The organism is Paenibacillus sp. JT31N11 (genome assembly GCF_056269285.1).
The window spans coordinates 403428-461098 of sequence record NZ_JBWDNQ010000002.1 but is presented as its reverse complement, the minus strand read 5'-3'; the positions used below and the strand labels follow the sequence as shown (position 1 = coordinate 461098).

The 57671-nt window shown below is 51.1% G+C and carries 62 protein-coding genes and 1 riboswitch (1 of these 63 only partly in view); of the genes, 58 read left to right on the top strand and 4 right to left on the bottom strand.

The genetic code is table 11. From position 1 onward, the window contains the following. Positions 1-63 precede the first annotated feature (63 nt). Together AC0YNV_RS10210 and AC0YNV_RS10205 are read left to right on the top strand one after the other, a co-directional pair. Positions 64-243: a Spo0E family sporulation regulatory protein-aspartic acid phosphatase gene (locus AC0YNV_RS10210; RefSeq protein ID WP_210041732.1), complete on the top strand. Its 180-nt coding sequence runs from the start codon at positions 64-66 to the stop codon at positions 241-243. Positions 244-295: 52 nt separating this feature from the next. Next, positions 296-1633 carry a pyrimidine-nucleoside phosphorylase gene (locus AC0YNV_RS10205; RefSeq protein WP_475767982.1) on the top strand — a complete coding sequence of 446 codons (1338 nt, stop codon included), beginning with the start codon at positions 296-298 and terminating at the stop codon, positions 1631-1633. Between the two features lie 36 nt (positions 1634-1669). Here AC0YNV_RS10205 and AC0YNV_RS10200 read toward each other — a convergent pair whose 3' ends face one another. Continuing rightward, a complete protein-coding gene (locus tag AC0YNV_RS10200; RefSeq protein ID WP_475767980.1) occupies positions 1670-2455 on the bottom strand; it encodes a helix-turn-helix domain-containing protein in 786 nt (261 codons plus the stop codon). A gap of 126 nt (positions 2456-2581) precedes the next feature. Between AC0YNV_RS10200 and AC0YNV_RS10195 the strand changes: the two genes are divergently transcribed. From AC0YNV_RS10195 to AC0YNV_RS10060, 28 genes are all read left to right on the top strand, one after another. Continuing rightward, complete coding sequence (locus tag AC0YNV_RS10195) at positions 2582-4834, top strand: FAD-dependent oxidoreductase (RefSeq protein ID WP_475767978.1); 2253 nt, start codon at positions 2582-2584, stop codon at positions 4832-4834. Positions 4835-5122: 288 nt separating this feature from the next. Further along, the gene (locus AC0YNV_RS10190) at positions 5123-6313 is read left to right on the top strand and encodes a D-alanyl-D-alanine carboxypeptidase family protein (protein WP_475767976.1); all 1191 of its coding nucleotides are present in this window, start codon (positions 5123-5125) and stop codon (positions 6311-6313) included. Between the two features lie 388 nt (positions 6314-6701). Further along, a complete protein-coding gene (spoIIAA, locus tag AC0YNV_RS10185; protein WP_210041686.1) occupies positions 6702-7055 on the top strand; it encodes an anti-sigma F factor antagonist in 354 nt (117 codons plus the stop codon). Beyond that, entirely contained in the window at positions 7052-7498 is a 447-nt protein-coding gene (gene spoIIAB, locus AC0YNV_RS10180) for an anti-sigma F factor (protein ID WP_210041684.1), read from the top strand. The genes spoIIAA and spoIIAB overlap by 4 nt, the downstream gene beginning before the upstream one ends. A gap of 20 nt (positions 7499-7518) precedes the next feature. Continuing rightward, positions 7519-8274: an RNA polymerase sporulation sigma factor SigF gene (gene sigF / locus AC0YNV_RS10175; protein ID WP_210041676.1), complete on the top strand. Its 756-nt coding sequence runs from the start codon at positions 7519-7521 to the stop codon at positions 8272-8274. 383 nt (positions 8275-8657) lie between these two features. Next, positions 8658-9311: a stage V sporulation protein AA gene (locus AC0YNV_RS10170; protein ID WP_475767973.1), complete on the top strand. Its 654-nt coding sequence runs from the start codon at positions 8658-8660 to the stop codon at positions 9309-9311. Continuing rightward, positions 9304-9738 (top strand): stage V sporulation protein AB, encoded by a 435-nt coding sequence (locus AC0YNV_RS10165; protein WP_210041672.1) that lies wholly within the window; start codon positions 9304-9306, stop codon positions 9736-9738. The genes AC0YNV_RS10170 and AC0YNV_RS10165 overlap by 8 nt, the downstream gene beginning before the upstream one ends. Positions 9739-10183: 445 nt before the next feature. Further along, a complete protein-coding gene (locus AC0YNV_RS10160; RefSeq protein ID WP_475768411.1) occupies positions 10184-11896 on the top strand; it encodes a spore germination protein in 1713 nt (570 codons plus the stop codon). 130 nt (positions 11897-12026) lie between these two features. Beyond that, positions 12027-13358: a diaminopimelate decarboxylase gene (gene lysA, locus AC0YNV_RS10155; RefSeq protein WP_475767971.1), complete on the top strand. Its 1332-nt coding sequence runs from the start codon at positions 12027-12029 to the stop codon at positions 13356-13358. A 612-nt stretch (positions 13359-13970) separates the two neighbouring features. Then, positions 13971-14402 (top strand): peptidylprolyl isomerase, encoded by a 432-nt coding sequence (locus AC0YNV_RS10150; protein ID WP_210041668.1) that lies wholly within the window; start codon positions 13971-13973, stop codon positions 14400-14402. Positions 14403-14569: 167 nt separating this feature from the next. Beyond that, the gene (locus tag AC0YNV_RS10145) at positions 14570-14917 is read left to right on the top strand and encodes a hypothetical protein (protein WP_210041658.1); all 348 of its coding nucleotides are present in this window, start codon (positions 14570-14572) and stop codon (positions 14915-14917) included. A 254-nt stretch (positions 14918-15171) separates the two neighbouring features. Continuing rightward, positions 15172-15369, top strand: a riboswitch (FMN riboswitch). Positions 15370-15544: 175 nt separating this feature from the next. Then, the gene (gene ribD, locus AC0YNV_RS10140) at positions 15545-16642 is read left to right on the top strand and encodes a bifunctional diaminohydroxyphosphoribosylaminopyrimidine deaminase/5-amino-6-(5-phosphoribosylamino)uracil reductase RibD (RefSeq protein ID WP_475767968.1); all 1098 of its coding nucleotides are present in this window, start codon (positions 15545-15547) and stop codon (positions 16640-16642) included. 33 nt (positions 16643-16675) lie between these two features. Beyond that, a complete protein-coding gene (ribE, locus tag AC0YNV_RS10135) occupies positions 16676-17371 on the top strand; it encodes a riboflavin synthase (RefSeq protein ID WP_475767966.1) in 696 nt (231 codons plus the stop codon). Positions 17372-17407: 36 nt separating this feature from the next. Continuing rightward, positions 17408-18649 (top strand): bifunctional 3,4-dihydroxy-2-butanone-4-phosphate synthase/GTP cyclohydrolase II, encoded by a 1242-nt coding sequence (locus AC0YNV_RS10130; protein ID WP_210041654.1) that lies wholly within the window; start codon positions 17408-17410, stop codon positions 18647-18649. 54 nt (positions 18650-18703) lie between these two features. Then, complete coding sequence (gene ribH, locus AC0YNV_RS10125) at positions 18704-19177, top strand: 6,7-dimethyl-8-ribityllumazine synthase (protein ID WP_210041652.1); 474 nt, start codon at positions 18704-18706, stop codon at positions 19175-19177. Positions 19178-19194: 17 nt separating this feature from the next. Next, entirely contained in the window at positions 19195-19974 is a 780-nt protein-coding gene (locus AC0YNV_RS10120; RefSeq protein ID WP_475767963.1) for a segregation and condensation protein A, read from the top strand. After that, on the top strand, positions 19943-20563 hold the full coding sequence (gene scpB / locus AC0YNV_RS10115) for an SMC-Scp complex subunit ScpB (RefSeq protein ID WP_475767961.1): 621 nt from the start codon (positions 19943-19945) through the stop codon (positions 20561-20563). The genes AC0YNV_RS10120 and scpB overlap by 32 nt, the downstream gene beginning before the upstream one ends. 65 nt (positions 20564-20628) lie before the next feature. Beyond that, entirely contained in the window at positions 20629-21324 is a 696-nt protein-coding gene (locus tag AC0YNV_RS10110; RefSeq protein ID WP_475767960.1) for a DUF2953 domain-containing protein, read from the top strand. A gap of 92 nt (positions 21325-21416) precedes the next feature. Further along, positions 21417-21908: a GerW family sporulation protein gene (gene ytfJ, locus AC0YNV_RS10105; protein ID WP_475767958.1), complete on the top strand. Its 492-nt coding sequence runs from the start codon at positions 21417-21419 to the stop codon at positions 21906-21908. Positions 21909-22179: 271 nt separating this feature from the next. After that, positions 22180-23397: a D-alanyl-D-alanine carboxypeptidase family protein gene (locus AC0YNV_RS10100; protein WP_475767956.1), complete on the top strand. Its 1218-nt coding sequence runs from the start codon at positions 22180-22182 to the stop codon at positions 23395-23397. Then, positions 23391-24098: a nucleoside recognition domain-containing protein gene (locus AC0YNV_RS10095; RefSeq protein ID WP_475767954.1), complete on the top strand. Its 708-nt coding sequence runs from the start codon at positions 23391-23393 to the stop codon at positions 24096-24098. Before AC0YNV_RS10100 ends, AC0YNV_RS10095 begins: the two co-directional genes overlap by 7 nt. Then, positions 24091-24624 carry a spore maturation protein gene (locus AC0YNV_RS10090; protein ID WP_379114571.1) on the top strand — a complete coding sequence of 178 codons (534 nt, stop codon included), beginning with the start codon at positions 24091-24093 and terminating at the stop codon, positions 24622-24624. Before AC0YNV_RS10095 ends, AC0YNV_RS10090 begins: the two co-directional genes overlap by 8 nt. A 135-nt stretch (positions 24625-24759) precedes the next feature. After that, on the top strand, positions 24760-25500 hold the full coding sequence (locus AC0YNV_RS10085) for a pseudouridine synthase (RefSeq protein WP_210041613.1): 741 nt from the start codon (positions 24760-24762) through the stop codon (positions 25498-25500). A 118-nt stretch (positions 25501-25618) separates the two neighbouring features. Further along, on the top strand, positions 25619-26146 hold the full coding sequence (locus tag AC0YNV_RS10080; RefSeq protein ID WP_210041611.1) for a redoxin domain-containing protein: 528 nt from the start codon (positions 25619-25621) through the stop codon (positions 26144-26146). 19 nt (positions 26147-26165) lie between these two features. Beyond that, positions 26166-27833: a cytochrome c biogenesis protein ResB gene (gene resB / locus AC0YNV_RS10075; protein WP_475767951.1), complete on the top strand. Its 1668-nt coding sequence runs from the start codon at positions 26166-26168 to the stop codon at positions 27831-27833. Then, the gene (gene ccsB, locus AC0YNV_RS10070; protein ID WP_210041607.1) at positions 27830-29095 is read left to right on the top strand and encodes a c-type cytochrome biogenesis protein CcsB; all 1266 of its coding nucleotides are present in this window, start codon (positions 27830-27832) and stop codon (positions 29093-29095) included. The genes resB and ccsB overlap by 4 nt, the downstream gene beginning before the upstream one ends. Before the next feature lie 27 nt (positions 29096-29122). Continuing rightward, entirely contained in the window at positions 29123-29839 is a 717-nt protein-coding gene (locus tag AC0YNV_RS10065) for a response regulator transcription factor (protein ID WP_210041599.1), read from the top strand. Positions 29840-29842: 3 nt separating this feature from the next. After that, a complete protein-coding gene (locus AC0YNV_RS10060) occupies positions 29843-31300 on the top strand; it encodes an ATP-binding protein (protein ID WP_475767948.1) in 1458 nt (485 codons plus the stop codon). Between the two features lie 154 nt (positions 31301-31454). Here the strand turns inward: AC0YNV_RS10060 and serA are convergent, their stop codons facing one another. Further along, a complete protein-coding gene (serA, locus tag AC0YNV_RS10055; protein WP_475767946.1) occupies positions 31455-33047 on the bottom strand; it encodes a phosphoglycerate dehydrogenase in 1593 nt (530 codons plus the stop codon). A gap of 336 nt (positions 33048-33383) precedes the next feature. Here serA and AC0YNV_RS10050 point away from each other — a divergent pair, with 336 nt between their 5' ends. Beyond that, on the top strand, positions 33384-33710 hold the full coding sequence (locus tag AC0YNV_RS10050; RefSeq protein WP_475767944.1) for a rhodanese-like domain-containing protein: 327 nt from the start codon (positions 33384-33386) through the stop codon (positions 33708-33710). Between the two features lie 13 nt (positions 33711-33723). Here the strand turns inward: AC0YNV_RS10050 and AC0YNV_RS10045 are convergent, their stop codons facing one another. After that, entirely contained in the window at positions 33724-34644 is a 921-nt protein-coding gene (locus tag AC0YNV_RS10045; RefSeq protein ID WP_475767942.1) for a hypothetical protein, read from the bottom strand. A 101-nt stretch (positions 34645-34745) separates the two neighbouring features. Here AC0YNV_RS10045 and AC0YNV_RS10040 point away from each other — a divergent pair, with 101 nt between their 5' ends. Further along, on the top strand, positions 34746-35339 hold the full coding sequence (locus tag AC0YNV_RS10040; RefSeq protein WP_210041589.1) for a CPBP family intramembrane glutamic endopeptidase: 594 nt from the start codon (positions 34746-34748) through the stop codon (positions 35337-35339). 268 nt (positions 35340-35607) lie between these two features. Continuing rightward, positions 35608-36465, top strand: coding sequence for a metallophosphoesterase (locus AC0YNV_RS10035; RefSeq protein ID WP_475767940.1), 858 nt, complete (start codon positions 35608-35610; stop codon positions 36463-36465). Here AC0YNV_RS10035 and AC0YNV_RS10030 read toward each other — a convergent pair. Further along, positions 36416-37366 carry a polysaccharide deacetylase family protein gene (locus tag AC0YNV_RS10030; protein WP_475767938.1) on the bottom strand — a complete coding sequence of 317 codons (951 nt, stop codon included), beginning with the start codon at positions 37364-37366 and terminating at the stop codon, positions 36416-36418. The genes AC0YNV_RS10035 and AC0YNV_RS10030 overlap by 50 nt on opposite strands. 270 nt (positions 37367-37636) lie before the next feature. Here AC0YNV_RS10030 and AC0YNV_RS10025 point away from each other — a divergent pair, with 270 nt between their 5' ends. From AC0YNV_RS10025 to AC0YNV_RS09905, 25 genes are all read left to right on the top strand, one after another. Continuing rightward, positions 37637-37942 (top strand): hypothetical protein, encoded by a 306-nt coding sequence (locus AC0YNV_RS10025; protein ID WP_210041572.1) that lies wholly within the window; start codon positions 37637-37639, stop codon positions 37940-37942. Between the two features lie 247 nt (positions 37943-38189). Next, complete coding sequence (locus AC0YNV_RS10020) at positions 38190-38798, top strand: genetic competence negative regulator (protein ID WP_210041571.1); 609 nt, start codon at positions 38190-38192, stop codon at positions 38796-38798. Between the two features lie 135 nt (positions 38799-38933). After that, positions 38934-40190 carry a Glu/Leu/Phe/Val family dehydrogenase gene (locus tag AC0YNV_RS10015; RefSeq protein ID WP_210041568.1) on the top strand — a complete coding sequence of 419 codons (1257 nt, stop codon included), beginning with the start codon at positions 38934-38936 and terminating at the stop codon, positions 40188-40190. 37 nt (positions 40191-40227) lie between these two features. After that, positions 40228-40923 carry a glutamic-type intramembrane protease PrsW gene (gene prsW, locus AC0YNV_RS10010; RefSeq protein WP_210041566.1) on the top strand — a complete coding sequence of 232 codons (696 nt, stop codon included), beginning with the start codon at positions 40228-40230 and terminating at the stop codon, positions 40921-40923. Positions 40924-40999: 76 nt separating this feature from the next. After that, the gene (locus tag AC0YNV_RS10005) at positions 41000-41155 is read left to right on the top strand and encodes a hypothetical protein (protein ID WP_210041559.1); all 156 of its coding nucleotides are present in this window, start codon (positions 41000-41002) and stop codon (positions 41153-41155) included. A gap of 116 nt (positions 41156-41271) precedes the next feature. Beyond that, the gene (gene ypeB / locus AC0YNV_RS10000; protein WP_475767934.1) at positions 41272-42606 is read left to right on the top strand and encodes a germination protein YpeB; all 1335 of its coding nucleotides are present in this window, start codon (positions 41272-41274) and stop codon (positions 42604-42606) included. Between the two features lie 104 nt (positions 42607-42710). Beyond that, positions 42711-43364, top strand: a complete 654-nt coding sequence (locus AC0YNV_RS09995) for a flagellar brake protein (RefSeq protein WP_475767932.1) — start codon at positions 42711-42713, stop codon at positions 43362-43364. Between the two features lie 109 nt (positions 43365-43473). Further along, positions 43474-43677 (top strand): hypothetical protein, encoded by a 204-nt coding sequence (locus AC0YNV_RS09990; RefSeq protein WP_475767930.1) that lies wholly within the window; start codon positions 43474-43476, stop codon positions 43675-43677. A gap of 133 nt (positions 43678-43810) precedes the next feature. Further along, positions 43811-44512 carry a (d)CMP kinase gene (gene cmk, locus AC0YNV_RS09985; RefSeq protein ID WP_475767928.1) on the top strand — a complete coding sequence of 234 codons (702 nt, stop codon included), beginning with the start codon at positions 43811-43813 and terminating at the stop codon, positions 44510-44512. 3 nt (positions 44513-44515) lie between these two features. Beyond that, positions 44516-45094 (top strand): lysophospholipid acyltransferase family protein, encoded by a 579-nt coding sequence (locus AC0YNV_RS09980; protein ID WP_475767926.1) that lies wholly within the window; start codon positions 44516-44518, stop codon positions 45092-45094. 108 nt (positions 45095-45202) lie between these two features. After that, complete coding sequence (rpsA, locus tag AC0YNV_RS09975) at positions 45203-46543, top strand: 30S ribosomal protein S1 (RefSeq protein ID WP_475767924.1); 1341 nt, start codon at positions 45203-45205, stop codon at positions 46541-46543. A gap of 156 nt (positions 46544-46699) precedes the next feature. Continuing rightward, positions 46700-47323 (top strand): YphA family membrane protein, encoded by a 624-nt coding sequence (locus tag AC0YNV_RS09970; protein WP_475767922.1) that lies wholly within the window; start codon positions 46700-46702, stop codon positions 47321-47323. A gap of 3 nt (positions 47324-47326) precedes the next feature. Further along, positions 47327-48250: a YIEGIA family protein gene (locus tag AC0YNV_RS09965; protein WP_210041525.1), complete on the top strand. Its 924-nt coding sequence runs from the start codon at positions 47327-47329 to the stop codon at positions 48248-48250. After that, on the top strand, positions 48243-48428 hold the full coding sequence (locus AC0YNV_RS09960) for a capping complex subunit for YIEGIA (RefSeq protein WP_210041523.1): 186 nt from the start codon (positions 48243-48245) through the stop codon (positions 48426-48428). The genes AC0YNV_RS09965 and AC0YNV_RS09960 overlap by 8 nt, the downstream gene beginning before the upstream one ends. A 184-nt stretch (positions 48429-48612) precedes the next feature. Then, a complete protein-coding gene (der, locus tag AC0YNV_RS09955; protein WP_475767919.1) occupies positions 48613-49935 on the top strand; it encodes a ribosome biogenesis GTPase Der in 1323 nt (440 codons plus the stop codon). 265 nt (positions 49936-50200) lie between these two features. Continuing rightward, complete coding sequence (gene plsY, locus AC0YNV_RS09950) at positions 50201-50794, top strand: glycerol-3-phosphate 1-O-acyltransferase PlsY (protein ID WP_210041504.1); 594 nt, start codon at positions 50201-50203, stop codon at positions 50792-50794. 8 nt (positions 50795-50802) lie between these two features. Beyond that, positions 50803-51840, top strand: coding sequence for an NAD(P)H-dependent glycerol-3-phosphate dehydrogenase (locus AC0YNV_RS09945; RefSeq protein WP_475767917.1), 1038 nt, complete (start codon positions 50803-50805; stop codon positions 51838-51840). A 161-nt stretch (positions 51841-52001) separates the two neighbouring features. Continuing rightward, positions 52002-52283, top strand: a complete 282-nt coding sequence (locus AC0YNV_RS09940) for a stage VI sporulation protein F (protein ID WP_210041494.1) — start codon at positions 52002-52004, stop codon at positions 52281-52283. A 182-nt stretch (positions 52284-52465) separates the two neighbouring features. Then, positions 52466-52645, top strand: a complete 180-nt coding sequence (locus AC0YNV_RS09935) for a DUF2768 family protein (RefSeq protein ID WP_210041485.1) — start codon at positions 52466-52468, stop codon at positions 52643-52645. A gap of 49 nt (positions 52646-52694) precedes the next feature. Next, the gene (locus AC0YNV_RS09930) at positions 52695-52991 is read left to right on the top strand and encodes a 2Fe-2S iron-sulfur cluster-binding protein (RefSeq protein ID WP_475767914.1); all 297 of its coding nucleotides are present in this window, start codon (positions 52695-52697) and stop codon (positions 52989-52991) included. A gap of 20 nt (positions 52992-53011) precedes the next feature. Then, positions 53012-53611: a nucleotidyltransferase family protein gene (locus tag AC0YNV_RS09925; RefSeq protein WP_475767912.1), complete on the top strand. Its 600-nt coding sequence runs from the start codon at positions 53012-53014 to the stop codon at positions 53609-53611. Then, entirely contained in the window at positions 53608-53952 is a 345-nt protein-coding gene (locus AC0YNV_RS09920; protein ID WP_475767910.1) for a 2Fe-2S iron-sulfur cluster-binding protein, read from the top strand. Before AC0YNV_RS09925 ends, AC0YNV_RS09920 begins: the two co-directional genes overlap by 4 nt. Before the next feature lie 59 nt (positions 53953-54011). Beyond that, complete coding sequence (locus tag AC0YNV_RS09915; RefSeq protein WP_475767909.1) at positions 54012-54740, top strand: hypothetical protein; 729 nt, start codon at positions 54012-54014, stop codon at positions 54738-54740. A gap of 352 nt (positions 54741-55092) precedes the next feature. Next, positions 55093-56571: a stage IV sporulation protein A gene (gene spoIVA, locus AC0YNV_RS09910; RefSeq protein WP_475767907.1), complete on the top strand. Its 1479-nt coding sequence runs from the start codon at positions 55093-55095 to the stop codon at positions 56569-56571. Positions 56572-56739: 168 nt separating this feature from the next. Beyond that, positions 56740-57671, top strand: partial view of a sugar ABC transporter substrate-binding protein gene (locus AC0YNV_RS09905; RefSeq protein WP_475767905.1) — the 5' portion only. It continues 235 nt past the right edge of the window; the window shows 932 of its 1167 coding nt (coding positions 1-932); its start codon is at positions 56740-56742; the stop codon falls past the right edge of the window.

Genomic DNA, 57671 nt, shown 5'->3' with positions numbered 1-57671 from the left:
GACATTCTTTGTTCAGCAACCGTCGTATAATGTCCATGATAAAGCGAAAAAGTGAGGATTTTCATGGACAACCATACGAATCACCGATTGGAACGTTTACGGGGACAACTGGTGGCGACAGCTATGCGGCAGCAGACCTTTCTGCATGGCGACGTGCTGCTCCTCAGCCAGACGCTTGATTTGCTTATTTTGAAAGCACAAGCGGAAAAAAGCAAACCGCTTGAAGAATCCAAGCCGGTTTAATTTCTCTTGATCCCGAATCACACAGGCACCCCTCATAAAGGAGGATGAAGAGATGCGGACCGTTGATCTCATTCGTAAAAAAAGAGGGGGCGGCTCCCTGACTGCCGGGGAGCTGTCATTTCTTATTGAAGGTTATTGCCAAGGCGACATTCCGGACTACCAGATGTCGGCCTGGGCAATGGCCGTTTTTTTTCGCGGCATGACTGCAGAAGAGACCGCTGAACTGACGCTTGCTATGGCAAGATCGGGCGATCAGGTCGATCTCTCTTCCATTCGCGGCATCAAGGCGGACAAGCACAGCACTGGAGGCGTCGGCGATAAGACGACACTGATTGTCGCCCCTCTGGTAGCCGCATGCGGGGTACCAGTCGCAAAGATGTCCGGCAGAGGTTTGGGCCATACGGGCGGTACGATCGACAAGCTGGAATCGATGGCCGGTTTTCGCACGGAGCTCTCCAGAGAGCAGTTCTTCGCTCAGGTGAACGATATCGGTATAGCCGTTATCGGCCAGAGCGGTAATATTACGCCGGCAGACAAGAAGCTGTACGCCCTGCGGGATGTGACGGCTACTGTTGAATCGATTCCGCTTATCGCAAGCTCGGTTATGAGCAAGAAGATTGCCGCCGGGGCGGATGCCATTGTTCTGGATGTGAAAACAGGCAGCGGCGCCTTCATGAAATCACTGGACGAGTCGGAAGCGCTGGCGGCTGCAATGGTGGAGATCGGCTCGCAGGTCGGCCGACAGACGGCAGCCCTGATCAGCGATATGGATCAGCCGCTCGGCTATGCCATCGGCAACGCGCTTGAAGTGGAGGAGGCCATTGCGGTCCTGCAGGGACAGGGTCCCCGGGACCTGCTTGAACTATGCCTTGCGCTGAGCGCCCATATGGTTGTTCTGGGCGGGCAGGCGGATAATCTGGAAGCGGCGGAAAAGCTTCTGCGCGAAAAGCTGGAATCCGGGGCGGCGCTTGAGAAGTTCCGGGCTTTTGTCGCTGCGCAGGGCGGTGATCCTGCTGTGGCGGATAATCCAGGCCTGCTGCCGAAGGCGCCCGAGATTATCAATGTGACAGCGCAGCAGGATGGCTTCGTGCAGCAGATTGATGCCGAGCAGCTTGGACTTGCTGCAATGCTCCTTGGCGCCGGCCGTGCAGCCAAAGAAGATGAAATCGACCATGCGGTTGGTTTGATGCTGAAGCTTAAGGTTGGCGACAGCGTGAAGACCGGCGACATCATTGCACAGCTCCATGCGCGGGATCGCAGCCCGTCTGTCAGCGAGGTGGGACAGCGCGTGCTTGCTGCATACACAATTGGCGGACAAGATCAGCCTGCCCGCAAGCCCTTGCTGCTGTCGGTCGTCACTTCGGACGGCATCAAACGGTTCGAGGCTTAAGCGATTTCCAATATGAGAGCCAAGGTGAACAGGCTGTCAGACCTGATTCAGCTTGCGGTACACAGATGGACGCACCTGCTGGTGCTTCTCGAATACGCGGCTAAAATAATAGCCGTTGTCATACCCGCAGCGCTGTGCGATCTCATCCATCGTCAGCGCTGTTTCTTTGAGCAGAAGAACGGCATGGGTGAGCCTGATATCGGTTATAAATTGAGATGGCGTCACGCCGAAGGAAGCGCGGAAACGCCGCGTCAGCTGAACCGGCGACATACCGAAGGCTGAGGCCAGTTCACCCAGCTGCAGCGCTTCGAGCGCCTGCTCCTGAAGTGCCTTCCGCACTGCAAGCATAAGAGTGTCTCCTGTGGGCTTCGGCAGCCTTGCCGTCCTTTCACGCTCCATTACCGCCATGTTCAGCATATCTTCCACCATGTATGCCTTCCAGCACTGTGACCCCTCGTCCATGAATTCAGAGAGCTGCCGCAAGTGGGCAAAGCTGGTCGACAGCCGCAGCTTATCCGCGATTCTGACACGAACCTCCTCGAGCGGATAATCCACATTTTCTTCGCCCGCAAGCCATTCAAATTGAACGTAATGAAAAGTTACCGGTTTCAGGGCGCGGCGGTGAAACCAGACCTGCGGCGGGCAGAGGATCAGATCATTTTCTGCGGCAATGCCTTTTTGTTCCCCGATGCTGTATTCAAACTCACCCTTCTCCATGGCAAACAGAGTCCAATAGGGATAGCGGTCTTTGCTCAGTGCAAAGGCTTGTTTGTTGTTCCAGTAAAGATGGGCGAACAGCTTGATTCCACAGGAGCGAATCATGGAAATCACCTCTTTAAAATATGAAATAAAGTATATCCCATATTGTAACATGGTGCATTCATAGTGATAAGTGGTTCATATACAATGAAATAAAGTTAAAATCACTTACTCATAAGGCGGTGCAAAATGAGAAACGAAACGATCAACGCGGATATAACGGTAATAGGAGGCGGCTTGGCGGGTATATGTGCTGCCATTGCTGCTGCCAGACTGGGACAGAAGGTATCGCTGGTCCACAACCGCTCTGTTCTCGGGGGCAACTCCAGCAGTGAGGTCAGAGTGTGGGTATGCGGCGCAACGGCCCATGGAACCAACCGGTACGCCCGGGAGACGGGCATTATGGGTGAGCTGTTCGTCGAGAACCAGTACCGCAACAAAGAGGGAAATCCATATATCTGGGATCTCGTATTGTTGGAGGCGGTTCGTGCCGAGGCCAATATCAGCCTGTTCATGAACACCGATGTGCATGAAGCGGAAGCCGATGGAGACGGGGAAACCCGCAGCATCAAATCTGTCACAGGCTGGATGATGGGCTCCGAGCGCCGCATCCGGTTCGAAAGCCCGATGTTTCTTGACTGCACTGGAGATGGTCTCGTCGGCTTTCTGGCCGGAGCCAGGCACCGCATCGGCAGGGAAGCCAGATCGGAATACAATGAGGCTTGGGCACCTGAAGTTGCCGATGATATTACTCTGGGAAGCACCTTGCTGTTCTACACGAAGGATACCGGACAGCCGGTGAAATATATCGCGCCCAGCTTCGCCAAAGATATCACTGCCACCAACATTCCGATCAAGCGGGTTATTCGCAGCGGCGACAACGGATGCGCCTACTGGTGGATTGAATGGGGCGGAGAGCATGATATTGTAAATGAGAATGAACGGATCCGCGATGAGCTGTGGTCAGTCATCTACGGGATTTGGGATTATATCAAAAATTCAGGGCAGTTCGATTCCGGGACGATGACGCTTGAATGGGTTGGAAGCGTTCCCGGGAAACGGGAGTACCGCCGCTTCCTCGGCGACTATGTGCTGCATCAGAATGACATTTTGGCCCAAACGCCGTTCGAGGACAGAGTCGCTTTCGGGGGATGGTCCATCGATTTGCACCCGCCGCAGGGTGTCTATTCCCAGCAAAGCGGGTCGAAGCATCTGTACGCTGACGGCATTTATCACATTCCGTTCCGCAGCTTGTACTCTGTCAACGTCAACAATCTGATGTTCGCGGGACGCGATATCAGCGCTTCGCATGTGGCTTTCGGGACAACAAGGGTTATGGCCACCTGCGCGGTAATCGGCGAAGCTGCAGGCACAGGAGCCGCTTTATGCGTCCAGAAGGGGATTGCCCCGAGGGAGCTTCACGGCAGCCATCTGGAATTTCTCCAGCAGACTATGCTCAGGCAGGATGCCTCCATTATCGGGGTACCGAACAGGGATCCTCTGGATCTGGCGCGGACAGCCACTCTGTCAGCTTCGAGCAGCCTGAAGAGGCTCGCCGTGGAATCGGCTGATGGTTCAACACCTCTGAGAGCCGACATGGGTGTGCTGGTTCCGGTGGATCCTGAACTGAACGGGATGGATGTTTTGATCACGGCCGCAGCTAATACGATGCTGACAGTCGAGATATGGCATACCGGTCGGGGAGAAAACTACGTACCGCATACGCAGCTTGGTAGATATGAGGTTGCCGTTGCGCCAGGAGAAACGCAATGGGTGCATATTCCGGCGAAGTGGCGTCCGGAGTCCCCTGCCAACGCCTTTGTCATCATCAAGGCGAATGAAGCGATTTCCCTGCACACCTCTGCGCAGCCACAGACGGGCATCCTTGTATTTGAGAAAGGGCGGAAGCCAATTGTTTCTTCCGATCTGGAAGAGGTCCAGCCGGATCAGCCCGTCGTGCAGTGGAGCATGAGGGGCAAGGTTCGCAAACCGTTTTGCATTCGTCTGACCGAGCCTACGGAAGCCTATTCACCGGATAAAGTTGCAGGCGGCTTCGGGCGGCCTTACGGGGGGCCGCAGCTGTGGTCTTCCGGGCCGCTGGCAGGAGGCGAGGAGGAATGGGTTGAGCTTCGCTGGGATGTACCGCAGCAAATCAGCGAGATCCAGCTTACCTTCAATGACGATGTGAATGAGGATTTGATCAATTTGCATCATCATTTTACGCCGTTCGAAGTGATACCGGAGCTTGTGAAAAGCTACCGTCTTGAGGCATTGGTCTCGGGAGAGTGGATGGTGGTGGCTGAGGTTCACGATAACCGTCGGCGAAAAAGAATCCACCGCCTGCCCGAAGCCGTTACAGCGGGGAGTCTTCGCCTTGCTGCTTCTGAAACCAATGGCTGTCCCCGGGTCGAAGTTTCGGAAATCCGGGTTTACGGCAAGTAGGCGCGCCCGGCATATGGCCGGAAATGAACAAGCAAGGCGAACCGGCAGTGCTGGGATTGGAAGAGGGTTTCGCGTGCACTGGCTTTCTTCTCACCGGACTGTAGAGGTCCGGGCTATCGGGATATTCGTATCCATTACAGGGACATGCGAAACGCATGTCTCTTTCTGTTTGATTCTTCTTATTCATTTTGGAATATTTTAGCTGCGATCGGTCCACACTAAGGATGAGATAGTAGACGAAAAGCGGCCCTGCTCCGCGCAGGCATCATCCTAGGAGGGACCACAATAATGAATCGAAAATGGAAGAAATTACTAGTTGGATGTATAACGGCTGTGATGGTGTTAACTGTACCTGCAGCTGCGTTTGCGCGCGAGGAAGCGCCTGCAAAAACGGCGCCTGCCGCTCAGGGAAACCTGGCGGAGTCCGCCAAATCGGCCATTCTGATGGATGCCGACAGCGGAACGATTATTTACGAGAAGAATAGTCATGCCCCACTGCCGCCGGCAAGCATCACGAAGGTGATGACGATGCTGCTTATTATGGAAGCTCTGGACGAAGGGAAAATCAAACTCACGGATAAGGTATCCACCAGCGAATATGCAGCATCCATGGGAGGCTCGCAGATCTTTCTGGAGCCTGGCGAGGAAATGAGCGTTGACGAAATGATCAAGGGCATTGCGCTTGCGTCGGGCAATGACGCCTCGGTGGCCATGGCCGAGAAGCTTGCGGGGACTGAAGCGGAGTTCGTCAACCAGATGAACAAACGCGCGGCCGAGCTTGGAATGAAGAATACGCATTTCGAAAACTGCAACGGACTACCGGTAGCGAACCATTACTCGTCTGCGCATGATATCGCAGTAATGTCCAGGGAGCTGCTAAAGCATAGCGAAATTACAAAATATACGGGACTCTATCAGGACTACCTGCGCAAATCGAGCGAGAAACCGTTCTGGCTTGTCAACACGAACAAGCTTGTCCGTTTCTACAGTGGAGCCGACGGTTTGAAGACGGGCTTTACGACGGAAGCCAAATTCTGTCTGACCGCAACGGCCCGCCGCGATAATTTGCGAGTTATCGCCGTTGTCATGGGAGAGCCGAATACAAAGACACGCAACGCGGAAGTATCCCAAATGTTTGACTACTCGTTCGCTCAATATATGAACCATTCAATCTTCAAGGAAGGCGATAAGATGGGCACCATTCAGGTGGAGAAGGGCAATATTCCGCAGCTGGAACTCAAAGCGAAACACTCTTACAGCGTACTGTTGAAGAAAGGGAGCCCGGTGAAGGACATCCGCTATGAGCTTCGGATGGAGCCGCTCAAAGCGCCTGTAACCATCAATGATCCGATCGGCAAGCTGATCGTCTATCAGGGCGATCAGGTACTCAACGAATTCCAGGTGGATTCGCCAGCTACGGTTGAGCGCGCCGGATGGTGGAAACTGTTCAAACGGGCCGGCGCCAACCTGTTTTCTTAAAGCTTTCGGCGTAAGCAGAGCTGCTTCGGAGGGATAGGCTTAGGCTTTCGGCAAGCCGAAAGCGGCCTATCCAACATGCGGCGAATTCTGCCAACCAAGCGCTTTTTGTCAGCTCATAGCGTCTAGCTTCTAGTTTTGTCGTGAGGCAGGAATCGGAAGCGGTGATAGAGAATTCCTTGTTCAACATCATGCGGGTACTTGCGAAAGCAGGCGGTACGCAGCATAGCTACTATGCTGAAGGCCGCTGTATGCCGGGCTTCGCGGATTGCTTGACGTATCGTTCAGGCATTTTCTCGTAAAATCTGGACAGGCTCTTTCGATGTCTTTTGATTCTGGGAGAGATCTTCCGGGTGCAGAAACGCAAAAACTTTTGGGAGTGAACAAGGCTATGAGTCTGCAGGTGGAATTGGAGCATTATCGCAATGTGCTCATCGTAAGGCTGCGTGGCGAGCTTGACCACCACACGGCCGATGTCGTTCGTTTCAAGATGGAGGAAGCGATTCTGCGGGGCAATACCGATCATATCATTCTTAGCTTGAAGGATCTTCTGTTTATGGACAGCTCCGGCCTTGGCGTCATCCTCGGCCGATACAAACAGCTCAAGGCCAAGGGCGGCAAAATGGTTGTCTGCGATGTCAACCAGGGCGTCTACCGGTTGTTCGAGCTGTCGGGTCTGTTCAAAATTTTATCGATTCACGAGAATGAGCGTTTAGCGCTCACAAGTCTGGAGGTCGTCTCATGAATGGAACGAATGAGATGAAGCTGACATTTTCCGCCCGTTCGGAAAATGAGTCGTTTGCCCGTGTTGCGGTTGCTGCGTTTATATCCCAGCTTGATCCGACCATGGAAGAATTGAGCGATTTGAAAACAGTCGTTTCTGAAGCGGTCACCAATGCCATTATTCATGGTTACGACAGCGATGCAAGCGGCATGGTTACGATTGAGGCGGTCATTACAGGCGATACCGTAAAAATTGTCATTAAGGACGACGGCAATGGAATTGAAGATCTGGATTTGGCCAGACAGCCTCTTTACACCTCCAAGCCGGAGCTTGAGCGTTCCGGAATGGGTTTTACGATTATGGAGAATTTCATGGATGGCTTTGACGTTTCGAGCGAACCGGGTAAAGGCACATCTATTGCGATGACAAAGCGCATCGAATCGAAAAAAGCGCTTTTTAATTAGGCGCATAGGGGTTGAACCGCATGGATGTTAATCTGAAACAAACGGCGCAGCCATTTTTGGACGATTCTGAAGTCAAGCGGTTGATTGCGCTTAGTCAAACCGGGGATACGCTTGCTCGCGATACGCTTGTGCACAGCAACATCCGGCTCGTCTGGTCGGTTGTTCAACGGTTCATGGGTCGCGGCTACGAGCCGGAGGATTTATTTCAAATCGGCTGCATCGGTCTGTTGAAATCGGTGGACAAGTTCGATTTGTCCTACGATGTCAAATTTTCCACCTATGCCGTGCCGATGATCATCGGTGAAATCCAGCGCTTCCTGCGGGACGATGGGACGCTCAAGGTCAGCCGTTCGCTGAAGGAAACGGCAAACAAGGTGCGCAAGACGAAGGATGAGCTGTCCAAGGTGCTTGGAAGGCTGCCGACCATCAAAGAGGTTGCAGAATCACTTGGCATTACGCCGGAGGATGTCGTGTTCGCCCAGGAAGCGAATAAGCCGCCTACCTCGATCCACGAAACGGTATTCGAGAACGATGGCGACCCCATTACCTTAATGGATCAGATCGCCGATGATTCCCAGGACCGCTGGTTTGATAAGCTGGCTCTCTCCGAGGCGATCAGCGGGTTGTCGGAGCGGGAGAGAATTATTGTTTTTCTAAGATATTACCGCGATCAGACGCAGTCAGAGGTTGCGGCAAGGCTTGGGATCTCGCAGGTGCAGGTATCCAGGCTGGAGAAAAAGATTTTACAGCTGATCCGCGATCAGATTGCATTGTAGAGGAATAGGTGCTGCAGCATAAAACCGGTTGCCCTTATAGGGGGTAAGCGGTTTTTTTGCTTGACCTTATAGATTGTATAAGCTTCACGCCTATAAATTTCAATAAGGTGTTGGAAGAAATCAACTTTTCCGCCAAAGGACGACAAAGCCGTTTTTTCTTGAACATTTCAAATTTCAGTAAAGGCAGAAAGCGGGTTACAAGTATTACCACTACCCGTCTGCATCGGGAGAACCCCAGTATTGGTCGTGCAGAGACAGACGAAGCAGGCTGCGTACGGAATAATGGCAGAAATTGTTCGCGCAGGGGTGACTATCCAAGGCAGCCTTTAATCATACTAAAGGGAATAACCCCAGTTGGGCACGGGTGATTGGAGGGAGCGGACATGGGATCAGCAGCTAATTCGACTCTTTATTTGCGTCTGCGCAAGCGAATCCTGATCAAGCCTGGCGGAAGCGTCACGCTTGGGCAGGCGGCCCGTATCTTCAGCGCCGACTCTGCGATGGAGTCCAGGCTCCAGACTCTCCTGCTTCATCAGCATAAGAGCAAGGACGGGAACCGTGTAGTTATCGACCTGCTCCAGATCATTCAAGCCATTCGCGAGGCCGAAGCTGAAGTGGATATCGAACCCTTCGGAGATCCGCAGGTGCTGGTCGTCGTTTTGGATAATCCTCCCAAACCGAAGATGCTTGTGCTGGCGGCAGCGTGGCTGTTGTTGTTTTTCGGATCCGGGCTCGCCATCATGAATTTCCATACGGATGTCAGCATGAAGGAGGTTCATATCCGGATTACGGAGCTTGTGACCGGCCGCAAGAATGATCACCCCCTGTGGTTTCAAATTCCTTATTCCATCGGTATTGGGGCGGGAATGATCGTTTTTTTTAACCGTCTGTTCCGTAAAAGGTTTAACGAGGAACCTAATCCGCTGGAAGTCGAGCTTTATATATACGAGGAAAATGTGAATGACTGCGTCATCGCCGAGGAAATGTATAAAAAGAACGAAAACATCCCGATGAAAGCGAAGATCCGAAATGATTAGCTGGGCCGCTAACGGATTTGCCGCAATATTGGGCCTTGCCGGGGGCCTTGCTGTCGGAAGCGGGTTTGTAGCTCTGATCATTGTGCTTGATATTATTCCGAGGCTGGCCCAGCTTGCTTTTGCCTACCGCAAATCAATCTGGTTTGAAAGCTCCGTTATACTGGGGGCGGTGTACTGGTCCCTGGCGGATTTTATGGACTGGCGTCTGTCGCTGCCGCGCCATCTTACTTTGGCGTTCATGGGGCTGTTCGACGGTATCTTCGTAGGCATGCTGGCGGCAGCTCTCACCGAGGTCATGAATGTTCTGCCCATTCTGGCGAAAAGGCTGAATTTAAGCAGCTTTACAGTATGGCTGGTGACGGCGATGGTGCTTGGCAAGATCGTAGGCTCATTATTCGACTGGCTCTATTTTCAATGGCCGGAATGAATTCTTGCAAATCTTCTTACTGGTCCGCCAGGACTGACTATATATTTTCTAAATGGAGGCAGGGAGTATGAGATTGGATGAGCATAAAGAATTTAAACCTTCTCCCATGATTATCCCTAAGCCTGTCGAAGGGCAATGGAAGGAAGGGAATTATGGCATTAAGCCTCGGCCAATAGGCGAAGAAGTGGATATTGAGCCTTTGCTGGAGGAACTTGAGATCCTTGCAGATGCCCTGGTGGATTCGCAATCAGAAGAACCTGCGGATGGCAGGGAAGACTCCGGTGAAAGGATGGAAGCGCAGGAGGGGGTACTTCAGGCAGATTCTGCAGGAAGTGAGGAGGGGGAAGGCGAGGACGAACCCGGATATATAGAGAAGCAGTTTCAATCAGAAACAACCGGCGAAGGAAAGCAGGAGCTCGGGATGGAAGCGGCAGAAGACGAGGGAATGCGGTCAATCTCTAGTGACGGAGAGGAGCAGAACCCGGCTGTAGGAGCAGAATCAACTGACGGTGAGGAGCAGGGGCTTAAGCTTAAGCGGGAATTCGCAAGTAGGGACTCCGTGCCGGAGTCTGACAGCCGGAATGCTGATAAGAGTCAGGCCGGATCGGCAATTGGGGAAGAGCAGGAATTCGAAATCGATCCTGTTATCGGGAGGTGGAAAGAGCAAAGGCAGGAGAAGCAAAAACGCGAACCGCATCCGATACCGGTGGTGCTTGAGTTATTTATCAAGAAACTGGAGGATGAGATCGGCTATAAAAAAAGCTTCGATGTGGTCGTCAGGGAAATGACATTCGGCGAGAAGCGGACCGCATTGTTTTTCCTTAATGGTTTTGCCAAGGATACGGTGCTTACAGAGGTGCTGAAACGCTTGACGTATCTGCAGCCTGAAGATTTATCCACGGGCGTGATTCACTCCTTCCTTGAATTATACGTCCCGGCTGTCCAGGTCGCCCGTGAAAGTGACTGGGATAATATGATGACAGCCGTGATGTCCGGCGCAACGGCTCTCTATATAGATGGAGAAAGCACGCTCCTCATGATCGATGCCAAGAGCTTCCCCTCACGGCAGCCGGAAGAGCCGTCGCTTGAACGCGTCGTGCGCGGCAGCCGAGACGGGTTTGTGGAAACGATGCTTGTGAATGTAACGCTCGTGCGCAGACGGCTGCGGGACAAGCATCTGCGCTATGAAATCATGAGGCTCGGAGACCGCACCCAGACGGATATCTGTTTGGCTTATATCGACGATATCGCCGACATGGAACTGGTGGAATCGATTCGGGATAAAATATCGCAGGTCAAGCTGGACGGTCTGCCGTTTGCTGACAAGCAGCTTGAGGAAGCAACCGTGAAGCGGGGATGGAACCCTTTTCCACTCGTAAGGTATTCAGAGCGTCCCGATGTGGTGGCTGTGCATCTGATGGAGGGCCATGTCGCCGTCTTCGTGGATACGACACCGAGCGTCATGATGCTGCCGACAACCTTCTTTGATCTGATTCAGCATGCCGAGGAGAACCGCCAGACGCCATTCATTGGCACGTACTTGCGCTGGGTGCGTTATATAGGCATACTGGCATCGCTTTTCTTGCTGCCGATCTGGTTTTTGTTCACGCTCCAGCCGGAGCTGAAGCCGCCCTTCCTTGAATTTGTTGGTGTTCAGAAGGCAGGCAGGCTGCCGCTTGTAGCTCAATTTCTATTGGCAGAGCTGGGCGTTGATATGCTGCGGCTGGCTTCTGTACATACACCCACGCCGCTTGCGACAGCCATGTCGTTGATAGCCGCTATACTGATCGGCGACATCGCGGTGCAGACCGGGCTGTTCGTCAATGAGGTCATTCTGTACATGGCTGTTGCTGCGATCGGAATGTTTGCGACACCAAGCTATGAGCTTGGTCTGGCCAACCGGATCGTCCGTCTGATTCTCATTGTTGCGGTGGCTGCATTCAAGGTGCCGGGCTTCATGATCGGGACGACCTTTCTGCTTATCTATCTGGTCGTGAGCCGATCATTCAACCGTCCCTATATGTGGCCGTTCATTCCGTTTGATATGCAGGGACTATGGAGTGTCATCATCCGCATACCTGTCCTGCACAACCGCACCCGTCCGAATATGCTTAAGCCGCAGCAGCGCAAACGGATGCCCGAGAGCAACAAGAAGTGATTCCATTTTGCAAAGAATACAAATCTAATGCGTATTTATCCATTTCGGTCAGCGGGGGAATCGGGTATACTCGTGTTAAATGGTGCAAACCAGCCAATTTCGAATAATTGGAGAACACGGAGGGAAATACATGTACTTACACGGAACTAGTAAAATCAACCCGCAGGGACATTTGGAGATTGGCGGCTGCGATACCGCGGATCTCGCGAAGCAGTTCGGAACACCGTTATATATCGTCGATGAGGCGCTTGTTCGCCAGCGTGCCCGCGAATATGTCGAGTCCTTCCGGGCATCGGGCCTGAAATTTCAGGTAGCCTACGCCAGTAAAGCATTCAGCGTAATGGCCATGTGCGCGATTGCGGAGCAGGAGGATCTTTCCCTTGATGTCGTATCGGACGGCGAGCTGTACACCGCTATCAAAGCGGGATTCCCGGCTGGACGCATTCATTTTCACGGCAACAACAAGACTCCGGAGGAAATCAACATGGCGCTTGACGCCAATATCGGCTGTTTTGTTGTGGACAATTTCATCGAGCTTGCTCTGCTGAACGCATTGGCTGGCGACAAAGGCAAAAAAGTCAATGTGCTTCTGCGCATCACGCCGGGTGTTGAGGCCCATACGCATGATTACATCTCAACAGGTCAAACCGATTCCAAATTCGGCTTCGATCTGGGCAATGGCTCCGCCTATCGCGCTATTGAAGAAACGGCTTCGCTGGCTAATCTTGAGCTGCTGGGCGTACATTCCCATATCGGCTCGCAAATTTTTGAAGTCGAAGGCTTCCAGATGGCGGTCGACAAAGTAGCAGGCTTTGCCGTGAAAGTACGCGATGAGTTGAAAATCACATTCCGCGTCATCAACCTTGGCGGGGGCATTGGCATCCGCTATACGGAGGACGACACACCGCTCCCGATTTCTCAATATGTGAAGGCTATTACGGATTCCATCAAATCCAACTTTTCGGCAGCCAGCTATCCGCTTCCGGAGATCTGGGTCGAGCCAGGCAGAAGCATGGTAGGCGATGCGGGAACGACCTTGTACACGATCGGGACAAGCAAAGAAATCCCGGGTGTCCGCAAATATATTGCTGTTGACGGCGGGATGACCGACAATCCCCGTCCTGCCCTTTATGAGTCCAAATACGAAGCAATGCTCGCCAACCGCGCCAACGACCCGGTTGTAGAAACCGTAACCGTTGCCGGCAAATGCTGCGAGAGCGGCGACAAGCTTATTCTGGATCTGGAGCTGCCAAAAGCGGAAATCGGCGACCTGCTCGCTGTCTCCTGTACAGGAGCCTACAACTACGCGATGGCGAGCAACTACAACCGGATTCGCCGTCCGGCAGTCGTATTTGTTAAAGACGGCCAGGCAGATGTTGTGGTCAAACGCGAGTCAATGGACGATATTATCGGCAACGACGTCATCCCGGCCCGCATGCTGCAGCAATCCGCTGCCAAATAAAGCGCTGAATTATCCCGTTGTTACCTATGTCCCCCACAGCTGATTGATTTTCTGTGGGGGACATGCTTTGTATACCCATACGTTCATGCTATAATATCAAAAGTCAGATGAGAAACAGTTTTCTGCTTTGTAATACCAAACGTTTGGCCCAGCCGAACGATCCCTTGATCTTGTCCTCAAGTATTGGTATCTTGATCTTTAGGGTGCAGTATCTTGATCCTTAATCTTTGATGTCTTGATCTTTAAGGGTTGATGTCGTTGACCTTTCTTTAAGGGATTGTTGTTTCAAACAAGCCCATAACGCTTGGCGCACCCGAACGGATCTCTAAAGGTCAGCTTCCGGACGGAAGGCAGGACGCGGCAAGCAGCAGACGGTTGCGGGAAAGCGGCGAAAGCAGCAGGCACCACGGGCAAAAAGTGGCTTAAACGCGGAAAAACTCAAGTGTGTCCGCGAAAGCGGACGTAACGATCCTACCGCTCAAGTTTCATCGAAGACGGCCCCGCAGCAGTCACGCCCCGTCTGGGGTCCAGGGGCGGAGCGCCCTGGGGTCCCCCTTAGCGAAGGGGGATTTAGGGGGATGTTAATTTTATTCCAGAAAGGATATGATCAAATTGGCAAAACAAGCAAAAATCACCATGGAAAACGGCGCAGAGGTAAAAATCGACCTGTTCGAAAAGGATGCGCCCAATACGGTAGCAAACTTTGAGAAGCTGGCAAATGACGGCTTTTATAACGGTCTTGTATTCCATCGTGTCATTCCTGGCTTTGTCGCACAAGGCGGATGTCCGAACGGTATCGGCAACGGCGGTCCAGGCTACCAGATCGATTGTGAGATCAACCCGAACAAGCATGAGCGCGGAGCGCTTGCCATGGCCCATGCAGGCCGCAACACAGGGGGAAGCCAGTTCTACATCGTGTTTCAGCCGCAGCCTCATCTGGACGGAGAGCATACGGTTTTCGGCAAAGTAACCGAGGGCATGGAGCATGTGGATGGCTTTAAAGGCCGCGACAAAATGCAAAAAGTGGAAGTCGTTGAAGTTTAAAATTATTATATATCAGTAAAATAAACAACCCGTACAGGCGTTCATGCCTGCACGGGTTGTTTGTTTCGCAGGGCGAGGACTCGTTTAATAACCTTTAACGCAGCTAATATTACCGTTTTCGCCGACCGTCACGGCCGGAATGCTGCGAATCGAGAGGAGGGGTCCATATGTTGCCTCAAACCTATTATGTGTCCATCACTTCAGGAACGATTGAAACGGAATTGACCGGAACAGACCAATTAACCGTTCAGGCGAGCGAGGACGAGCTTGCTCAGCTTCAGCACAAGCTGGACAAGGAAAAATATACGGACGATATCACATCGCTGCGGGCAATCATTCCGTTTAAATCTGCGGATCATGATAAATCGGAAGAGCAGTTCAGCGAAGATATTAGAGATTTGTACGCATATATTTATCAAATCGGCACGCTGGAGACGAAAAAGCATATTGAATCCATGAAGATACTGCCTAAATTGACCAATCAGGACTACACCATGCCGGGCTACAAGAAATAAAAAAAGGACCCGCTTGGCATGAGCGGGTCAAGTCAATCTATATGAATGGGGGGTCGTTATTTAGAAGTATAGCGGCACTACCTTAAGACAAAATGAAACAAACCTGATAATTAAATTAAAATTCAAAGAGCAAGCCTATTGGGCTAATGACTGAGGCAAGGATGAAAATCCTTGCTTTTTTCATTTTCAAGTGGTACTATTTCAATCAAGTTAATCCATTTGTTTGGTAGGATTAAGCAACATCAAATATTTGCAACTACCTTCGGGGTCGGGTGAAATTCCCAACCGGCGGTGATCAAAGCATGTGAATGAGGGTTTACCCAATTCCGGCTTTGTCAGTCCGTGACCCGTTTCGCATAATATCGGTTCTCCTTGTGAGGATTCGGCAGTGAAACGGTGGACCTGGTGTAAATCCGGGACCGACAGTACAGTCTGGATGGGAGAAGGGGACGTTTGCAAAGCTCATTTTCATTTCTTGTCTTCTTTGTTCCTTTTTTCACAAAGATGACTGGTTTGTTTGAATGTGCCTTTGATCCGTCTTTTTCAAGATTTTCAAACCATCACCCCGTTGGCAGCTTGCCTGCATAGGGGTGATTTTTTATTTCCATTGAGGTGCTGAACGACGAAATGTACATGAAGCTGGCCCTGGACATGGCGGCTAAAGCGAAAGGGCAAACCGGCATTAATCCGGTTGTCGGCTGTGTCGTGGTGAATGGCGGCCGTATTGTCGGTCTTGGCGCCCACCTCAAGCGGGGGGAAGGCCATGCCGAGGTTCATGCGCTTGCAATGGCTGGAGAAAATGCGGAAGGGTCCACCGTTTATGTAACCCTTGAGCCATGCAGTCATCATGGCAGGACCCCGCCCTGCTGTGAACGGATCATCGAAGCAAAGGCTTCCCGGGTGGTGGTCGCTTGTCTGGATCCCAATCCCTTGGTTGCAGGCCGCGGTGTTGCCCGTCTTCGGGAAGAAGGGATCGCCGTTGAGGTCGGACTGCTGGGTGGAGAATCGCGCCGTATGAATGAAGCCTTCAATAAATTCATTACCAAGAGGCTGCCTTACGTAACGATGAAAACAGCGATGACGCTGGACGGGAAAATCGCCGCCAGGACGGGCGACAGCCGGTATGTAAGCGGGCCGGAATCGCGTGCGCTTGTACACACCTTAAGGCATCAGAATATGGCGATCATGATCGGGGTGCAGACGGCAATCGCGGACGATCCGGAATTAACGACGCGGCTGAGCGTCCCGGCTCTTCACCCAATCCGCATTGTAGTCGACTCCAGGCTTCGCCTGTCAGCAAAGGCAAGGCTTGTAAAGGACCGAACCTCCCGCGTCATTGTGCTGACTGTCGAGGGCGCCGATACCGGGAGAAAAGCTGAGCTTGAGGCACACGGGGTAGAGGTGCTCAGCTGCGGGTCGGGCGATAGAGTTGATTTGCGCATAGCGATGCACAAACTCGGCGAGCTTGAGATTGCTTCCATTCTGCTCGAAGGCGGAGGCGTGCTGAACGGCTCTATGCTGGAAGTTGGGCTTATCGACAAGATTATCCTCTTCATTGCGCCGAAGCTGATAGGCGGTGCCTCATCCCCCGAAGCTTTCACGTTTGGCGGCTTTGAAAAAATGAGCGAGGCGATTGAACTGTCTGAGCTGACTTTTGAACGTATCGGCAGCGATCTCTGCCTAACAGGATATCCGGATTACAAGCATCTGCAGGAAGCAGATTAACAAGGATGAAGAAATTGCAAGGGAGGTGTGAGCATGTTTACAGGTCTGATTGAGGAAATTGGCGCCCTGAAGCGAAGCTATAAGCAGGGGGAAGCGATGATGATGACGATCGAAGCTTCCCGCGTGCTGGAGGATGCGGCGATTGGCGACAGCATCAGCGTAAATGGCGTTTGCCTGACGGTAACGGAGCTGTCGGGTTCAACTTTCACGGCAGATGTGATGCCGCAAACCTTTCGCCATACCAACCTGAAGGACACACGGCCAGGCGACAGGGTCAATCTGGAGCGGGCTATGAAAGCAGGGGGACGCTACGGCGGCCATATTGTTCAGGGACATGTGGATGGGACTGGAACCATTGCTACCCGGACAACGGATGCAAACGCGGTTGTTTTTACGATTCGGCCGCATGATAGCGACTTGATGAGGTATGTAATTCCGCAAGGCTCGATCACAGTTGACGGTATCAGCCTGACGGTGGTCGATGTGGATTCCATTGCTTTCACAGTCTCGATTATTCCCCACACGCTTCGCGCGACGGCTCTGCAGCTGAAACAGGCGGGCAGCAGTATCAATATCGAATGCGATGTACTGGGCAAATATGTGGACCATCTGCTCCACTTCAAAGGCGGAGCTAAAGAGGGAGCAGCTAACGGAGCAGGCGGCGGCAAGCAGGCGGCCGGCTCCAGAGGGATTACAGCCGCGTTTTTGGCTGACAATGGCTTTTATTAAACGACCGACACCTAGACGATAAAGGAGGATACCAGCATGACAGAAGAGCAGCAGAATTCGTATTTAAAGGAAGACGAAGTATTTGACAGCATCGAAGCCGCGATTTATGATCTTATTCTGGGCAAAGCGGTTATCGTTGTGGATGACGAAGACCGCGAGAATGAAGGCGATCTGATTGCGCTGGCTGATAAAGCAACGCCGGAAATCATTAATTTTATGATTTCTGAAGCCCGCGGCCTTGTCTGTGTGCCCATCACCCAGGAGCGTGCAGAGGAGCTGGAGCTGCCGCCGATGGTCACGCATAATACGGATTATCACGGTACAGCCTTCACCGTATCCGTTGACTATATATCCACATCGACAGGCATTTCCGCAGGCGAGCGCTCACAGACGGTCAAGGCTTTGATGAATCCGAATACCAAAGCCGCCGATTTCCGCCGCCCGGGCCATATCTTCCCGCTCATAGCCAAAAAAGGCGGCGTCCTGCGCCGTACCGGGCACACGGAAGCCGCTATCGACCTGGCCCGGATGTGCGGTTCCGCACCTGCTGCGGTGATCTGTGAAATCATTAAAGAGGATGGCACCATGGCCCGGCTTCCCGACCTGGTGGAATTCAAAAACAAGCATAACCTGAAGCTGATCACCATCCAGAATTTGATACATTACCGCAACGAGAAGGAAAAGCTTATCGAGCGTGCGGTTGATGTCAATCTGCCGACTGATTTTGGTGTATTCCGCGCTGTAGCCTATACGAATGAGGTGGACAACAAGGAGCATGTGGCCCTTGTTAAAGGCGAGATCGATCCCGACAAGCCGACACTGGTTCGTGTCCACTCGGAGTGTCTGACCGGCGATGTGTTCCATTCCCACCGCTGCGACTGCGGTCCGCAGCTTGAAGCGGCGCTCCGCCAGATTGAGGAAGCCGGCTCCGGCGTCCTGCTTTATATGCGTCAGGAGGGCCGCGGAATCGGTCTGATCAACAAATTAAAGGCCTATGAGCTGCAGGAGCAGGGATTCGACACGGTTGACGCGAATATTAAATTGGGCTTCGCTCCCGATTTGCGGGAATACGGCATTGGCGCTCAAATTCTGAAAGATCTGGGCATTCGCAAAATGCGTCTGTTAACCAACAATCCGCGCAAAATTAAAGGGCTTGAAGGTTATGGAATAGAAGTGGTTGAACGGGTTCCGATTCAAATGGTATCCAATAAGAACAATGAGAAATATCTCCACACCAAGAAGGAAAAGCTGGGCCATTTGCTGGAATTTGAAATTTAATTTCTTGCCTTATAGAGGCAAAGACAAACCCAATTATGGAAGGATGACATCAAAATGCCGCATATATATGAAGGACATTTAATTGTAAATGAAGGTCAACGCTTTGGAGTCGTCGTTGGACGGTTCAATGAATTTATTTCCAGCAAGCTGCTTGGCGGCGCGCTTGACGCATTCAAGCGTCATGGCACGGATGATGCCAATGTGGAAGTGGCCTGGGTTCCAGGCGCATTTGAAATCCCGCTGATCGCCCAGAAGATGGCAGAGAGCGGAAAATACGACGCCGTCATAACCCTTGGCGCGGTAATACGCGGATCGACTCCTCATTTTGATTATGTATGCAATGAGGCAGCCAAGGGAGTTTCGGCTGTAGCGCTGAAAACCGGCGTCCCGACAATCTTTGGCGTTCTTACTGTGGACACGATCGAGCAGGCCATTGAGCGCGCGGGTACGAAAGCGGGCAATAAAGGATGGGAAGCGGCGGTAACGGCCATTGAGATGGCTAACCTGACCAGACAGCTGCAAGGGTAAGGAGGGGCTTGGCCGTCATGACGGTAACATACAAACTGGAAGCGTTCGAAGGTCCGCTTGATCTGCTGCTTCATCTGATCGATAAAGCAGAGATTGACATTCACGAGGTATCCATCAGTGAAATTACGGATCAATATATGGATTACTTAAGTGCAATGCAGGAGCTGGAGCTGGAAGTTACGAGCGAATTTCTCGTCATGGCGGCTACCTTGTTGTCCATCAAAAGCAGACAGCTGCTTCCGAAGCCGCCGGTTATCGAGGATGATTACGACATGTGGGAAGACGATGGTCTGGACCCTCATGACGAATTGATTGCGAAGCTGGTGGAATACAGGAAATTCAAGCAAATTGCGGAGCAGCTGCGGGAGCAGGAATTCGAGCGGAGCCTTCTGTATACGAAGGAGCCGGAGGATCTGACGCCGTTCATGAAGGCTGAGCCGGTTAACCCCATTGAAGGACTGCATGTCGGAGACCTGATCAAAGCGTTCCAGAAGGCGCTGCGCAAAGCGGTCAGACGGAATATGGTGTCGACTATTCACCGGGACGAGATCTCGGTGAAGGACCGCATCCGAGATATTATGGACCTGCTGCGCGAGCATGAGACCGTCCGCTTCTCCAAGCTGATTCGCGAGGAGATGGGCCGCCACGAAATTGTCGTTACCTTTCTGGCCATTCTGGAACTGATGAAGATGAAGCAGGTTACATGTTTTCAGCATCAATTATTTGACGATATAGTCGTTCATTGGAGAGGAGAAGCAGTAGAAAGTGGAATTCTCGAAGTTGAAATCGATTATTGAAGGCCTGCTGTTTATGGCTGGAGACGAAGGCTTGAGCGTCAAGCAGCTGGCGGATATTTTAGAGCTGGATGCCACGGTAGCCTCCGATATCGCCAAGGATTTGATGAAGGAATTAAAGCAGAAAAAACGCGGTATCCAGATGTCATTCGTTGCCGGCGCGTTCAGATTGACGACAAACCCGGCCCATTCCTCCTATTTTGAGCGGATGGCCTATACGCCGACAAGATCAAGCCTGTCGCAGGCGGCGCTGGAAACTCTGTCCATTGTGGCATACCGGCAGCCGATTACACGCGTGGATATCGAAGAAATTCGCGGCGTCAAGAGTGATCGGGCCCTGCATACGCTGGTTGTCAAAGATCTGATTGAAGGCGTGGGTCGTGCCGAAGCGATTGGACGGCCGATTCTGTACGGGACGACCAAATCATTCCTGGATTATTTCGGATTAGCCAGTCTGGATGCGCTGCCCGAACCGGCGGATGTCGATGATGATTCGCTGGACGAGCAAACGCAGCTGCTGTTCGACAAGCTTGAGAACCGACAGATTACGATTGATGAAGTGCCAGGTGCCGCACATGATGATGAAGCATGAATGAGATTTGTCCGTTAGGTCATACTATATCCGACCAATTATAGGGAAACGGGGGAAAGTAGCCCATGCTAGGGTACCCGCTCGGATGGATGATCGCGGCAGGTCTCTTTTTTTTGCTCTTGTTAGCCGCTGCACTTTCGCCTGTGGTGATTCGTGGTCATGTGAAGCGGATCGGTCAGGATGATCAGGCTGAGCTGCAGATTCGCGCACTCATGGGATTGGTTCATTACCACTGGAAGCTATCCGATATACGGAAGAAAGAAAAAGGTCTGGAAGTGAAAAAAGAAGCGGCCGCGGAGAATCTTGGCGGAAGCAAACAGCAATCATCTACCGATCATTTGGATTCACAAACGGCTATGAAGTCTTTTCAAGCCGTTATACAGATACTGGGCCAAACCAGAGATCTGTTCGGGTGGGCCAGGCGGACCCTCGGACATATTCATGTAACCGAATGGAAATGGCATACGGCAGTTGGAACTGGCGATGCGGTATGGACGGCCATGGTAACCGGGTTCATCTGGTCGGCCAAAACAACGTCGATTGGCCTGTTATCACAGCTTATCCGCTTGACTCATGATCCCGTGCTCACGGTACAGCCTCTATACAATCAGATTTATTTTGCAACAGAAGGCCGGTTTAAAGCAAGAATCCGTCTTGGTTACGCGATTTATGCCACTATCGTATTGATGTACCGCCTAAAGAAGGTCAAGGGAATTCCCAAGGGTTTGGTTGGCTGGCAGCGTATTTTAATGCGTGCCTGAATCACATAAAGGATGTGGCTTGGGGGAACGCTAAAGACTGCAATGTGCAGGTTGGGATTGACGATATGATTGATCTTAAGGAGGATAACCCAGTGGCAGACCATCCGATTCAAGGCTTAATGCAAACCGCAATGGAAAATATTAAAGAAATGGTGGATGTAAATACCATCGTTGGCGATCCCGTCCAGACTCCGGACGGCAGTGTTATTATGCCGATATCCAAGGTAGGCTTTGGTTTTGTGGCAGGCGGCAGTGATATCCGGTTTGATCATGAGACCGAGCACCATTCCAAGCAGCATGAAGGACATTCGGCATCCGTGTCCCTTCCCTTCGGCGGCGGCAGCGGCGGCGGCGTATCCATCACTCCTATCGCTTTTCTGGTGGTAGGCGTCCATGGCGTCCGTATTGTACCTCTTGATAACCAGACTCATCTTATGGAGCGTGTCATTGATTCAGCTCCGAAGGTTTTTGAGAAAATTCAAAGCATGTTCCAGCGGGACGATCTGGATATTGATCGTGATCGCGATCGCGATTCATCGCTTCATATTGACCGGCACGACCGAACCGAAGGAAAATATATCTAAAAAGGCTCCGCGTCTTAACGGGCTTTGGAGCTCGTAAACGGATAGCGCCTATAGAAACCGTTCATCCCCGGCGGTTTCTTTTTTTACGTGCTGGTCCGGTCAACAGGACAAAGGGCATAACCAGACAGCTTGTTCATATAATAGTACAAGACCCATTCATCAGAGATTACATATGCTTAAAAGCAGTGGCTGAGTCACAATGAAGCGAGTTTTTGGTATTCAAGGGTGGTTATTCAATGAAGACCACCAAAAACTCTTTAGGAGGAAGCGTATGAGGCTTGTCCGTTTATTGATTGGTCTTACGGGGATTGTAACCCTTGCATGTTCAGGGATCGCTGGTATCGGTGTCCCGCTTGCTGCATATGCCGACGCTCCGGAGCCGATTACGACACATGCGAAAGCTGCCGCTCTCATCGATGTGGAATCCGGGCGCCTTCTATACACCTCCCAGGGTGATGAACAGATGAAAATCGCCAGCCTGACTAAAATCATGACGGCCATTGTGGCCATTGAGCATGGCAAGCTCTCGGATATGGTGAAAACAAGCAAGCGGGCGGCAGGCAGGGAAGGCTCATCGATTTATTTGAAGCTGGGCGAGGAAATGAGCTTGCAGAATATGCTTTACGGTTTGATGCTGCGCTCCGGCAATGATGTGGCAACGGCGATTGCCGAGCATGTAGGCGGCTCCGAGGAAGGCTTCGTCCACATGATGAACGATAAGGCACAGATGCTGGGGATGACGAATTCACAATTTATGAACCCGCATGGACTTGATATCGAAGGTCATTATTCAACGGCCAATGATATGGCCAAGCTGACCGCTTATGCGCTGAAGAATCCGACCTTCAAAGAGATTGTGAAAACCAAAGTGAAAACGGCTCCCAATCCAAATGATGAATGGGATTATACATGGAAAAACAAAAATAAAATGCTCACGATGTATGATGGGGCGGATGGCGTGAAAACCGGCTACACCAAACAGGCGTTACGCTGCCTGGTCAGCTCGGCGACAAGAGAAGGCCAGCAGCTGGCCGTTGTGACGTTGAACGACGGCAATGATTGGCTTGATCACCAGAAGCTGCTGGATTGGGGCTTTGCCAACTATCAGCTCGCCGAGATCACCCACAAAGGACAGGCGGTTAATGGCTATCCCTTGTCCGTAGGACGCACAATGCTTTATCCGTTTGCGGAGGGGGAGAAGGAGCAGCTTCGCTCCAAGCTGGTGCTGACCGATTCCAAGAAGACCGAGTACTTGCTCGGCGAGCGGGGGAAAATTGATTGGTATATGGGGGATGTGAAAATCGGCTCTACACCTGTATATGAACCAGAGAGCAGTCGAATTCAGCAAACTCAGCAGCCGGAACGGGCACCTGCGGACGAGAGAGATGCCGATCCCACTGCAGCGAAGCCGGCAATGCATTCTTTTGGCAGTGCGTTGAAACTGACACTCTCTATGTTATTTGGAGGGAAGGAGAGGGCAGGATGGTAAACTGGATCTGGTTATTTTTTATTGCGATCAGCTTTGTTGCCGCGGTCATTAATGGTCGTATGGAGGCCCTGACGGAAGCGGCCTTCGAGGGGGCCAAGAACGGTGTATCGGTCAGTTTCGGCTTAATCAGCGTCATGGTGCTGTGGCTGGGATTGATGCGGATTGCCGAAGACGCCGGTCTCCTCCGCAAAATGGCCTCGCTGCTGCAGCCCGTGGTGCGCTTCCTGTTTCCGGATGTCCCCAAAGGGCATCCGGCGCTTGGCTACATTATGAGCAATATGAGCGCCAATATTCTGGGACTCGGCAATGCGGCCACGCCCATGGGGATCAAAGCCATGCAGGAGCTGCAGAAGCTGAATCCCGACAAGGAAACGGCAACGCCCGCCATGTGCACACTTCTCGCGCTCAATACATCCAGTATCACACTGGTGCCCACTACCCTGATTGCTATACGGATGACCTATGGCTCGGCGCACCCGGCCGAAATTGTCGGGACTACCCTGGCTGCAACACTGGTGGCCACCGTAGCTGCCATCGCAGCTGACCGCTGGTACAGAAGCCGCGCTAAGCCGCCGAAATGGACGGACAAGGACGGAGGTCATATTGATTCGCCTGTAAAGGCACCTCGTGAGTTCATTGCTCATGACGGCGCCCCGCCTGACGGAAGCGTTGGCAGCGGAAAGGGTGAGGTTCTTGTATGAATGGATAACGGTGATATCGGCCTGGATGATCCCTTTTATTATCGTATTTATTCCGCTGTACGCCGCCTTTCGCAGAATTCCTGTCTACGAGACATTTCTGGAGGGTGCCAAAGACGGCTTCGGCACAGCCGTTAACATTATTCCTCATCTCGTGGGGATGATGGTTGCCATCAGCATGTTCCGGGCTTCGGGAGCGATGGATATGCTTGCTTCTTTGATCAGTCCCCTGCTTGATCAGCTGGGCGTACCCAGTGAAGTCCTCCCCCTGGGCCTGCTCAGGCCTCTGACCGGAGCGGGCTCGCTCGCTTTTACTGCGGAGCTGATCAAAACCTTCGGACCCGATTCAATGATAGGACGCATGGCCTCGACGATTCAAGGGAGCACGGATACGACCTTGTACGTGCTTACTGTCTATTTCGGAGCGATCGGCATCCGGCGCAGCCGCTATGCCCTGAAGGTTGGGCTTTTCTCCGATCTGGTCGGCTTTATAGCAGCTATTATCATCTGTTTATATGTGTTTGGATGAAACAATCGCTCAAAGCCCGTTAAGGGACTGCATGATCTCCTTCCAAAGAGACTGCAGCCTCCTTTGACGGGCTTCTTTGATCAACCTTTCCTTTGCTGCCGCTTTTAGGGTATTATGAAGGATGAGGTGAAAGCATTGGAACGTTTACAGAAAATTTTGGCGCATGCGGGCGTGGCTTCACGGCGCAAATGCGAAGAGCTTATTTTATCCGGACAGGTTGAAGTCAATGGCGAGCCTGTGACAACGCTAGGTGTGAAAGCAGACCCGGCCGTGGATATCATTACAGTAAAAGGCAAGCCTATTAAGAGCGAGAAAAAGCTTTATCTGGTTCTTAACAAGCCTAAGGGGGTCATTACGAGCGCAAGCGATCCGCAGGGACGCACGATCGTATCCGACTTTCTGCATGGCATAACGGAGCGGGTATATCCGGTCGGAAGACTGGATTATGATACGGAAGGGCTTCTGCTTCTGACCAACGACGGGGAGTTTGCCAATCTGCTAACCCATCCCAGCCATCATGTGCCCAAGACCTATTGGGCAACCGTGAAGGGCGTGCCTCACGGCAGCTTGCTGGAGAAGCTGCAGAACGGCGTCATGCTCGAGGACGGAATGACGGCTCCCGCCGAGGTAGAGTATCATGATGTGGATACGGAGAAGAACCAGTCTACGATATCCATTACGATTTATGAAGGCCGCAACCGCCAGGTAAGGCGTATGTTCGACGCGATCTCCCATCCGGTGATTCTGCTGCGCAGAATCAAATTCGGAGAGCTTAGTCTGCTTGGACTAAAAAGAGGGAAGTATCGTCATTTAACACCCAAGGAAGTTGAACTCCTGCTAAAATCTGCTGTCAAGACACATAAAATTCAAAAATAACGAGCGGCGGCAATCTCAATTGCCGTCGGTTTTCGTTATAATCAATATGACACGAAAGCGAACTGTGATTAGCTTGTCGGGACTATACTTTTTATGCATAGGGCGGTGAATAATACGCATGAAATCAAACCGCAGAGCCATACAAATTACTATCTTTCTTGCTGTGCTGCTGCTGGGCGGCTATGCGATCGGCAATGCCCTGTTCGCTTCAAGCGACGGTCTTCCGCGTAAAGGAGATAAACCGCCGAGCTTTGCCCTTCTGGGCATCGACGGCAAGACGCACAGGCTCTCAGATTACAAGGGTAAAGCGCTTGTGGTTAATTTCTGGGGAACCTTCTGTCCGGGGTGCGTAACGGAAACGCCGGATCTTCAGAAGCAGTACGAGCAGCAGGGAGACAAGCCCTTTGAGATTATCGGGATTAATTTGGGCGAAGACAAATTGACGGTTAATAATTTCATCAAACAGTACGGAGTAAGCTACACGATAGTACAGGATGAGAATCGCAAAGTGGAGCGCCAATATGGTTTGAAATCGTATCCGACAACTTTTTTTATCAAACCGAACGGAACGATTATGGACATTTTCGTCGGGCCGATGACGGAAAAGGACATTGATGAGCGCGTCACGAAACTGCTTCAGTCCTGACCGAGGGAGGTCTTTTTTCTTGTTGGAATTTGAAAATACAAAATGCGAATGCGGACATCAGAATCCAGTCGGGACCGTACTCTGTGAGAGCTGCGGCAAACCGCTGGATGGCAAGGAAGTAGACATTGATACGCCCCTTGAAATGCGGTACGACGGAATAGCGCGCCGATCCCAGAAGAGCAATCAATCCGTCATCGACAAGGTATGGAGTTTCTTCTCTTCCGTGAAGATTGCCGTTCGCTTGATTGTGATTACGCTGATCGCCGCGATGATTGGAACGATTTTCACACAGGAGAATGCCTTTATTTCCTTTGACCCCACTACATATTACGAGGATCGCTACGGGTGGATCGGGAAGTGGTATTATAAGCTGGGATTTTCCAACACTTACGAGTCGTGGTGGTTTATCGGGCTGCTGGTGATGATCGGAACATCCCTGGTCATTTGCAGTTTGGACCGTGTGCTGCCGCTCTACAGGGCGCTTAACAAGCAGCAGATCCGCAAGCATCCGCAGTTTCTCACCCGGCAGCGTACGGTATTTGAGACGCAGCTTCAGGAGGAAGACGCGGAGAAGCTGACCGCCCAGATCGGCGAGAAGCTGAAGCGCAAGCGCTATCGCGTAACCCGCGAGGGAACGGCTTTGCTGGCGGAGAAGAATAGATTCAGCCGATGGGGGCCATACATTAATCATATCGGTCTGATTGTATTCCTCCTTGCCGTGCTGCTGCGTTCGCTGCCAGGCTGGGCCATGGACTCCTATGTGACCGTTCCTGAAGGGGAGACGGTGCAGATTCCCGATACGAGCTACTACATCAAGAACGAGAAATTCACGCTTGACTATTATACGGACGCCGAGCTGCCCGACGCGCTGAAAGGGACGGCAAGAGCCAAGCTGTATGAGACGCAAGCCGTTCTCTACACCTGTACGGCGGATTGCGATGATCCCGCTGCCGGGCCCAAGCTTAAAGAGGCCAACCGGCACAATATCATCGTGAATGATCCGCTCTCGTATAAAGGACTCAAAGCCTATCAGTTCGGTTTTGACGACACACCCAAGCTTAAAGCGGTCAAACCGGTGCTTGTAGACAAAGCAACCGGTCAAACCTATGGACCGTTCAATCTGGAGATGCGCAATCCCGAGCTTGAGTATAAGCTCGGTCCCTATACGCTGCAGTTGAAGCAGACCTACATGGATTTTACACTGGACAAGAACGGGCAGCCCGGAACCAAGTCGTCCGAGCCCAACGCTCCGGCTTTTGTTTTTCTGATCAAGGGACCGAATTTGCCGGCGACCGGCGAGCCATACATGTACTTTCCGAAGGAAGTGGATAAGCAAACCTTCAGTCAGGATGTCATAAACGGTAAAATCGGCGAGCAGTTTGAAATCAAGGTTGGATCAATGGAAAATGTAACATTTGCCGGTATCATTACCACCCTCAACATCCGTACTGACCGGGCCATGCCGTTCATATGGACGGGGGCGGGAATATCCATGTTTGGTTTGCTGATCGGCTCCTATTGGCAGCATCGCCGCATTTGGCTTCGCGCCGACGCGAACCGGCTGTTGCTCGGCGCTCACACAAACAAGAACAATTACGGCATGCGTGCCGACGTCGCGGCCGCACTTGGCAGTGCCGGCATCGTCGTGGAGCCAAAGTCGCTAGATAACGGGGGGAACACAACGTGAGTTCACTACTTACTTTCAGCAGCGACATTTTTCTGGTCGCATTTTTCTTATACTGCTTCGGGTTTATCTTCTATATCATCACGGTTGCAGGAGCGAAATTCAGCAATCGCGACCCCAAGGCGCATATCCGCCGCTGGGGGCGCATCTCCTTTGTCGTATCGCTGCTTGGGTTTATCTCGCACCTGACGTTCTTTATTACGAGGTGGATCGGCGGAGGACATATCCCGACAAGCAATATGTATGAGTTCATGACTTTCCTCGCCATGGCCGTCATGTTTGCTTTCATTGTAGTGTACGCGATTTACCGAAAGCCGCTTATCGGGGTGTTTACACTTCCGCTTGTAGTTTTTATCGTCGCTTACGCTTCCGTATTTCCACAGGAAGTTCAGCCGCTTATTCCTGCGCTCAACTCCTACTGGCTGAAAATCCACGTCACAACAGCGGCGCTGGGGGAAGCCTTCTTCGGAGTCGGTTTTGCGCTGTCGCTGATGTACCTGTTGCGTACGGTTGATTTCAAGGAAACGGGAGCGAGTGCACGCCGGTCGCAGCGCTGGATTGAGCTGGTAATGTTCGTCGGAATCGTTTTGATCGGATTTCTGGTTTCGGTATTTGCCTTTCGGGCAGCCGGATATGAAGCGACTTTCACCCAGGAAACGGTCAGCATCAGCGATGCGGGTGTCGAAAGCTCAAAAGTCGAGGATGTTACGTATACCACACCACCAATTTTCAAGCCGTACAACAGCCAGGTCACTTCCATGGATTCCTTCCTTGGCATGAAGGACGGCCTGTTTGAAACGCCGCATTGGATGCAAGGGGTAGATGCGGCCCGCAAACTGAACACGATCGTTTGGGCGATCATTGCCGGTCTCATCCTCTATGGCTTGATCCGGCTTGTGATCCGCAAGCCGATTGCCGCTGTTATCCACCCGCTGACCCGGGCTATAGACCCTGATGATCTTGACGAAATCAGTTACAGGGCGATAGCGATCGGCTATCCGATCTTTACGCTAGGGGCGCTCGTATTCGCGATGATCTGGGCATATGAAGCCTGGTCCCGCTTCTGGGGCTGGGATCCCAAAGAGGTATGGGCGCTCATTACCTGGCTGTATTATACCGCTTTTCTGCATTTGCGCCTGTCGCGCGGCTGGCATGGCTCCAAATCCGCCTGGCTGGGGGTTATCGGCTTTATCGTGGTCATGTTCACGCTGGTGGGAGTTAATCTTGTTCTGGTTGGTCTGCATTCCTATGCAGGCGTCGATTAAACCTATCATGAGAGGAGTCTGATTCGGATGTCCGAAGAACTGCATCGCATTCTGGTCGTGGATGACGAAGAACGGATCCGTCGTTTGCTCAAAATGTATTTGGAAAAAGAGGGATATTCCATCGAGGAGGCAGAGGACGGGGAGAGCGCTCTGCGCTTGGCGACAGCCAGCGACTTTGACTTGATTCTGCTGGATGTCATGCTGCCCGGCATCGATGGCATAGAGGTATGTACTAGGCTGCGTCAGGTGAAGGCGACGCCTGTTATTATGCTGACGGCTAAAGGCGAGGAAATGAACCGGGTTCAGGGATTCGAGGTGGGGGCTGACGATTATGTGGTCAAGCCTTTTAGTCCGCGCGAGGTGATCTATCGGGTCAAAGCAATTCTGCGCCGCTCGTCCGCGACAGCGTTCCTGACGAAGGAAACCATCACAACCAACAATATCGTATTTCCTCATCTGATTATCGAGCATGACGCTCATCGGGTCATGGCAGGCGGCCAGGAAGTAAGCCTGACTCCCAAGGAGTATGAGCTTCTTCATTATCTGGCAACGTCGCCAGATAAGGTGTTCTCCCGCGAGGAGCTGCTCAAGGATGTGTGGAACTATGAATTTTTCGGAGACCTGCGTACCGTCGATACGCATGTGAAACGGCTGCGCGAGAAGCTGAACAAAGTATCGCCTGAAGCCGCATCCATGATTACAACCGTATGGGGCGTTGGCTACAAGCTTGAGGTTTCCAAGTAATCGATGAAGCTATTAAGAAGTGTCGTCGGCAAGCTCTGGATAACCATTATCGGCCTGGTCGCGGTTGTCCTGCTTATTCTGGGGATGTTCCTCCTTCAATATATCGACTTTACGTTCAAAGGAGATAACTCGCATCACGTAAAAGTGTTGTTCGTTTATACTGCGATTATCGGCTTCCTGCTTTCGACCTTTTTTGCTTTTTTTCTGTCCACGAAGATTACCCAGCCTCTGCTGCAGCTGAAGAAAGCGGCCGATCTTATTTCGCAGGGGGAATACCGCACGCGCGTTCCAATCCGCTCATCGGATGAAATCGGCGATTTGGCCAATACCTTTAATCACATGGCAGCGGATCTGGATACGCTGATCCGGGATTTGAACCACGAGAAGGAGCATCTCTCAAGCGTGCTCAGGAGTATGGCAGATGCCGTTATTACGTTGGATGCACAGGGACAGGTGATTCTGGCTAATCCCGGCGGACAGCATGTAATCGAGAATTGGAGCAGTCTGATCTGGAATGAGGATGATACTTCCTCAGGCTCAGCCCCCCGAATACGTCCCGGTATCCCGGTGCCAGGTCCCATCTCGGAACTGTACAAGCGTGTGCTGCGCGAAGGCAGAGATTTGACGGATAAGATTCATGTGCAGAGCGGCGTTTGGTCAGTCGTAATGGCGCCGCTCAAATCCAATGACTCTGTACGCGGCGCGGTGGCTGTAATGCGGAACGTGACAGAAGAATCGAAGCTGGAGAAGCTTCGCCGTGATTTTGTCGCTAATGTGTCGCATGAAATCCGGACTCCCCTATCCATGCTGCAGGGATACAGCGAAGCGCTGATTGATGACATCGCCGCTTCGCCCGAGGAACGGATGGAGCTGGTTCAGGTAATTCATGACGAGTCCTTGCGAATGAGCAGGCTGGTCAAGGATCTCCTGGATCTGGCCAGAATGGAGGCCGGTCACATCGAGATGAAAAATGAGCAGGTTGATCTCGAAGGACTGGTCAAGCGGGTTCACCGCAAATTTCAGGTTTATGCCAAGGAACAGGGCATTACGCTGCAGAGCGAGCTTCCTCCGGGAACGGGACTGACAATTCGTGGAGCGGACGAGGACCGGCTGGAGCAGGTGCTGACCAATCTTCTTGATAACGCGCTCCGTCATACACCGGGCGGAGCTCAGATCAAGCTAGCGGCCCGTTATGTAACGAAGGACCGCAAGAGCTTTGTCGAGCTGAAAATACAGGATGAGGGGCAGGGGATCTCTGCGGATGATCTGCCGTATATCTTCGAGCGCTTCTATAAAGCCGACAAAGCGCGCACGCGCGGAGCATCCTCGGGAGGTACCGGGCTTGGACTTGCGATTGTGAAGAACATCGTCGACTCCCATCACGGACGAATTGATGTCGAAAGCGTAGTTGGAGAAGGCACCACCTTTACGCTGCTGCTTCCTGTCGAAGGAATAACATAATTGACAAGGCACTCCTGACAGGGGTGCTTTTATTGTTGAAGCAGGCCGACTAATCTTGTTGTTCGTGAAACATCAAAAAAAAACGCCCCCGCGAAGGAGCGCTTTTATCAGAGAGTGCTTTAACTGTTGTACCCCGCCAAGAAGAAGGAGCTGCTTAGTACAAAATAATTTCTTTCGCATTATTCAAATCAGGCAGCTCGGCGATCTGGGAAAGAACATCCTTTGGAACACCTTTATCCACTGATAAAACCATGATCGCTGCGCCGCCGATAATTTTCCGTCCGACCTGCATCGTCGCAATATTGACGTCGTTGGTGCCGAGCAGTGTGCCGACACGGCCGATGATACCTGGCTTATCATTATGCGATACGAGAATGAGATTGCCTCCTGGAGCGACATCGACCGGGAATTTGTCGATTTGCACGATACGTGGTCCATATCCGGTGAGCAAGGTGCCTGCTACAAGGCGTTCTTCCTGCTTCGAGCGCAGGGTTACCGTAACCAGATTCGTAAAGTCACGCGATGTATGGGATTTCTGAATAATAATATTGACGCTGCGTTCTTTGGCCAAATGCATGGAGTTGACAACATTGACCATCTCAGAGCCCAGATGATGCGAGAGCACGCCGCGCACAATATAGCGGGTCAGCGGCTGGGTATCGACTTCGGCCAGCTCTCCGGCATAATTGACCGTGATTTCCTGAATTGCACCTTCAGTCAGCTGAGCGGCAAAGCTGCCAAGCTTCTCGCCAAGGTTGAAGTATGGCTGCAGAATGTTCAACACATTGGCCGGAATTGGCGGCATATTGACCGCGTTCATAAACGGTTTGTCACGCAGAATGTTCAGTACCTGCTCCGAGACGTCAATGGCAACATTCTCCTGCGCCTCTACTGTTGAAGCGCCGAGATGAGGCGTTACGATGATTTTGGGATTGGACAGGAAAGGGTGGTCGGCAGCAGGAGGCTCGGATTCGAACACATCGAACGCTGCGCCGGCTACAATGCCTTGATCTACGGCTTCAACGAGTGCAAGCTCGTCAATGATGCCGCCGCGTGCGCAGTTGATAATACGCATGCCCTTCTTCATCACTGCGAATTGCGCCTTGCCAATCATGTGGCGCGTTTCCGGCGTAAGCGGTGTATGAACGGTCATGAAATCGGCATTCCGGATTATATCATCAACCGATGATAGACGAATACCGAGCTTCTCCGCACGCTCCTCAGTCAGGAACGGGTCATAACCCCATATCTCCATTCCGAATGCTTTGGCACGCTTGGCGACTTCACTGCCGATCCGGCCCATGCCCAATACACCCAGAGTTTTGTTGCGGAGCTCAACGCCGAGGAAAGATTTGCGGTCCCACTCGCCGCCAACCGTTTTCAGGTAAGCCTGCGGGATATGACGGGCAACGGCCATCATCATGGCGAAGGTATGCTCGCAGGTCGTGATTGTGTTTCCGTCCGGCGCGTTTATAACAATAATACCGCGCTGCGTTGCGGCTTCCAGATCGATGTTGTCGACTCCGACGCCAGCGCGGCCAACTACCTTCAGCAATTTGCCCGCTTCCATAATACGCGCGGTTACGCGGGTCTGGCTGCGAACGAGCAGGGCATCATATTCGCCAATGACGGCAACAAGCTCGTCCTCGCTCAGTCCTGGTTTTTTGTCGACAATGACGTCTTCCGCATCCACAAGCTTCTGGGTACCGAGATCGCTTATCGGGTCTGAGACTAATACTTTAAACATGTCTGATTGCCTCCTGAAAATTATTTACGCAGGTACACGCTTATGTAGAACTATAAGTAGTAAGAGCCGTTGTTTAGGTGACATCGGGCGCGGAATAAAGCTGTGCCCGGTGAAATGACTGACGCTTTCCATCCGCGCGGGTTGAGGCTCTGCACGGACCGACAAGAATTGACACGTAACCTTTACTATTCTATAGCAAGCAAGCGGATAATTGCAATGGCGAAACTTGCTCAATTGTGAAAATTTCGTTATGATCGACCTTGAAAAGAGCATGCTTCCCAAGGGCGTTTTCGGGCTTACCGGACATGCATGCAAATAACGCCGAGGAGCACACAGATGGAGCAATGGAATGATATCGAGCCGGGAAAGTTTTTGCAGCTTGCGGCCGGGGGGAATCTTGATTCCGATCAAATTATTGACGTGCGGGAGCAGCAGGAATGGGATTATTATCATCTGGATTCCTCATTGCTGATACCAATGAATACAATTCCTCACAGGCTTGCGGAAATTCCCGCGGACAAAGCGGTATATATTATCTGCGCTCATGGGGTCAGAAGTGCAGGAGTCTGCCGGTATTTAACAGAGAAAGGCTACAGCAGCCTCCACAACGTTGTTGGGGGAATGGCGGCTGTAGCCTCTCTTCAAGGCTTCCAATATGACTAAGGAAGCCTTTGCATTATTCCGGATAGAAAAACGGCAGCTGCGGCAGCAGCTCCTTGGGGTAAAGCAGCGGCTTGCTGTCATCGAAGTCTCCGGGACGGACGGCCTCTGTGCTGATCAGCAAATCAATGACGGACCCGAGCGTTTTCATGCCCATCTTGGCGGTTTGCCCGGATCCGATGAATTGATCCACGCGCGCTGTCAAATCCTGAGGATAATAGGAAACAATCAGCATACGCGCCTTGAACTGCTCAGCTATTAATTTGTTCTTCACGACAAGCGGGAGCGATTTCCACTTGCTGAGCTCCAGTACCGAAGTTGCTGCATACTGGTCGGGGATATCCGGATTAACGGAGCTGCTCCATTTCATCATGGCATAATAATAATTCTGCTGGCCGGTTAAAGCTTGTTTGACACCTTCCAGGTAATAAGCGTCCTTCTCAAGGCCTTGGACCAGATTGGCCGATGACATATCTCTGGCAGAGCCTGCACCGCGCTGCGCGGCTTCTCCAAACAGTTTAAGACCCTTTAGGAGCTGCAGCTGGGATTGTTCGAGAAGAGGAGAGGTGGCCGGCACGGATGCAAGCTTGGCTTCATCGTATTTTTGCCTGGCTGAGCTGGCCAATTCTTTCAAAGCGGAACCGGAATCCGACAGCTGTTGGGTGGACATTTTATGTAAGGTTTGAGTCCATTCGTTTTGAAATTCACGATAGGGTAAAAATACGGTATGATAGAAGGAGACCAGATCTTGCTGCTGGTACGCGGTTACACTGTTGCTCTTGCCTCCGCTCAAATGCCTGGTCTGCTCAATGAGCTTCGCTTCGGTCTGGTCGGATCCGATCTTTACACCATAAAAAAAAGCGCCGACAGCACAAACCAGCATAAACAGGAAACCGAGGCTAAACAGCATTTCAGTTCGTGTTAATCGTTTCTCCATGATAATCCCCTTCGTTCTTCTGATCTAATTCGATTGTCCTAATCAGTATAGGTTAAATAGGTGGAAAAGGAAATATGAACCTTCATGTCAGGCGGTTAATAATGAAAAAATTCGACATCCGTAAAATTCGCTTTAAAAAAGTCACGATTGATCAAATTGATGACCGTCTGCTGCTGATTAATTTATATGCCACGCAAGCCGTTACTTTTATTATCGGTTTGATCTGGATTTTATTTCAGCATCGAAATCCATTTTTATTGTATGCTCTCCCAAGTGGCTGGAAATTCCTTCTGTGGGGTCTTGGTTTGGCTGCTGCGGTCATCGCTGTAGACCTTCTAGTATCCCGTTTTGTCCCTGAGGAAGCGGGGGATGACGGAGGAGTCAACGACCGGATTTTTAAAAACAGGCCGATCTGGCATATCGTCGTTCTGTCTTTGATTGTGTCTATTTGTGAGGAAACCTTGTTTCGGGGAGCCATCCAGCATAATCTGGGTCCTTACTGGACGAGTATCGTGTTTGCCGCGATCCATGTCCGTTATTTGAGGCATTGGATTCCTACTGGTCTGGTCTTCTCCATCAGTTATGCATTAGGCTGGATTTACATACAGACAGGGTCGTTATGGGCCCCGATCATCGCCCATTTTGTTATTGATATGGTGATGGGTTTCGTTATTCGTTTTCGGAGGGAAACATGAGCAGAGTTCTAAAATACGGAAGAGGGCGGAGGATTGAGCCTGAATCCCGGGGGAAGAAAAGGAACAGGAGCGCATCTGAGTCGCGTCCGGAAGGTAACGTCCTGTCCTCAAGGGTCCTGAAGCATCCCTCAAACAAACTAAAGATCGCCAAATGGTATTACCGGTTGCTTATTATGCTGTTTATGATTCTCGTGATCGGACTTGTAATCTGGGGGAAAAAACTGTCCGGAATATAACCGGCTATGCAAGTATGGGAGGCGGTTCGTCGATGATAGGGTGGCTGCTTGCTCTGGGGATCGCCGCTTTAGGTCTTATTGTTTATATGATTAGTGAAGCCTACCGCTACCGGCTTGATCAGCATGTGATTTCGCTTGACAGGCTGCCGGATGCTTTTGACGGTACGCGGCTATTGTTTATTAGCGACATTCATAGAAGAGTAATTCCGGTTAAGGTGATAGAGCGGTGCATCGGGGAAGGGGGAGCCGATCTCGTTCTGATTGGGGGCGATCTTCGGGAGAAGGGCGTTCCTCTTGAACGGGTGCGCGGCAATTTGCGGAAGCTTGCTTCCATCGCTCCGGTTTATTTTATTTATGGCAATCATGATCATGATGAGGATATCCGCCCGTTTGAGGTAATGCTGCAGGAAGAAAGAATCCATATGCTGGTTAATGAGTCCGTGATTCTGGAGCAAAAGGATGGGAGCCGTATCCGCCTGGCGGGCGTGGACGATCCCCGCACCAACAGGGATAAGCTGCCTCTGGCTTTGAGTGAGCCGGAAGACGGGCATCGTTTGTTCACGCTTCTGCTTGCGCATGACCCCATTATTGCCGGCCGGCTGCTTTCCGATATGCCGGTTGATCTTATTCTAAGCGGCCACACACATGGCGGGCAGATCGTCCTGCCTCTTCTTGGCCCCGTGCTGAGAACCCAATCTCTGAAGCATTATGGACGCGGGTGGTTTAAGCTGCCGGCAATCCAGGCAGCAGAGACGGTATCGCCCCTGCTGTTCGTAAGCTGCGGTTTCGGCACATCCAAATTCCCGCTTAGGCTGCTGGCTCCCGCACAGCTGCATTTTCTTACTTTGAAGTCTGATCGAGACCCAGGTCTATCGTCTGAGGATCAATAAATCCGTAGCCCTTCTCTTCGAGCCTGGTCAATAGCGTGTCCAGTGCTTCAACCGTCCAGGGAAGCTCATGCATCAGAATATTAGCGCCGGGGTGGAGCTGCTCCAGCACGTTTTTTATGACGAGATCAGGCTGCTCCTTTGTGCTTTTCGTGTCCCAATCCAGAGAACCGTTTGACCAGGTCGTATAGAGCATGCCTTTTTTGTTGACAATGCTTCGGACCTTGTCTCCTCCCGAACCAAAAGGCGGGCGAAAAAATACAGGCTCAAAGCCTAAGGTTTCCTTCACAATGTTCTGAACATCCCCAACCTGCTTTTCAATTGCGGCAACTGATTCTTTTTTCAAATCGATGTGATCCCAGGAGTGATTGCCGATCGTCTGTCCGCGGTCGGCTATTTTTTTAAGCAGTTCGGGATGTTTCTTCACGCGGTAGCCATTGACGAAGAAAATTGCCTTCGCTTTATGCTTATCCAGCGTATCCAGTAAGCCGCTAATCATTTTATCCTCTTTGGGCCCGTCATCGAAGGTGAGAAGAACAACCTTGTCGGCCGTTTCTTTGGAGATGGGTTCAAATCGGTAAGCCTTGCTCATTTTGTAGAGTTTCTCCTTGACCGGCGCATCTTCCGGTTTCTGGGTTGTACCCGTTGAATTGTCTTCGCTCCCGCTGCCGATAGCAGGCTCTGTTCCCGCAGTTTGATCGGCTTGGGGGTCTGCAGGCTCTGCGGCCGGCTGCGCCGGACCTTCACTAGCTGGGGCATCATTATTGGAAGGAGCCGTATTTGGCGCAGGCGCAATTGTCTGATTGCCTGATTCATTATTATGAGGCTGAGCCGCGCATCCTGAAAGCAGCAGGAAGCCTAGCGACAGCTTAAGCATGATGGTGGATTTATGTAGTCCTGGCATAGTTATGCCTCCTAAACTCATTTTGATTTGTCCGGCTTACTAAGACTTGCCGGATATGTATAGCCTATTCCTCTTTATTACTCTAAAGTTCAACCATTGTAACATAATTATTCCTCCGGCACGCATTTTTCCGCTCTTTAATCAGCTTGCAATATTCCAGGAAAACAGGATGTTATTATGTAATCGGCATATCTTGGAGCACGGAATGACAGCAGTCCTGTTGGGTCAAACTAAGCTTGAAATCACGAAGCTTAATAAGGAGGATTACCGATGAAATGGAGCGCTTTTATGCTCGGTGGTCTTGCCGGAGCAGCAGTAGCGGTGTATGCCGCCAGAAAACGTCCGGGAATGTTTGCCTGGGCTGGCGCAGCGGCGGGCGAGGCTTGGGATGGAATGAAGGGAAGAGCGGTTAATGCGGTTCTCGACCGTAAATTCCGCTCCGACAAAGCAGATCATGACTCGAAGCATTCGGAAGGATCGGGCGACAGCTGGAATCAAATTGAGGAAATGCTGAATCAGGATCCACATGTGAAGAGGCAGGCGGAAGAGATCATGGCGGAAGCGACAAAGCATTAAAAAAAATTGAATCGTTTGATCGTCTGATTTCGTATAATAGGAGACGGTCCGGCGATTCTTTTTTTGTGTGATCTAAGTAGCATTCCAATCACAGACATGCTAACATAGTTACATAGCACGATTTAATCACCAAACAGCGCTTGCTTCATACGCTGTTTATAACCGATATTACCGCGTTTGTGCGCTTTCGAAGACGGTTTTGCTCCGCGAAAACGAAGCAGATGCTTTCGAGAAGGGGGATCCTATCATGAAAATCGAACGACTCAATCAAGACAAAATACGTATATTTCTGACGTTCGACGACCTGCTGGAGCGTGGGATCCAGAAGGAAGACATGTGGCGCGAAATACCGAAGGTGCACGAACTTTTCAGCGAGATGATGGATCAGGCCTATAACGAATTAGGTTTTGATGCGAGCGGTCCTCTTGCTGTTGAAGTATTTGCCCTCCCGGCTCAGGGTATGGTCGTCATTGTTACAAGAGGCAAGGTGAATTTCAAGCCGGAGGAACGCTCCCTCGAGGAAGACGACGGCGACGAGGATGTTTATGAGCTTGAAGTCACACTTGAGCAAAGTGATGTTGTCATGTACGCTTTCCGGGACATCGAAGATGTGATTGCGGTTTGCAAGCAAATCAAGGCAGCCGAATTAACGGACGATGGACGTTTATATTCCTATAATGGCAAATATATGCTTGTTCTTGAATCTGAAGGTGTAGAGCTGGCGCGCTATCACGCCATTATTGCCCTCCTTGCCGAGTACGGGGAAGCAACATCCGTGACAACTGCGATTCTTGAGGAGTATGGCAAAGTGATTATGCCGGCCAAAGCTGTCGCCGAAATCTGCACTTATTTCTAAAGTGGTCATTCCTAAGCATCTGCATCCGGGGTTCAATCCCTGTGCACGGTGCTTTTTGTTTACCCGTCATGCTTGCCGCCGCATAGCCCCGACTCTAACCGCTCATATTATGGTAGAAAAGGTGGTGGCGAATTTATGAATGAATCTGTATCGAATTCAAACGATATGCTCGCATCTACCCAAGCGGTGATTAAGGATGCGCTTCGCAAGCTGGGTTATGGAGATGAAATGGTAGAGCTGCTCAAAGAACCGATGCGGCTGTTGACCGTACGCATTCCCGTCCGGATGGACAATGGCAATATGCGTATGTTTGTGGGATACCGGGCCCAGCATAATGATGCGGTCGGTCCAACCAAAGGAGGAGTCCGTTTTCATCCCGACGTAAACGAGAATGAAGTCAAAGCGCTCTCGATCTGGATGGGCTTGAAATGCGGCATTGCCGATTTGCCTTTCGGCGGAGGAAAGGGAGGCATTATCTGCGATCCCCGCAATATGTCCTTCCGGGAGCTGGAGCGGCTCAGCAGAGGATATGTCCGGGCAATCAGCCAGCTTGTGGGTCCAACCAAAGATATTCCCGCGCCCGATGTGATGACAAATTCACAAATTATGGCCTGGATGCTGGATGAATACAGCCGGATCCGCGAGTTTGATTCACCCGGTTTTATAACCGGCAAGCCTATTGTGCTTGGCGGGTCGCTGGGGCGCGAAAGCGCGACGGCGCGCGGGGTTGCGATCGTCATCGACGAGGCTCTCCGGGTAAAAGGCATTCCTCTTCCCGATGCGACGGTAGTCATTCAAGGCTTCGGAAATGCCGGAAGCTTCCTGGCAAAATTCATGCATGATGCCGGTGCCAAAGTTATAGGTATTTCCGATGTGAACGGAGCGTTGTATAATAAAGAGGGACTGGACATCGATTCTCTTCTTGACCGGCGGGATTCCTTCGGTACGGTGACCAATTTATTCCGGGATACGATATCCAATGAGGAGCTGCTTGAGCTCGAATGCGATGTTCTCGTACCCGCTGCGATAGAAAATCAGATAACGGTGAATAATGCCGACAGAATTAAAGCGAAAATCATTGTGGAAGCGGCGAATGGGCCAACAACAATGGATGCTACCCGAATTGTGACGGATCGCGGCATCCTGCTTGTTCCGGATGTGCTGGCAAGCGGCGGAGGCGTGATTGTGTCCTACTTTGAATGGGTTCAAAATAATCAGGGCTATTATTGGTCCGAAACCGAAGTGGACAGCAGGCTGCAGGAAATGATGATCCGCGGATTTAATCAAGTTTATGACCTTCATATCAGCCGCAAGGTGGATATGCGGCTGGCCGCCTATATGGTCGGGGTCCGCAAGATGGCGGAGGCCTCGCGTTATCGCGGTTGGGTGTAAGGGTTGTGCATGACACCAGGAGGTGACAGACGAGAAAATGCTGCTTTTTTCCATATTAACCGGAGCGGTTGCGCCCGGAATTTCTTTGCTCACTTACTTTTATCTGAAGGACCGGTACGATGCTGAACCGATTCATATGGTGCTGCGCGTATTTCTTCTCGGTGTCGTCATCGTACTGCCTATTATGGTCATTCAACGCGGCCTGACTCTTTTGTGGGGCGACCATCCCTTCGTATTTGCCTTTGCCGTATCGGCAGGGGTGGAGGAACTGGTCAAGTGGTTCGTGCTGTATCACATCATATACAACCATACGGAATTCGATGAGCCTTATGACGGGATTGTGTATGCAGTAGCGATATCGCTTGGTTTTGCTACTGTGGAAAATGTGCTCTATGCGGTATTTCAGCCTTCTTCCATGGGCACATTGCTTATCCGTGCGCTTCTTCCTGTTTCCGGACATGCCTTGTTTGGCGTCACAATGGGATATTATTTGGGCAAAGCCAAATTTGCCGCGAAAAAATCCAGCGGCAAATTTATTATGCTTGCAGCCGCTGCGCCCATGGTGGAGCATGGCGTTTACGATTGGATTATGGGTTCCGGCTCCACCTACTGGGTATGGTTTATTGTACCGCTCATGACCTATTTGTGGATAAAGGGAATCCGGAAGATGAACCGGGCCAACGCCCGGTCACCGTTTGCCCTGCTTGGGCGGGAAGAAGAGATTAAATTGTAATTTTTTGGTCCATAATAGGATCATCAAGCACGACTATTGTTGAAGATTGAAGCAGTATTACATTCAGGAGGAAAAAATGATTACGGCACGAGTTAAAGTGAGCATTCGCTGCAGGGTTTGCGGAGAAAAGTTTGTGCTTCGCGGACGAAGAGACAAAGACCGCATCGATACAGGCTTCAAGCAGTGTCTTTGCAACAATGAGCATGATTTTGAAGTGGAAGAGGCTCTGTAAAGCCTGCGGCGGAGGAATATCCTCCGCTGCCATATGTTATTGACATGGATGTATAAAGCTCCTTCGTGCAAACCAAACTAACACCAGGTTTTGCACACGAAAGGAGCTTTTGCCTTATGTACCGTCGATTAAGCGCTGTGTTATTCCCGGTAATGACACTGTTTTTTATCGGTTCGATTTATTGGGGCTATCAGGAGCATCAAGAGAAGAATTCGGTTTTGATTAAAGCTGAGAACCAATATCAGCGGGCTTTCCATGATTTGACCTACCATGTCACGCAGCTTCATCGGGAGCTCGGCAACACGCTTGCCGTACATGCGGCATCCCAGAATTATCACCGCAAAGGGCTGGTGAACGTTTGGCGTCTGACAAGTCAGGCTCAAAGCGAAATCAATCAGCTGCCGCTTACACTGCTGCCGTTTAACAAGACAGAGGAGTTTCTCTCGAAGATCGCCAACTTCTCTTATAAAACCTCTGTGCGGGATTTAACCAAACAACCACTGTCGACTGAGGAATACAAGATGCTCAAAACACTGTATACGAACTCAGAGCAAATCTCCAATGAGCTGATCGGCGTTCAAGGCAAGGTGCTGGCGAATAGTCTGCGGTGGATGGATGTTGAAGTCGCGTTGGCCTCCGAGAAATCGACTAATGACAACACCATTATTGACGGATTCAAAACCGTGGACAAAACCGTCAGTGAATACCCGGAAATCAATTGGGGACCCTCAGTTTCCAGCATGTATCAAAAAAGATCGATTAAAATGCTTGGCGGCGATATGAAATCGGCCGAAGACATCAGGAAGCTTGCTGCCGATTTTATGAATATGCCGGATATGAGCAACATACACGTTGTCGAAAATGGGAAAGGAACGGAATATGAGTCCTACTCCGCCACCATTGAACAGCCTAATATGGACAATCCGATACAGATGGATTTCACAAAAAAAGGCGGGCAGCTGATCTGGTTTGAGAATCCGCGCACCATCGGCAAGCAGACTCTGCAGGCCGAAGAAGCCAAGACCAAGGCGACGGAGTTTTTGAACGACCATGGCTATAAAGGCATGAAAACCGTAAATTACGACCGCTACGATACGATTGCCGTCCTAACTCTCGTCGGCACACAGGATGGAGTGCTTATCTTCCCGGAGAAGGTGACGGTTAAGGTAGCGCTGGACAATGGCGATGTGGTGGGACTTCAGGCTTCGGATTATGTGTATGAGCATCATAAGCGGACAATACCAAAACCCAAGCTGACCTTGGCTGCAGCACGGAAGGCATTGAATCCGGATTTTCAGACGAAATCCGAACAGCTGGCCCTGATTGCGAGCGAACAGGGTGAAGAAGTGCTGTGCTACGAATTTGTCGGCAAAATCAATAATGCGATGTATCGGATGTACATTAATGCCGATACAGGTGTTGAAGAAGTAATCGAAGAAATGCCCCAATAGAAGATAGGACGTGCGACTCATGTTGCACGTCCTATCTTCTTTCATGAGGACCTCCCCTATATGGCATGGGCTATGCTATAATCGAGGAAAATGGGGGGACGATCATGCTGCCGAAAGTGAATCAATTTCTTTACCTGCAAGTGGCCTCATCCGATGAAGAAGAAGCGAATACCGAATATAAATCGAGAGTTTCCGACGAAGCAGATCATGAACTCCTTATTGATATACCCATTCTCGAAAGTAATGGCCGGTACAAACGGCTGTTTCTGGGAGATGAGCTGTCCATCTATTTTATGACCGGCGATGGGGTTAAACATTATTTTAATTCACATGTGCTGGGATTCAAGGACGATGTCGTCAAAATGATCCGGATCGGCAAGCCGGACCCGGAGAGTATAACCAAGGTCCAGAGACGGCATTTCCTGCGGGTGTCAGCAGAGCTGGAGCTGGCAATCCAGATGTCGACTCATGTCCGTTTTATCGGGATGACGGACGATGTCGGCGGAGGAGGGATCTCCTTTCTTGCCGATGCCAAATGGCCGATTCTGGACGGTACGGATCTGGACTGCTGGCTGCTGGTGCCTTACCGAAACGGTACGATAGACCATTCCCAGTTTAAAGCGGAGGTTGTCCGCGTGAAACGCATGGAAACGGGCAAAAATCAGATTATGGCCAAATTCGCAAGCATTTCGGACGGTGACAGACAGAAGATTATTAGGTTCTGTTTTGAACGTCAACTGGATTTTCGCAAAAAATAAAAACCGACATTTTTCTTTTTTTTGGCGCATAAGGACAAGCTTATTGGAAAAACTATCCTCACAACCCATGACTATCTATCTACCTGGCAGTCAACAAGGAGAGGCGACCATGAAGCTTCGTCAGTTATTCGCCCGCAAACGTACCAAGCGTTTGAAAGGGTTTGAAGAGTTATCCGATGATGTTACCGATGTACTGAAAAAAATTGTTATTATCCTACTGATTCTTCTGGTTGCAAGTCAGCTTGTGCTGCAGATTCCGCAGGTTCGTTTATGGATAACAGGCGTGGATCGATTGGAGGGGACCCCCTTCTAGGCGATTCGCGTTCTTTGCATCTTCAAAACTGCTGTGGTATAATTTTCACTATCGCAGGCAGAGCCTGCTTTTTTCTTGATGATCAGAGCATGGGATGAAAACCGCTAACGGCTCTCAAGGAGGTTATACACCGTTGAGCATCAATGGGGGACGCGAATGCGACCGCATTAACGTAGCGATTGACGGACCTGCAGGTGCCGGCAAAAGCACCGTTGCACGCAAGGTTGCCGAGCAGCTCGGCTATGTTTACATCGATACCGGAGCCATGTATCGTGCGGTAACGCTGGCCGCCAATCGGGCGGGAATCCATCCCGGAGAAACGGACGGGCTCAAGCAGCTGGTGAATTCGCTGAGCATCCGCCTTGCTCCGGGTGTGAACGGTCAAATGGTATTTTTGAATGAGGAAGATGTAACATCCGCTATTCGTTCACGCGAAGTAACGCTACACGTTTCACAGGTGGCTTCACATGAATCGGTTCGTATCCGGTTGGTGGAGCTGCAGCGGCAGCTTGCCGCATCAAGAGGCATTGTTATGGATGGCCGTGACATCGGCACCCATGTTCTGCCGGATGCCGAATTGAAGGTATTCTTGACCGCAAGCGTTCAAATAAGAGCGAAGCGGCGTTATGAGGAATTGAAGGATCTTGAGGGAATCTCGCTGGAACAGCTGGAAGCGGAAATTGCCAAGCGTGATCTGAGCGATGAACAGCGTGAAATTTCGCCATTGGTTTGTGCGCAGGATGCCATCAAGGTCGATAGCACTGAACTTACTATTGACCAAGTTGTAGCACTTATTCTAGACTTAAGCCGAACCAAACTGGCGGAGGCGAAGTAAACTATGTTATATAGGGTTTGCCGCCGTGTGCTCCGCGTCCTGTATGCTGTCTTTTACCGATTTGAGGCAAGCGGGCTGGAGAATATTCCGGCTACAGGGGGCGTAATCCTTTGCTCCAATCATCTTAGTGTGCTTGATCCTCCTACAGTAGGCACAAAGCTTAACCGGAGGGTGCACTATATGGCGAAAGCGGAATTATTCCAAATTCCGTTATTCGGTCCTTTTATCCGCAAGCTTGGGGCATTTCCGGTCAAACGCGGCGGTGTCAGCAAGGATGCCATACGATCCTCCATCACCCTTTTGCAGGGAGGGGGAGTTATGGGCATTTTCCCGGAGGGAACCCGCAAGGCTGCCGCCTCTGCGATGGGGAAGAAAGGCGCCGCGATGATTGCGATGCGCAGCAAGGCAACCATTATACCGGTAGCGATTGTCGGGAATTATCGTATCTTCCGCAAGATGAAGATCCGTTTCGGCAAGCCTATTGATATTTCCGCATTCACCGAGGATCCCGCATCCGATGTTCTGGAGCAGGTCACCGAGGTCATTATGAAGCGAATTCGCGAAATGGTTGCACAAGGATAGGGTTTTGCATGTATAATTAAGTTTTAGATGGTACGTCGGAGCTTCTGTTTCAATGTCGCGGGCGTGCGTTTAAATAAAGTTGGGGTATGAACTGAGGAGGTTTTTCAAATGTCAGAAGAAACAAACGTGCAGGAAACCGCAGCTGCGGAAAATATCGAATCGCAAGAGACCGCTGCTGCGGAAAATAATGAAATTGAACAATCCGCTGGCGCGGAAACGACTGAAAATGTCGAAGCCGCTGAGCAAGTGGAAAGCCAAGACGCATTGGACAACTTTGTGTCCTTGAAGAAAGGCGACTCTGTAAAAGGCACAATCGTCAAAATTGAGGATAACCAAGCTTATGTGAGCCTTGGATATAAATATGACGGCGTTATTCCACTTCGTGAGCTTTCCTCGATTCAGATTGAAAGTGCGGCAGACGCCGTAGAAGTCGGTCAAGAGGTAGAATTGAAAGTCGTCAGCATTGACGATGACAAGGAAAAACTCGTTCTGTCCAAAAAGCTGGTCGACGGCGAGAAAGCCTGGGATGAGCTTCAGAACCGTTTTGATCAAGGAGAAGTATTCGAAGTAACGGTTGCCGACGTTGTCAAAGGCGGGCTGGTTGCCGATGTTGGCGTGCGCGGATTTATTCCGGCATCCATGGTTGAGCGTCATTTTGTAGAAGATTTCAGTGACTACAAAGGCCGTACGCTTCGCGTTAAGGTAAAGGAAATCGATCGCGAGAACAATAAAGTGATTCTTTCCCAAAAAGAAGTGCTGGATGCTGAATTCGAGCAAAACAAACTGGCTGTAATGAACTCGATTCAAGTAGGCCAAGAGATCGAGGGCACTGTTCAGCGCCTTACTCCATTTGGAGCATTTGTTGATATCGGCGGCATTGATGGTCTGGTTCATGTATCCGAGCTTTCATGGCAGCATGTGGCTCATCCGAAGGATATTGTCTCGGAAGGCCAATCCGTCAGCGTTAAAGTGCTTAAAGTCGATCCTGCCGCAGGCAAAATCAGCTTGAGCATGAAAGCTGCACAACCGGGCCCATGGGAATCTGCTAATGGTCAATTCAAAACGGGTGACATCGTGACGGGTACGGTACGCCGTATTGTCAGCTTTGGCGCTTTTGTTGAGATTGCACCTGGCGTTGAAGGTCTCGTTCACATTTCGCAGCTTGCTCACCGTCATGTAGCTACTCCGAATGAAGTGGTTACAGAAGGTCAGGAAGTACAGGCGAAAGTGCTTGATTTCAACCCATCTGAGAAACGGGTTAGCCTCAGCATCAAGGAAACGGAAGAAGCTCCTGAACAACCTGAGAAGTCATCGCGTCCGGAGCGTTCCTCCTCATCACAGCGTTCACCTAAGGTGGAACTGAACAATCCGAACGTCAGCTTGAGCAATGAAGGCATGAGCTTTACGCTGGCTGAGCGGTTTGGCGATAAATTGAGCAAATTGAAATAAGACCGAAATTTGTAGAAATCTTTATCATTAGCCGCAAAACAGGCATTTATTGCCTGCTTTGCGGCTTTTTTCTTTGTGTACGCTAAGATGGATACGCGAGATTAGGTTTGGCGGCTGAGGCGCATAATAGGATAGTCGAAAGAGGGGGGATAATGCTTGAATGAAGGATTTATCGCATGCTGGTTCGTTACCATGCTGCTTATATTATATGCAACCGGATGGAAACAGCAGGTTGCCGACGGGGTATCAGGCCGGGCGCTTACCATTTTCGTTATTGCGGTTCTTATTCTGCATAATATCAAAATTGCCATCGGAACGACGACTGATTATGTGCAAGGCAGTGTGCTTGCAGCGGTCGGGGCAGCGATTCTTTCGCTTGTAAGCATCCGTCAGGCCGGACAATTCGTGTACCTTACGCTTTGCTCGTTGTTTACGGGTGTGATCTGGATGTGGGTGCATGTTATGTACCGGGCAGATCCGGTATTTGTTGGCATCCATCCTTTATGGGATGGGCCCTTGATAGCCGGATTGATGGCCGGCATTCTGGTAGAGCGTTTCCGTCATCAATTTGCTTTAATTGTTGCCTCCGCCCTGATATCGCAGCTAGTGGATATTATCCGGCCGCCAGGCGGAATGCTGATTATAGGATCATTGGGATGGTGGGATGGATTTGCCATCGCCTTGCTTGCAGCGAGAATTGTCAGTCTGGTCAGGGGCTTTATACGAAGCCTGCTTCAAAAAGGCAATAGCCGGTTCACCCAGAGAGGCGGGAGTTCATAATCCATGTGGGAACAGATGAAAATCGGACAACCGCATCATATTTTGATCGGAATTCTGCTTGGAATTGCATTTGGGATTTTTTCCAGGATGCTGATGCTGCGGACGGATTACCGGCAATATCCGACATATCCGCATGGCCGGATTATTCATATCTCTCTCGGCGTGATTGCGGCGGCGCTGGGTGCTGTAGCCGTTCCGGCTTTGTATAACAAGGATTTCACAGCGATTACCTTTTTGACGCTCGCTGCCCAGCAGTTCCGCGATGTTCGTAAAATGGAACGGGATACGCTCGACAAAATCGACAGTCTGGAGCTGGTCCCCCGGGGGGCTACTTACATTGAAGGTATCGCCATGGTATTTGAAGGCCGGAACTATCTGGTCATATTGACTTCCTTGCTGACAAGTCTCGCTTCCATCAGCTTGGGGCCGTTGTTTGGCATTCTTGCGGGGATTTTGTCTTTTATGCTGGTATGGGTGCTTAAATCCGGCAAAAATATTTCCCATATTGCGGAAGCGGAGATCGCTGAGGTAAGAGTTGACGGTCCGGATTTGTTTGTGGGAGATATATATATCATGAATGTGGGGCTGACCACCAATCAGCAGATAATTGCGGAGAGAGGTCTTGGTATTATTTTGACGCCCTTCAATGCCAATGGCAAAGCCACACTCAGCAATCTTGGACAGCGGCAGGCGATTTTATTCGATTTGTCCACAATTCTTGGGGTCTACCGTGACGATGGAGAGCCTGCACTGGTCCCCTTAGCCAAATTGGACATGAAAAATGGGCGGTTGGCCGTCTTTTTGCTGCCTCAGGATATGGATGGGAGCAAAGCGCGTGCAGTAACCTTGAAAGTGCCGATTCTGGAGTCTGCGGTTCGGATGCCAACTGAAGCAAGTGTGAACCGTAAGGAGGATAGACATGGCTAAAATTGTGGCTATTGTAACGGTGAATGGGGAGGGCACCCGCGGAGGCGCGCCGATTTTTATCGAACCCGACATAGACAAACGGGAAACGACAGCATTTTTGCTGGAAAAGATTTTAGACGCCAGTGCTCATGATTTGAAGAATGGAACAATCATTCTGGTAGATCGCCATCAGGAATGAAATGTTAGCCAAGCGGGGGGTTTTTTGCTATGATGGTAGGCGTGAGTAAATATAAGCTCGTATAACCCTCTCTTATACATAACTTATATTTGTGAAAAAACGGATAGCATTATTCGTTGCATATACACTGTGAACCGGCAGTGAAAATACAAAAAAGCACCTATTTTTATGAAGGAGTGAAAACATGGCAAAACCCATTATCGCCATCGTAGGGCGGCCTAACGTGGGGAAGTCTACGATATTTAACCGCATCATTGGCGATCGGTTAGCGATTGTGGAGGACAAGCCGGGCGTAACCCGGGACCGCATTTACAGTTCCGGAGAATGGAACGGCAGAGCCTTTAGTATCGTGGATACGGGGGGCATTGAAATCGACGGCGAAGACGAAATCATGAAATCGGTGCGCATGCAAGCGGAGCTGGCTGTTGAAGAAGCAGATGTTATTGTTTTCATGGTGGATGCCAAAGATGGATTGACTCATGCGGACGATGAAGTTGCACAAATGCTGCTTCGATCCCGCAAACCGATTGTGGTTGCAGTAAACAAGGTTGATAATTTCAATCGGCATGATGATATTTACGAGTTTTATAATCTGGGCTTCGGCGATCCTATCGCGATTTCCGGATCTCACGGTATGGGCATAGGCGATCTGCTGGATGCTGCCGTCAGTAAGCTTCCCGAGCTTGTAGAGGAACATTATGAAGACGATGTGATTCGTGTTGCCTTGATCGGACGCCCGAATGTCGGCAAATCTTCGCTGGTCAATGCGCTGCTGGGCGAGGAACGGGTTATTGTCAGCCATGTCGCCGGTACAACGCGCGATGCGATCGATACGCCATTCGAGCGGGACGGTCAAAAATATGTGCTGATCGACACGGCGGGGATGCGCAAACGGGGCAAGGTTTATGAGACAACCGAGAAATACAGCGTTATGCGCGCATTAAAAGCCATCGAGCGCGCAGATGTTGTGCTGGTGCTGATCAATGGCGAAGAAGGCATCATCGAGCAGGACAAGCATATTGCCGGTTATGCCCACGAGGCAGGGAAAGCATCGATTTTCGTCATTAACAAATGGGATGTTGTCGACAAGGACGAGAAGACGATGCAGCAATTTACCACGAGCATCCGCGATCATTTCCTGTTCATGACCTATGCGCCGATTGTATATCTTTCGGCCAAAACCAAGCAGAGGCTGCACAAGCTGCTTCCGGTTGTCGATCATGTCTCCGAGCAGCATGCGCTTCGAATTCAGACGCATCTGCTTAATGATATTGTATCCGATGCCATCGCCATCAATCCTCCGCCAACAGATAAAGGCAGACGCTTGCGTATCAACTATGCAACCCAGGTAGCCACCAAACCGCCGACCTTCGTGCTGTTTGCCAACGATCCGGAGATGATGCATTTCTCTTATGAGCGGTATCTGGAAAATAAAATCCGCGGCGCCTTCAACTTCGAAGGGACACCAATCCGTATCTATACCCGCCGCAAATCGGATGAGGATTAAAACTCGCACATCAACACATGTCCCATTAGGGACAAAAAAAGATTCTGTGAAATGGGCTAAGGGCGCATTTCACAGAATCTGCGCATTAAAGCGTGTCCCGAAGGGACGAAAGCGGGCCGAAGCTGCAAAATAATCAAATCGTCCGTCTCTGTCTCCCGAACGTTATACCATTCGGGTGTCCAGAGGGCGGAGCCCTCGGGGTCCCCCTATGAAAGGGGGATTTAGGGGGTAAGAAATCAAGAATTCTTCCTGGGGAGAGAAGAACGTGTTTACAGTCATCGCGGTTCTCATAAGTTACTTATTAGGCTCCATCTCATTCAGTATTCTAATCGCCAAATGGGTCAAGGGCATTGATATCCGCAGTCATGGCAGCGGCAATGCAGGCGCGACCAACACGCTGCGCGTGCTTGGCAAAGGTCCGGGAATTACTGTCTTTTTACTTGACATCGCCAAAGGAGTCGCTGCCGTTTTGCTGGGCATGCTGATCGTCGGTGATGATTGGGCTCCCGTATTATGCGGATTGGCAGCCATTGCCGGCCATAATTGGCCGATCTGGTTTAATTTCAAAGGCGGCAAAGGAATCGCTACGACAGTGGGCGTAATGGTAACGTTGGCCTTGGTGCCCTGTCTCATCGCTGGCGGCGTGGCTATCGCTGCCATTGCGTTGACCCGCTTTGTTTCACTGGGTTCTTTGCTGTTTGCACTGCTAACGCCTTTATTTGTTTGGCTATTCGGGATGTCCGAGGCCTTGCTGTGGGCTAGTCTGATTGTTTGTGTCTTTGCATTTGTCCGTCACCGCAGCAATATTGTGAAGCTGCTGCAGGGCAATGAAAACAAGCTGGGAGCCAAAAAAGGGTAGGTGCACATATGACAAACCGGAAAGCAGCCGTCCTTGTTGCCGGAAGCTGGGGGACCGCACTGGCAGCCGTTCTTGCTGACAATGACTACAACGTCATCATGTGGGCCCGCAATTCCGAGCAAGTCACGGAAATCAATGAAGAGCATCGCAACCATAAATTTTTACCCGACACTGTACTGTCTGACAGAATAGGAGCCACAACGGATATAGAACAAGCGGTCACAGGGGCAGAGCTTGTTCTATTTGCCGCGCCTTCCTCCGCCATGCGGGAAGTGGCCAGACAGGCCGCTCCTTTTATTGCTGAGAGGACGCTTTGTGTTCATGCAACCAAAGGCTTTGAATCTGTCACCTATAACCGGATGACTTCAATTCTTGCCGAGGAGCTGTCAGGTGATCCGAAACAGCTTGTTGTGCTCTCAGGACCCAGCCATGCAGAAGAGGTCGTGAACAAACAACCAACGACGGTTGTAGTGGCATCAGCATGCCAGGAATCGGCAGAACGGGCTCAGGATGCCTTTATCACCCCCTATTTTCGGGTATATACCAATCCCGATGTTGTCGGTGTTGAGGTAGCGGGTGCAATCAAGAATATCATCGCCCTTGGGGCGGGATTGACGGACGGACTTGGCTTTGGCGATAATGCCAAGGCTGCGCTCATCACCAGAGGATTGGCCGAGATCAGCCGTCTGGGCACGGCAATGGGGGCGAACCCTTTAACCTTTGCCGGTCTTGCCGGCATCGGTGATTTGGTTGTCACCTGTACAAGCAAGCACAGCCGCAATTGGCGTGCAGGTTCCATGCTTGCCGGCGGACTTGCACTGGATGATGTGCTGCAGCGTATGGGAATGGTGGTTGAGGGCGTCCGCACAACCAGTGCAGCGCGTGAGCTCGCTGCCAGATTAGATGTGGTCATGCCGATTACGGAGCAGCTGTACCAGGTTTTGTTTGCGAATAAACCGCCGCGCAGCGCTGTCGAGGATTTGATGGGCCGGGGCCGCACGCATGAAATGGAAGAAGGAGCGGGCTCCTGGGGCCTACACCAATAATCCTTTCCCCTCATATGATACGAGGAAAGCAAGCTTTTGCTTTCGAAGTAAGCTTACGTTTCGTAAACTGGGCATACGCTTGCGAGGTGGGTTTATTTCGTAAACTAACCCTGTGCTTGCGAGGTGAGTTTACTTCGTAAACTCTTGTAGGAGGGGAAAAATTGAGCGATAAAAATAATCTTTCCAAAGACGTTCTTAATGCGGTCAACAAAAAGACCGGTAAACCGATAACGGAGAATGCAGTTAAAAAGCTGGCCAGCAATGTAACAGCCAATACATTGCAGGATGAAGATGAGCTGCGCAAGCTTATCAAGTCCGTATCGGCTATGGCCAAGGTGCCGGTTACGGATAAAACGGTCAACGATATTATCGGTGCCGTTAAGAAGAGCGGAATGAACACGTCAAGCATGGAAATGCTGATGAAAATGATGCTTAAGAAGTAAAATGAGGATTGAAGCGCAAGGCGCAGGCGGCGAAGCTACCGCAGCGAGCCGCCAGCGCCGAGATCCTTATTTTTTTGGGTCCGTTGTTTGCAACCTGCTAATTAAACCTGAAAGTAGCAGAGCAAAGTACACTAATGGTATAATGAAGCGACTATTTGGTGGACAAGGTGGCGACATGCAATATGGATCCGATGATGAAAATGTGGGTTTCTTTTGTGGGGATCGGGCTTATGGCAATAGCTGCGGTACTGATCACTCTGGCAAGGTACAAGACCAAGGGCGTGTTTAAGATGCTGGTTTCTTCTTTTGCTTTTTTGCTCTTGGTGATTGGCGGATTTCTCGGATTAATTTCGATTACATAAAGAGCCGAGGGGTACAGTTTGCAATGTCGAAAGGAAGTAGGGTTTGCATATGTTAGAACTAAAAGGTTTGACGAAATCAATTCGCGTAGAGGCTGAGGCAGGACTGTCCTTGCTGGATATCGCGCTGAAGCACAATCTGGATTGGGGATTCTCCTGTACGCGCGGCACTTGCGCGCGATGCAGATGCCTCGTTATAGAAGGCGGAGAATTCCTTGAAGATGTCACAGATGAAGAATGGAACCGTTTGGAGCCCCAGGAATTCGATGAGGGCTACCGGCTTGGCTGTCAGGCGGTAGTAAAATCGGCTGATGCTGCTATCAAAGCGGAGAACCGGACTTATTTTTAATTTGAAGGAAGTGCTTTTTGTTGCTGAACGAGAGTAACCTGCTGTCTGTATTGTCCATCATCGCGGAAGCGGGCCTTTCCGCCAATGCCACGTGGCTGACTGGAGGAAGCGCGGGCCTGCTGCTCAGGGGCATCAAGCTCGATAACCCCCCGCGCGATCTGGATATTTATGCGGATGAAAGCGATGCGTTGCGGCTGCATGAGATGCTCCAGAGCTACGCCACGGATCAGCAGCAGGTAAGCGTTAGCGGAATCTACCGTTCGGTGCTCAGCCATTATCTCATCGAAGGGGTTCCGGTCGAGTTGGTCGGTGGCTTTGTCATTACATCACGTGAGGACCGTTATGCCGTGCAGGTCACTCAAGTGCTTGCGCCCCGGCAGCTTACCCTATCTGTCAAAGGTACCGCCATCGGCATTGTTCCCTTGGCGCATGAGATGTGGTTCAATCTGCTGCGTGAGCGTTTTGACAGGGTGGCACTCATCGCCGTGGCGGTGCGCGCTGAGCCCGCAGTTCACCTGGAAGCTTTTGAAGCCATTGAGGCGGCAAATCAACTAAGCGGATCATCAATTGGCGCCATACACGATCTTATTGGAATCTCCAGAAACGAGGGGCCGCTATGAATGTAGACATCACGTTTCTTCCTTCGGAACGTACCGTATCGGTTCGGGCAGGGACAACGGTGCTGGACGCCGCCCGCCGTTTCGGTATCCCGGTACGTACGAGATGCGACGGGAAAGCCTCCTGCCTGATGTGCAAGGTCGTAGCGCAAAACGGAAGCGGTCTGTCTCCCATGCAGAATAATGAACGGTATAAGCTCGGGGGACTTGAAGCCGAGGGCACAAGGCTCGCTTGTCAGGCTAAAATTATCGGTAAAGCGGTTGTAGAATTACCCGAAGATCCGCTTCGCGCAGCGGTCAGGAAACAGTTAATGCGTCAGGCGGAGGAAGATAAGCTCTGGTAGGCGCAGGATTCATGCTTGAGACCGGTTACGGCAGCAAGCTATAACGCTCAGGAGGCACTATGATTAGACAAGGAACAAGAAGCGCAGCTGCTATGATTACTTTGCTGGCAATGATTATTATGTTGCCTGGCTGTCTTTACCCGGATGACCAGCTGGCTAAGCAGCCGGCCAAGGATGCCATCCTGAATGTGCAGACGGTAATAGACCAATATCAGAAAGATACGGGACTGCTCCCGATTCAAAATAGTGATCAAGATACGCCGATTTATGAAAAATATTTGATTGATTTTGCGAAGCTGCAAAGAATGAATTACTTAACGAGCATTCCGGAGACCGCTTATGAGAAGGGAGGAAGCTATTACTACCTTATCATTAACGAGGAGACCGATCCGACGGTGAAGCTCATGAATCTGGTAATCTATCAACAAGTCAATGATGTCCAGGCAGCGGTTAAAACTTATAGAAGTGGACATAATGGCGAGCTCCCATCGTCAGATGAGGCCTATCCGGGTTTTGTCCGCATTGATTATAAGAAGCTTGCTGTGAAAGAGCCTGTAATCCGCAGCATGTTCACAGGCCAGACATTATACACGCTGATGGATGCCAAAGGAAATGTGTACATTGACTACGGAAGCGATATCATGCAGGCCATTGAGAAGGCTGGAGGCAAGAGCATCGCACCCGCGCAGGACCTGCGCGGGCTGCTGGTCAACAATGCGGATTTCGTGCCGGTCAAGTCTCCGGTGTATCATCTCATTAATGGGGAACCGCAAGCGGTCCTCGAGTGAACGGCTGTACACGAGAATACATGTCCCCCTTGTGCCCCGGGCAGGCGCAGGGGGGATTTTTTTATGTTCAAGGCATAGCAGCGTTCTTTCTCTCATATACCTCATTCATTGGAAGGACCAGAGGCGAAGATGCCAAGGAAGCAAATCGAAAGATTTCATCAGCAAGTCGTCATAATTGGGACGAACGCGCAATAAGCTATTACTAGTCCAAAATCATGTACGAGTTGCGTCGCTGGCCTGCTCCGAAAAGACGGCGGAAGGCGGCGGACACAGGCGGCTACACAGCAGGAGGATACGCGGCAGTAACGGTACGTCCATGTACAGGCGAAATTCGATTGGGAGGGGATATTCAGTGGAGAAAGTGGACATTTTCAAGGACATAGCCGAACGAACCGGCGGGGATATTTACCTCGGCGTCGTCGGTGCGGTCCGCACAGGCAAATCAACCTTCATCAAGCGGTTCATGGAGACGGTTGTTCTGCCAAACATCACGAACGACGCCGATCGGGTAAGAGCAATTGATGAGCTGCCGCAGAGCGCAGCGGGCAAGACAATCATGACAACGGAACCAAAATTCGTGCCTAATCAAGCCGTTCAGCTTCGTGTGGCAGAAGGGCTTGATGTCAACATCCGTCTGGTGGATTGTGTAGGTTACGCCGTAAACGGGGCAAAAGGCTACGAGGACGAGAACGGTCCGCGGATGATCACGACGCCTTGGTTCGACGAGCCGATTCCTTTCCAGGAAGCAGCGGAAATTGGCACACGAAAAGTTATCCAGGAGCATTCCACCCTTGGTGTCGTCGTGACGACTGACGGTACGATTGCCGAAATTCCCCGCAGCTCCTATGTTGAAGCGGAAGAGCGCGTTATTGAGGAGCTGAAGGAGGTAGGCAAGCCCTTCGTCCTCATTGTGAACTCCACACGTCCGCGCAGTGACGAAGCTATTCAGCTTCGGAGCGAGCTGCAGGCCAAATATGATATTCCGGTGATGACGCTCAGTGTAGCCACGATGGGCGAGGAAGATGTCATGTCGGTGCTCCGCGAAGTGCTCTATGAGTTCCCGGTGCATGAAGTCAATGTCAATCTTCCAAGCTGGGTCATGGTGCTGAACGATCAGCACTGGCTGCGCAGCAACTATGAGAATTCCGTTCGCGATACGGTTAAGGATATCCGCCGTTTGCGTGATGTGGACCGCGTCGTTTCGCAGTTCATGGATTATGAATTTATTGCGAGAGCGGGCCTGAGCGGCATGAATATGGGCCAAGGGGTCGCGGAAATTGACCTCTATGCGCCGGATGAGCTGTATGATCAAATCCTGATGGAAGTTGTAGGCGTGGAGATTCGCGGGAAGGACCATCTGCTGCAGCTGATGCAGGAATTCGCCCACGCGAAGCGAGAATATGACCGGTTCGCCGAAGCGCTGGAGATGGTGAAAACTACCGGCTACGGCATAGCAGCCCCATCTCTGGCGGAAATGGCACTCGACGAGCCGGAGCTGATCCGTCAAGGCTCAAGATTCGGCGTCCGGCTGAAAGCGACGGCGCCATCCATTCATATGATCCGTGTCGATGTGGAATCTGAATTCGCGCCGATCATCGGTACGGAGAAGCAAAGTGAAGAGCTGGTCCGGTATTTGATGCAGGACTTTGAGAATGACCCGATAAAGATTTGGGAATCCGACATATTTGGCCGCTCGCTGCACTCCATCGTGCGCGAGGGCATTCAGGGCAAAATCGCGATGATGCCGGATAATGCCCGCTACAAGCTCCAGGAGACACTCGGACGTATTATCAACGAGGGCTCAGGCGGATTGATTGCCATCATTTTATAGTCCAAAATCAAGGCTGGAGGCACGCTCAGGCGTGTCTCTTTTCTCGTTTTTACAGATATAAGGATAATCTCTACATATAGGTTATTAATTCCGATTGACATAGTAGGAAAGCATGATATTATAATCATTATGAAAAATAGAAAGAGTTAGCAGGAGGAGAAAGAGAAGATGAAACAATGGGGAAAAGTAACTATTATGCTGCTGGCGGTTGCTCTGATGGTCGTGCTGAGCGCTTGCGGCAACAAAACAAACGAGAGTACAAATAACGGCAGCAATGCAGCGAACCAGACCGCGGACAATGCAACGAACCAGACTGGCGAGGCTAACCAAGCCAATGAAGCCGGCACAACAAATGATTCCAAAGACCTGGATGCACTCAAAGGCAAGAAAATTGCCCTTATAATGCAGTTTAATACAGGAACGTTCTCGTCGCAATATATTCAGGGCGTCAAGGATCAAGCAGCCAAATTCGGCGGCGAGGTGCAGGTGTTCGCATCGGATAATGATCTTGCCAAAATGTCCTCCAACCTGGATGCGGCCGTCAACCAAGGCTTCGACGGGATTTTGATCGATCATGGACAAGCCGGTGCGCTTGAAGCCGGCATCAAAAAGGCTCTTGAGCAGAACATTCAAGTCGTCGTTTTCGACGCGGATATCAAAATTCCGGGCGTAACGGTCCTTCAGCAGGATGACCAGAAAATGTCGGAAATGACCTTGAACAAAATGTCCGAAGATATTGGCGGTAAAGGCAGCATCGTTAAAGTGTGGGTAGCCGGCTTTGCCCCTATGGAACGCCGTGAAGTCGCTTATAAGGCGTTTATGGAAAGCAATCCGGACATCAAGCAAATCTCCGCTTTCGGTAATGCCAACAATCCAGCCATGGATGCACAATCGCAAATGGAAGCCGTTCTGAAGAAATTTCCGAACAAAGGCGATATAACAGCGGTATGGGCAGCATGGGATGAGTTTGCCAAAGGCGCTTCGCGCGCAATCCAGCAGGCTGGACGTACAGAAATTAAAGTATACGGTATCGATATGAGCGATGAGGATCTTCAAATGATTCAAGATACGGCCAGTCCCTGGGTCGCTTCCGCAGCCGT

Bases quoted from the DNA above. Each gene is read 5' to 3' on its own strand.
- AC0YNV_RS10210 (WP_210041732.1), top strand. From the start codon at position 64: ATGGACAACCATACGAATCACCGATTGGAACGTTTACGGGGACAACTG.
- AC0YNV_RS10205 (WP_475767982.1), top strand. From the start codon at position 296: ATGCGGACCGTTGATCTCATTCGTAAAAAAAGAGGGGGCGGCTCCCTG.
- AC0YNV_RS10200 (WP_475767980.1), bottom strand. From the start codon at position 2,455: ATGATTCGCTCCTGTGGAATCAAGCTGTTCGCCCATCTTTACTGGAAC.
- AC0YNV_RS10195 (WP_475767978.1), top strand. From the start codon at position 2,582: ATGAGAAACGAAACGATCAACGCGGATATAACGGTAATAGGAGGCGGC.
- AC0YNV_RS10190 (WP_475767976.1), top strand. From the start codon at position 5,123: ATGAATCGAAAATGGAAGAAATTACTAGTTGGATGTATAACGGCTGTG.
- spoIIAA (WP_210041686.1), top strand. From the start codon at position 6,702: ATGAGTCTGCAGGTGGAATTGGAGCATTATCGCAATGTGCTCATCGTA.
- spoIIAB (WP_210041684.1), top strand. From the start codon at position 7,052: ATGAATGGAACGAATGAGATGAAGCTGACATTTTCCGCCCGTTCGGAA.
- sigF (WP_210041676.1), top strand. From the start codon at position 7,519: ATGGATGTTAATCTGAAACAAACGGCGCAGCCATTTTTGGACGATTCT.
- AC0YNV_RS10170 (WP_475767973.1), top strand. From the start codon at position 8,658: ATGGGATCAGCAGCTAATTCGACTCTTTATTTGCGTCTGCGCAAGCGA.
- AC0YNV_RS10165 (WP_210041672.1), top strand. From the start codon at position 9,304: ATGATTAGCTGGGCCGCTAACGGATTTGCCGCAATATTGGGCCTTGCC.
- AC0YNV_RS10160 (WP_475768411.1), top strand. From the start codon at position 10,184: ATGCGGTCAATCTCTAGTGACGGAGAGGAGCAGAACCCGGCTGTAGGA.
- lysA (WP_475767971.1), top strand. From the start codon at position 12,027: ATGTACTTACACGGAACTAGTAAAATCAACCCGCAGGGACATTTGGAG.
- AC0YNV_RS10145 (WP_210041658.1), top strand. From the start codon at position 14,570: ATGTTGCCTCAAACCTATTATGTGTCCATCACTTCAGGAACGATTGAA.
- ribD (WP_475767968.1), top strand. From the start codon at position 15,545: ATGTACATGAAGCTGGCCCTGGACATGGCGGCTAAAGCGAAAGGGCAA.
- ribE (WP_475767966.1), top strand. From the start codon at position 16,676: ATGTTTACAGGTCTGATTGAGGAAATTGGCGCCCTGAAGCGAAGCTAT.
- AC0YNV_RS10130 (WP_210041654.1), top strand. From the start codon at position 17,408: ATGACAGAAGAGCAGCAGAATTCGTATTTAAAGGAAGACGAAGTATTT.
- ribH (WP_210041652.1), top strand. From the start codon at position 18,704: ATGCCGCATATATATGAAGGACATTTAATTGTAAATGAAGGTCAACGC.
- AC0YNV_RS10120 (WP_475767963.1), top strand. From the start codon at position 19,195: ATGACGGTAACATACAAACTGGAAGCGTTCGAAGGTCCGCTTGATCTG.
- AC0YNV_RS10110 (WP_475767960.1), top strand. From the start codon at position 20,629: ATGCTAGGGTACCCGCTCGGATGGATGATCGCGGCAGGTCTCTTTTTT.
- AC0YNV_RS10100 (WP_475767956.1), top strand. From the start codon at position 22,180: ATGAGGCTTGTCCGTTTATTGATTGGTCTTACGGGGATTGTAACCCTT.
- AC0YNV_RS10095 (WP_475767954.1), top strand. From the start codon at position 23,391: ATGGTAAACTGGATCTGGTTATTTTTTATTGCGATCAGCTTTGTTGCC.
- AC0YNV_RS10080 (WP_210041611.1), top strand. From the start codon at position 25,619: ATGAAATCAAACCGCAGAGCCATACAAATTACTATCTTTCTTGCTGTG.
- AC0YNV_RS10065 (WP_210041599.1), top strand. From the start codon at position 29,123: ATGTCCGAAGAACTGCATCGCATTCTGGTCGTGGATGACGAAGAACGG.
- AC0YNV_RS10060 (WP_475767948.1), top strand. From the start codon at position 29,843: ATGAAGCTATTAAGAAGTGTCGTCGGCAAGCTCTGGATAACCATTATC.
- serA (WP_475767946.1), bottom strand. From the start codon at position 33,047: ATGTTTAAAGTATTAGTCTCAGACCCGATAAGCGATCTCGGTACCCAG.
- AC0YNV_RS10050 (WP_475767944.1), top strand. From the start codon at position 33,384: ATGGAGCAATGGAATGATATCGAGCCGGGAAAGTTTTTGCAGCTTGCG.
- AC0YNV_RS10045 (WP_475767942.1), bottom strand. From the start codon at position 34,644: ATGGAGAAACGATTAACACGAACTGAAATGCTGTTTAGCCTCGGTTTC.
- AC0YNV_RS10040 (WP_210041589.1), top strand. From the start codon at position 34,746: ATGAAAAAATTCGACATCCGTAAAATTCGCTTTAAAAAAGTCACGATT.
- AC0YNV_RS10035 (WP_475767940.1), top strand. From the start codon at position 35,608: ATGATAGGGTGGCTGCTTGCTCTGGGGATCGCCGCTTTAGGTCTTATT.
- AC0YNV_RS10030 (WP_475767938.1), bottom strand. From the start codon at position 37,366: ATGCCAGGACTACATAAATCCACCATCATGCTTAAGCTGTCGCTAGGC.
- AC0YNV_RS10025 (WP_210041572.1), top strand. From the start codon at position 37,637: ATGAAATGGAGCGCTTTTATGCTCGGTGGTCTTGCCGGAGCAGCAGTA.
- AC0YNV_RS10020 (WP_210041571.1), top strand. From the start codon at position 38,190: ATGAAAATCGAACGACTCAATCAAGACAAAATACGTATATTTCTGACG.
- AC0YNV_RS10015 (WP_210041568.1), top strand. From the start codon at position 38,934: ATGAATGAATCTGTATCGAATTCAAACGATATGCTCGCATCTACCCAA.
- prsW (WP_210041566.1), top strand. From the start codon at position 40,228: ATGCTGCTTTTTTCCATATTAACCGGAGCGGTTGCGCCCGGAATTTCT.
- AC0YNV_RS10005 (WP_210041559.1), top strand. From the start codon at position 41,000: ATGATTACGGCACGAGTTAAAGTGAGCATTCGCTGCAGGGTTTGCGGA.
- ypeB (WP_475767934.1), top strand. From the start codon at position 41,272: ATGTACCGTCGATTAAGCGCTGTGTTATTCCCGGTAATGACACTGTTT.
- AC0YNV_RS09995 (WP_475767932.1), top strand. From the start codon at position 42,711: ATGCTGCCGAAAGTGAATCAATTTCTTTACCTGCAAGTGGCCTCATCC.
- AC0YNV_RS09990 (WP_475767930.1), top strand. From the start codon at position 43,474: ATGAAGCTTCGTCAGTTATTCGCCCGCAAACGTACCAAGCGTTTGAAA.
- AC0YNV_RS09980 (WP_475767926.1), top strand. From the start codon at position 44,516: ATGTTATATAGGGTTTGCCGCCGTGTGCTCCGCGTCCTGTATGCTGTC.
- rpsA (WP_475767924.1), top strand. From the start codon at position 45,203: ATGTCAGAAGAAACAAACGTGCAGGAAACCGCAGCTGCGGAAAATATC.
- AC0YNV_RS09965 (WP_210041525.1), top strand. From the start codon at position 47,327: ATGTGGGAACAGATGAAAATCGGACAACCGCATCATATTTTGATCGGA.
- AC0YNV_RS09960 (WP_210041523.1), top strand. From the start codon at position 48,243: ATGGCTAAAATTGTGGCTATTGTAACGGTGAATGGGGAGGGCACCCGC.
- der (WP_475767919.1), top strand. From the start codon at position 48,613: ATGGCAAAACCCATTATCGCCATCGTAGGGCGGCCTAACGTGGGGAAG.
- AC0YNV_RS09945 (WP_475767917.1), top strand. From the start codon at position 50,803: ATGACAAACCGGAAAGCAGCCGTCCTTGTTGCCGGAAGCTGGGGGACC.
- AC0YNV_RS09935 (WP_210041485.1), top strand. From the start codon at position 52,466: ATGGATCCGATGATGAAAATGTGGGTTTCTTTTGTGGGGATCGGGCTT.
- AC0YNV_RS09930 (WP_475767914.1), top strand. From the start codon at position 52,695: ATGTTAGAACTAAAAGGTTTGACGAAATCAATTCGCGTAGAGGCTGAG.
- AC0YNV_RS09920 (WP_475767910.1), top strand. From the start codon at position 53,608: ATGAATGTAGACATCACGTTTCTTCCTTCGGAACGTACCGTATCGGTT.
- AC0YNV_RS09915 (WP_475767909.1), top strand. From the start codon at position 54,012: ATGATTAGACAAGGAACAAGAAGCGCAGCTGCTATGATTACTTTGCTG.